Origin of the sequence: Streptomyces sp. NPDC000594, assembly GCF_040299965.1 — a bacterium.
In the GTDB taxonomy this organism is placed as follows: Bacteria; Actinomycetota; Actinomycetes; order Streptomycetales; family Streptomycetaceae; genus Streptomyces.
Window position 1 is genome coordinate 1 of the sequence record NZ_JBEPCY010000042.1, and the last position, 55,409, is coordinate 55,409.

Below are 55,409 nucleotides of genomic sequence, written 5' to 3' on the forward strand. Positions count from 1 at the left end.
AAGACCCGATAAGTCAGACACACTCGCAGCCACCTGAACCACCCCCGGGACCCACTACCAAACACAGTACGCCCACCACAAAGACAACGGCATTGCGCCTAACTCACGTTGCTTCCAACCGCGCTGCTCTCGCTTGCGGCGGAGACGTGCCCCCATAGCCGCCTGCGGACCATCGTCCGGGTTCAGTTCCTTCAGGTTTGCCATGGATGTGCCCCAACTTTGTTTGCTGGTTCTCCTCGTTGAACCACCCTCGACTCCAGGCCAAGCTGAGTGCGTCTGGTAGCGAAGTGGCTACGGAGAGGAGTTTACGTGCCCGGTACGAGCGGTTCTTCCGGCAATCCGGCGACCGAAGCCCGGCTCTCGCCCGAGCCGGCGGGGGACAGCCCTCTGCTCCTGGCCCTCCGTCTGCGGATACAGCGCGATCACGAACTGCGGCTGCGGTTCGGTCCGTTCCACGACACGGTCAGAAAGGCACATGCGTGCGAGAGCGACGAGGTAGGTCGATAGCCCGCACGGTGGCGATGCTCGCGGCGTGGTCGCTGTCGGTCGGCCTGCACACGATGAGCCTGGCCGAGCGGCTCTAAAGCCCCGTCCTCCGTGGCACCGGCAGGTTCAGCGGTGTTCCTCTCACCGGTGCCACGGAGGGCGGCTTCAAGCGGGGTCCGCCCTCACCCCTGCCCTGGGCGGGCCCCCGGGCCCCGGCCGTTCACCCCCGCACGGACGGCCGGGGCCCACCCGTAGATTCCCCCCTCACCCTCAAGGGAGACAGTCATGTCCCTCAACGCCACACCGTCCCCCGACGGACCGTTCGGCCTCCGGATGATCCGGCTGCGGGACTGCGACAGCCCTCAGCCCGCGCTGATCGTGTCCAGGGTCGCCCTCACCGTGTTTGTCGCGGAGGCCCGGGCCGGGCGGCTGGATCACCTCCTGGCGACGGAGGCGGAGATGGCCGAGGCGCGGAAGGTCGCCCGCTGGTCCCACGAACACGAGACGGCCGAGCCGGACCTTCTCTGACCCCTCCCCGTCGCGGACCGCCCGCACCCCAGGCGCCCTCGGCCTCGTGCAACGAGGTCGGGGGGTGCAGGGTCGCCCCCGCAGGGGACCGGCGGACGGCCCCTCGAACTAGACACGTCACCTCAGTCTGCCGGCCCCGAGGAGGTGAGCCCGGAGGCCCCCGCCCCCGCACATGCGAGTCACCTCGCTCCAAGCCCCCGAGGTACGGGCTGCCCGCACCAATCAAGCCCGTCCGGCGTTTGAGGACGGACCCGAGGCCCGAGTCACCTCGGGTGGACGTCGGGGCCAGCCCCGAACCCCGCTCCTCAAACTCCCCCAGACTTCGTCCGGGGGGACCCCCACGAGGCTTGATTTTGAGGCCCCCGCTCCTCAAACTCCCCCAGACTCCGTCCGGGGGGACCCCCACGAGGCTGGATTTTGAAATTCAAGCCTGTCCGGCGATTGAGGACGGACCCGAGGCCCGAGTCACCTCGGGTGGACGTCGGGGCCAGCCCCGAACCCCGCTCCTCAATCGCCGGAGGGGCTGAATTTGCCGGCCTCGGGCCCTGGTCGGGGGCCAGCCCCCGAAGCCCCCGCTCCTCAAACGCCGGAGGGGCTGAATTTGCCGAAGCGCGGGCCACCGGCCGCCCGGTGGGCCGGGTGGTGGAGGGGGGCGGACCGGTCGGGTGACCACTCCGCCCTGTGGGCGGACCTCGGCGCGGGCCCGCCGGGAGCATGGGGAGCAGTCTCATTGCCGAGGGATGGCGGTCTGTCGTGGAGGTATCCGGGACGCGGGCCCTGGCACGCAGGATGCGGGTGGTGAACCCGCCCATGGTCGCGACAGCCATCGTCGCGGGCGCGTTCCTGCTGGTCGCGCTGGTGGGGCTGGTCGTGGACCCCCGCGAGATCACCGGGCAGCCCGCGTGGGCGAAACCCGCACGGTTCGCGTTCTCCTTCGGCCTGTTCGCCGTCACGCTGATCTGGCTGATGTCCTTCGTCCGGGGCCACGCCCGTCTGGTGACGGTGATGTCCTGGACGGCGGTGGTCTGCGTGGCCGTCGAGGGAGCGGGCGGCACCTGGGCGGCGGCGGAGGGGACCACCAGCCACTTCAACTTCACCAGCACTGTCACCGGCACCAGGATCCTCGTCATGCTGCTGGCCTCGCTGGTACTGCTGGCGATCGGCCTGGTGACCGTGTTCCTGCTGCTGCGGAAGGGAGTCCAGCCACCCGCCCTGGCCTGGGCCCTGCGGCTGGGGATGGTCACGGTCATCGTGAGCATGGTCGCCGTCTACCTGATGGTGCAGTCCACCCCGGCGCAGGAGGCCGCGGCCGACCTGACGGGCGAGATGCCGTACGTCGGCGCGCACACGATCGGCCCGCCCGACGGCGGCCCGGGGCTGCCGGTCACCAACTTCAGCACCGTCGGCGGGGACTGGCGCGTCCCGCACTTCTTCGGCGTCCACTCACTCCAGGCCCTGATCCTGCTGGGCCTGTTCCTCACCCTCGGCCCCCGCCCGCTCGGCCCCCGTCACCGTACCGCCCTGGTCTGGATCGCCGCCGCCTGCTGTCTCGGGCTGACGGGCATCCTCACCTGGCAGGCCCACCGGGGGCAGCCCTTCACCGCCCCGGACAGCGCCACCGGCCTCGCGCTGGCCGCCCTGGCCGTGGTGGTTGCCGCAGCCACCACCGCCGTCTTCCTGCATGCCCGTACGACACAGCGCCCGCCGACACCCCAGCACCCCGGGTGACCCGACGAACATTCCGACCGGGACCGCTGTCAGAGGCGGCTGTTACGGTCGATTCATGACTTCATCCGACGCCCTGCTGGCCAGGCTCGAACGGGATGCCGCCCTGGCGTCGGCGCTCGCCCGGCACAGCGACTTCGACATCGAGCGGCGGGATCCGGTGGAGGAGGTGGTGCTGCCCGGCGGCACCCCGCTGCAAGTGATAGCCGGGTGCGGCGCGGGCGGCACGTACTTCCTGTGCGGGGACGGCGGAGCGGACGGCGGCGCGCGGCCGGTGCTGTACGCGGACTCCGAAGGCCAGGCCACCCTGATCGGCGCGGATCTCCTGGAGGCGCTCACCGTCCTGGTGGTGCTCCCCTTCTGGCAGGACCTCGCCCCGGACCGCACCCTCGCCGAGGCGGGTGCGGAGCCGCGCGCGGACGAGCCCTCGCTCGACGCCGAGCGCGACCGGCTGATCGAGGTACTCGGGCTGCCGCCCCTGTCGGAGACGGAGGCCGCCGACCTGCTCGCCGTCGCTGCCGCCCGGACCGTTCCGGGCCATCTGCCCCGGGTGCCCCGCCCGGGGTACGAGCCCTATGAGCCGCTCCTCGACGGGACCGCGTTGTTCCGGCGCGGCTGACAGGTGCGTCAGCGCATATGGATGCCGCCGTTGATGTCGAGGGTGGCGCCGGTGACGTAGCCGCCTTCCTCGCTCACCAGGAAGTCCACGAGCGCGGCCACCTCGGACGGCCTGCCCATGCGGCCCACCGGGATGCCCCGCGCCACCTCGGACACCTCGGACGCGCCGAGTTCCGCTACCGCAGGCGTCTGGACGGCGGCCGGGGCGACCGCGTTGACGGTCACGCCGTGCGCCGCCAGTTCGCGGGCGAACACCTTGGTCAGTACGAGGACTCCCGCTTTGGCGGCGGAGTAGTGGGGGCCCGCGAGCGTGCCGCCCTGCTGGCCGGCCAGTGAGGCGAGATTGACCACCCGGCCCCATCCCCGGTCGCGCATCGCGGGCGCGCACAGCCGGGTCAGGGTGAGGACGCTGCGCAGATTGGTCGTCATGACGGCGTCCCACTCCTCCAGGCCGATGTCCCAGACGGAGCCCGGGGCGGTCCGGGCGGCGTTGTTGACCAGGATGTCGGGGGCGTGCCAGGCATCGGTGACCTCGCGCAGCGCGGCCCGTACCGCCTCCGTGTCGTCCACATCCGCCCGAAGCGGCAGCGCGGTGCCCGGAGCTGTGCCCGTATCGGAGCCGGCACCGGAACCCGTACCGGGGCCGGGGCCGAGCGTGGCGGACAGCTCGGTCACAGCGTCACCGTCGCGGTCCAGCAGGGCCACCCGGTGTCCCCGCGCGTGCAGCCGGGCGGCGATGGCGGCCCCGATGCCGCGTCCCGCGCCGGTGACCAGGGCCACCCGGGTATCGGTCGGCATGGCGATCGGCTCCTCCCGGATGACCGGATTCGGCGGCTCCATCAGATGGCCGGACTCGACGGCAGCGGGGCGCCGAGCAGCGCGCGTCCGTAGATCTCCTTGCCGGTCTGGACGCTGAGGGCGGCATGCCGGGAGGCCGTCTCGATGTCCCGCCAGGCGCGTTGCAGCTCCGAGCCGTCCGCGAAGCTGCCCGCGCCCGCCGTGTCCAGCAGCAGGGCCACGGCGTCCCGGGCGCAGCGCATGGCGTGGGCGGCGTCCATCCGCAGCCGGGCCCGCTCGGTGAGGGAGGGGCGGCGGCCCGCGCGGGCGTGGGTGTCCACCTCTCCGGCGGCGCGGTGCAGATGGAGGCGGGCGGTGTCGATCAGTACGGCGGCGTCCGCGACATTGAGCTGGTGGGCGGGGGCCTCGGCGACCAGGCGGTGCAGCGGGGAGACGGCGCGCTTGCCCTGGGCGGCCGCGCTCACCACCTTCTCCAGTGCCGCCGCCGCGATCCCGACGGCCGTCGCCACCAGGGGCAGGTTGATGGAGAGGTGGAAGATGATCCGTGGTTCCTCGGGGTGGCGTTGCCGGTAGACGCCGGTCGCCATGGCGGTGAGGGAGATGATCCGGGAGTCGGGTACGTACACCTCGTCCGCGACGGCCGTGTCGCTGCCGGTGCCGCGCATGCCCGCCATGTGCCATACGTCGTCCACGGTCAGGGCGGAGGTGGGGACGAGGGCCAGGCCGCGTTCCGGTTCGCTTCCGGCGCCGGGCCAGGCGAAGCCGAGCAGGGTCCAGGGTGCGTGATGGATGCCGGAGAGCCAGGGCCATCGGCCGCTCAGTGTCCAGCCCTCGGCCGAGCGCCGTGCGGTTCCGGACGGGTTGGCGCCGCCGCAGACGACGGTGTCCGGGTCGTCCTGCCAGAGTGCGGCGCGTTCGGGGTGGTCGAGCTGGGAGGCGAAGAGGGCGCCGCCGTAGGCGATGCCCACGATCCAGGAGGCGGCGGCGCAGCCCCGGGCCAGCTCCTCGCACACCTCGACGGCGGTACGGATGTCCGCGCCCTGGCCGCCGTGGGTCCGGGGTGTGCCGAGCCGGAGCAGTCCGGCGCGGCGCAGTGCGGTGAGGGTGGTGTCGGTGAGGGCGCGTTTCTCCTCGGTACGGGGGGCCTCGTCGGCGAGGAGCGGTATCAGCGAGCGTGCCGCTGTGACCGGGGTGAGGTCGTGGGGGGCGTCGGAGCTGTGCGCGGTGTCGGGGGGTGCGGTGCCCACAGTCGTCTCCGCTCTCTCGGTGGTGCCGCCTGGTGCGGGTGGCGGACGAGCGTAGCCGGGTGACGCCGGGGGCGGGGCGGTCCTGGGGAACATGGCCGACAAGGGGTCTCCCGGGCACGGGCGGCCCACGGTGGGCATCCGTCCCGCAGGTCGCGTCACCGCAGGTCGCGTCCGGCGGGAAGCCGGTCGGCCGGACACATCACCGCAGACCGCGTCATCACGCGCCGTCGGCCCGGCCGTCGAGGTAGGCGATCAGTTTCACCTCGCTGCGGAGCAGCCGCTCGCGCTCGTCCTCGGGAAGGGTCGCGAGCGGGTCGGCGAGGACACGCGTACGGGGGACATGGACCATCGAACCGGAGTAAATACGGCACCCGGGGCACCATGCCAGGCCGACGCAGCGCTCGAACATCGGGGAGTCGAACGGGTGGTAACGGTACTGATAGGAGCGGACCGCCGCGCCGCAGGTGGCACAGATCCGGCGGTCGCCGTCGGCGACGGTGGCCCAGCTGGAGACCTTGGTCCAGCGCTTCCGCCCGGCCGGTGCTCCGGCCTGTGCTCCGGCCGGTGCTCCCGTCGGTGCTCCGGCCGGTGCTCTCCACGTCGTCATGTGCGGCATTCTCCCCCATGCCGAAGGACCCCCCGCCCAGCAGGGCGGGGGGTCCAGGAGGCATTGCGCTACGAGGATCCGCAGGTCACACCAGGCCGTCAGAAGAGGAGGTTGTACTTCTTCCAGTTCGAGGCGATCTTGACCTTGGCGCCGAACGGCTTGCTCGCGGTGCCCGTGCCCTTGTGGGACCAGACCGCGCCGGCCGAGTCCCGGGTCACCAGGTCCGCCTTGCCGTCGGAGTCCAGGTCGCCGGGTGCCACCAGGGCGTTGTAGCCCTTCCAGCCGGTACCGACCTTCGCCTTGGCGCCGAAGGGCTTGCTCGCGGTACCCGTACCCGGGAACAGCCACAGCGTGCCCGCAGAGTCCCGCGCCAGCAGATCCGCCTTCTTGTCACCGGTCACATCGACGCCGCCCACCAGGGCGTTGTAGCCCTTCCAGCCGGTACCGACCTTGACCTTGGCGCCGAACGGCTTGCTCGCCGTGCCCGTACCCGGGAACAGCCACAGCGTGCCCGCCGTGTCCCGCGCCAGCAGATCCGCCTTCTTGTCACCGGTCACATCGGAGGCACCGGTCAGGGCGTTGTAGGTGTTCCAGCCGCCGCCGACCTTGAGCCGGTCCTTGTAGATGCCGCCGTCACCGGAGGTCCGGTAGAACCACAGCACACCGCTCTTGTCCCGGGCCACCGCGCCCGGACCGCTGCTCTGTACGGTCACCGGTGCCAGGCGGGTCAGCGCCGAGTACTGGTTCCAGTTGAAGGTGCCGCCGACCAGCTCGGACGAGTCGAACGGCTTGGAACCCTTGCCCGTACCGCGGAAGTCGTGCAGGTCGCCGTCGGCCGTGCGGCCCACGACACGGAAGCGCTCGGTCACCGGGATCGAGCTGCTGACCGAGAAGTCGGACGCCTTCTCGGGGTTGCCCGTGCCCCACGCGTACACCTCGTAGACCGCGGTGTTCCGCAGCCGCCACGCGGGGGCCTTCGCTCCGGCCTTCAGCTGGTAGGAGACCGTGTAGTCACCGGGCTTCTTGATGTCGCAGCGGATCTCGTTGCCCCAGCCGACCTCGCCGAGCGAGTGGTCGCACACGGCACCGGCGGCGCCGCCCGCGTCGACACCCGCGACGCTGACCTTCAGCTCGCCCTCGTCCCAGCGCCGGAAGCCCGGCGCCGGGGTCAGGCTCAGCTGGAGTTCGCCCATGTCGACCGCGTGCAGTTTGACCGTGTGGCGCACCGAGCCGCCGGCCGGCAGCGCGGCCGTCGACAGGGTCATGGTGTTCTTCGCGACATGCGCCTTGGTCTTCGCCGTGATCGTGGCGTGCGCCCGGCGCGGGGTCACTTCCTTCGACCCCGCGGTCTGGGCCTCCTTGATGCCCGCGTCGACGCTCTTGCCGCGCGGTACATAGACGAGGCCGTAGTAGAGCTTGGTGCCGTTCGCGGCGGTGCGCGCCGCCGTGACCTCGGGTCCGGCGCTGCCGTAGCCCTTCATGTCGCACAGGTACACCCCGGCGATCCCGGCCTTCGGCTTGCAGTCGCTCGTCGCGTCCACCTTCAGCCCGGCCGGCGCTCCGCCGTTGGTCCAGCTGGTGCTGGTGAGCGGCTTCTTGCTCAGCGCGTAGACATAGGTGCCGTCGGCCTCGCCGCTCACGTCGCCCCCGCTGGACGGCGGGGTCAGCTCGGCGTAGCCCTCGCCCGGCATCAGGGCCTTGTGCTCGACCGGGTCGAAGTAGAACGTCGGATCCGGGGCGGCCACGGCGGTCCCCGACGCCACGACACCTCCGGTGGCGACCAGCACCGCCGTGATTCCGGCGCCCAAAAGCTTTCGCAAAATTGCCCCCATAAATCGGATAATCGACGGACGGTAACATGCCCGCCGCGGTTCGACCTGATCAGGGGCGAACGAGAGACCTCAGCCAGAGACCTCAGCCGTCGATGTCGAGCGCCGTACCGTACAGTCGGTCCACCTTCAGCCGGATGACCACCCTGCGCTCAGCGACCAGCTGCTCCAGGAACGCGGCCTCGTCCTCGGGTCTCGCGGCCTCGGGGATCATCCCGAGCAGTTCCCGCCCGACCGCGTCCCCGGGAACCGTCGTGCTCTCGGAGACCACGGTCTCGCCCTCGGCCACGGCGAACGACCACACGTCGCCACCCGACACATGCAGCGCCGCACGTGGATTGCGCCGCAGGTGCTGGACCTTGACCCGGTCGGCCGTGGACGAGAACCGCACCGTACGGGCTTCGGGGTCCCAGCTGTACACCATGGTGGTCAGATGGGGGTGGCCACTGCGCTTGACGGTAGCGAGCGTCCCGAACTGCTGCCCGATGAGCAGACTGGAGAGAGCTTCGTCGGACAGTGAGCGAGGCGCTGCTGGGCTTTGAGTCATGAAGCCATCAACACGCCTGGCCGTTCGGCTATTTCATGGACTCCGTCCACCCGACGCCCCCTGTCACCACACCCCTGAGGAGGGATCCCCCGGGAGGCCCGGCTCGGTGAGGCGGCCGTCCGTGAGGTGGAGGCGGCGGTTGACGCCGATCTCGGACAGGAAGCGCTCATCGTGGCTGACCACCACGAACGCACCCTGGTACGAGGCGAGCGCGCTCTCCAGCTGGGCGACGCTGACGAGGTCGAGGTTGTTCGTGGGCTCGTCGAGGAGGAGGAGCTGGGGGGCGGGTTCGGCGCAGAGGACGCAGGCGAGGGTGGCGCGCAGGCGTTCGCCGCCGGAGAGGGCGGCGACGGGGAGATGGGCGCGGGCGCCCCGGAAGAGGAAGCGGGCCAGCAGGGTGAGGCGTTCGGCCTCGGGGCGGCCGGGGGCGAAGCGGGTGAAGTTCTCGGCGACGGTCGCCTCGGGGTCGAGCAGGTCCAGGCGCTGGGAGAGATAGGCGATCCGGCCGTCGGCGCGCCGGACCGTACCGCCGTCCGGGGTGAGGTCACCGCCGAGCAGGCGCAGCAGGGTGGTCTTGCCGGAGCCGTTGGGGCCGGTCAGCGCGATGCGCTCGGGGCCCCGGACGGTCAGGTCGAGGCCCTCGTCCCCGAAGGCGGGCCGGTCGCCGAGGTGGATCTGGAGGTGTTCGCCGAGGAAGAGGGTGCGCCCGGCGGGGACTCCGGTGTCCGGGAGGTCCAGGGTGATGCGCTGCTCGTCGCGGAGGGCGCGCTCGGCCGCCTCCAGCCGGGCCCTGGCCTCGCCGACCCGGGAGGCATGGGTCTGGCCCGCGCGGCCCGCCGCCTCCTGGGCGCCGCGCTTCATGTTCCCGGCGAAGAGACGGGGCAGACCGGCGCTCTTGAGGTTGCGGGCGGCGTTGCTCGCCCGGCGATCGGCGCGCTCACGGGCCTGCTGCATCTCGCGCTTCTCGCGCTTCAGCTCCTGTTCGGCGCTGCGGATGTTCTTCTCGGCGGTCTCCTTCTCGGCGCGCACGGTGGCCTCGTACTCGGTGAAGTTCCCGCCGTGCAGGCGCAGTTCGCCCCGGTCGAGTTCGGCGATGCGGTCCATGCGGTCGAGCAGGGCCCGGTCGTGGCTGACGAGGAGCAGCGAGCCGTTCCAGTGCTCCAGTACGTCGTAGAGCCGGTGCCGGGCGTCGCGGTCGAGGTTGTTGGTGGGTTCGTCCAGGAGCAGGATGTCGGGGTTCCGCAGCAGCTGGGCCGCGAGGCCGAGGGAGACGATCTGGCCGCCGCTGAGGGTGCCGAGGCCCCGGTCCAGGGCGAGGTCGGTCAGCCCGAGGCGGTCGAGCTGGGCGCGGGTCCGTTCCTCGATGTCCCAGTCGTCGCCGATGGTCGCGAAGTGCTTCTCCGCGACATCGCCGGACTCGACGGCGTCCAGGGCGTGGATGACCTCGGCGATGCCCAGCACCTCGGCGACGGTGAGGCCGTCGGTCAGGGGCAGGGTCTGGGGGAGGTAGCCGAGGGTGCCGCCCACGGTGACGGTTCCGGCGGTGGGGCGCAGCTCACCGGCGATCAGCCGGAGCAGGGTGCTCTTGCCGGAGCCGTTGGGGGCGACGAGGCCGGTGCGGCCGGGGCCGATGGTGAAGGAGAGGTCCTGGAGGACGGGCGTCTCGTCGGGCCAGGCGAAGGACAGGTTCGAGCAGACGACAGCGGTGTCGGGCACGGGATACCTCATGTACGGGAGGGCGCGCGGGGTGACGGGAGGCGTTGGCCTCCGGCCGCCCTGACGGCGCGCATCGGAAACGGGAAGCGGAGGGGGACGGGGAGAAAGGGACGACTGCGGGGCCACGCACGGCGGTGCTGTCGGCACCGGCCGGTGGCCGTCGTCTCCGGGGATCATCCGGAGATGTCGTCGTCTCCCAACATGTCCACTCCTCGTCCTGCTCCACGGTGTTTCCTGGTACACGGTGGACTGCTCGGGCAGCGTAGCAAAACGGCCCCGCCGAACGGAACGAATTATTCCCACGCGGGGCACCTGGGCTGCGGGGCCCCTGGCCCCGTCCCGGCCCTGGCCCTGCCCGGCGTTCCGGAAACCCCGTTTGCGTCAGCGGCCCGCCGGGTGGTTAATGGTCGCACTCACCACGTGCCGCTCCTCGGGGGGAACGATGCAGCAGCCAGAGTCCGCTCAGCCACCACCCGTACAACCACCACCCGTACAGCCACCGCAACCACCGGCGTGGAAGATCCCGGCCGCGCCCTCGGCCGCTCCGCCGGAACCACCGCCGGGGCCGCCCGCCACACCACCGCCCGCCACACCGCCACCCTCCACACCGCCACCCGCCACACCGCCGCCCGGACCGGCCCCGTGGGCCGGCCCCCACCCCGACGTCCCCGCTCCGTCCCTCGGGCTGACGAGCGCGCTGGACCTGCGGGTCAGCAAGCGGCTGCTCTGGGTCGGCGGCGCGGTCTACCCGCTCCAGAGCATCGCGCGGGTCTACACCTATACGCTCCACCCCCGCCGCAAGGAGGCGGTCAACCGCTTCATCCGGCGCGTGGGCCTCATCATCGCGGTCTCCTCCGTGCTCACCCTGCTCGGCGGAGTCATCCTCGCGGTCGGCGGCGAGGACGGCGGAGGCGGATCCCTGATCACGCTGCTGTGGCTGGCCTCCCTGGCCGCCCTGATCTACTCCGTGGTGGACCTGGTCCAGGTGCTCTCGGCGAAGTCGCACTTCGTGCTCGGTGTCGAGACCTCGGGCCCGTCCACCGCCGTGGTCGCCGGACGGGACCACGCCCAGCTGCGGCAGCTGGTGCACCAGATCTCGTACGCGATCGAGAACCCCGAGACGGAGTTCCGGGTACGGGTGGAGACGCTGGTGATCAACAGCCCCAGCAACTACTACTTCGGCGACAGCGTCAACATGTACGGCGGCAGCGGCAATGTGGGGATGGCGAACTCATGAGTGACGGGACCAACCACTTCTATGGCCCCACCGTCAATATGCACGGCGGTACGGGCAACACCGGCATGGTCAACAACCACTGGGGCCCTGCCGGGGGTACGGCGGGCTCGCCCGCGCTGGAGGAGGCCGTCCAGGAGCTGGTGGCCCTCCTGCGCGAGCTGCGCGACCGGGTCCCGCCGCTGTCGGCGCAGTCCATCGACGAAGCGGTGCCGGTCCTGACGGCGGGCCCCTCGGTGGAGCCCCAGGAGCGCCATCGCGCGCTCATGGCCATCGCCGGTATCGCCACGACGGCCGGCACTCTGGGGCAGCCGGTCGCCGACGCGGTACGGCTGGTGCTGGAGTTGCTGGCGGTGTAGCGCCCTCGTACCACCACCGTGTCCGGGGCGTGTCCGGGTCCGTCCGCCACCGGGTCCGTACCCGCACCCGGCCCCGGACCAGCACCCACCCACCCACCTCGGCGGGCCCTACGACGATCGCAGGGTCCGCCGCAGTGTTTCGAAGGCCGTGGGCCGGGGCCGGTCCGTCAGCAGCTCCCGGACGCGCAGCGCGCACTCCTGCGGGGAGTGGCGGCTGGTGTCCACTTCGAGGTCATGGGTGCCATGGGAGTGCACATGACCGTACTGGAGCGCGGCGAGCCCCGCCGGCCGGTCGCCCCGCTCACGCTCGCGCCGCTCCAGTTCGGGCAGCGGGCAGCGGACCGCGACCAGGACGGTGTCCTCGGGAACGAGCAGGTCCAGCAGGTCGAGCAGACGCCAGCGGCGGCTGAGCGGATGGTCGACGACGAGGTTGTTGCCCGCCGCCGCCATCCCGGCGACCGCGCGGTGGAACCCTTTGACCGTACGGTCGATCTCGGCCGGAAGGTCCTCCTCGGCGATGGGGCCGCCGCGCCGCATGGCGTGGAAGGCGTCCACCGGCAGCTGGAACCAGGTGTCGTCGAGGATGTCGGTGAGCGCGCGGGCGACGCTGGACTTGCCCGAGCTGGAGGCGCCGTTGAGCAGGACCACGGTCCCCCCGACCGGGGTCGGGGGGATGCGCGCATGGCCCGGGTCGGCCGGGATCTTCATGCCTGCGACTCCTTGAACGTGAGCGCGGGCGAGGCACTCCCCCGGTGGCGATCCCCCGGTGGCCGTCGCACGCTCGGCGGGTCGGTCGCATCGGAAGAGGGCGATGGGGCGCATGAGGTTGCCATGGCAGGTCGGCGAATCCCCGGACCGCGAGAACGCCCGAGAACGCCCGGGAAGCGCCCGGGTTCTGCCCGGTCGCCATCCGGAAACCGACCACATGGCACACCCTTTACCCACCGGGGCCCGTTTCAACGACTATTTCGCGCACTCATTGATAAGATCAATTTCCAGTACCACCTATCACAGCGTGCTTACTTCACCCCGCTCCGCGCGGCACATCCGGCCCCGTTCACGCAAAAACGCGCAGGCCCTGCCGCCGACCGAGGAGCAAGGCGACAGATCGCCATCACTCCCCAAGGGACAGAACATATCCAATCCGGAAAAAAGTGGGCGCATCGCCCGCTTATGTCATCCCCTCGGCAAAGAGGTGCACAAGGTTTCCGCAAGCGGCTAATATGTTCACGGGCCGGAAAAAGGCCCAGGTGGGGGCATTTCCTTTCCCGTGACACAGCGCTGTCCGGCAATCCATGCCGCAGTGCCGTGCCGTTGGGGCGCGTAATTTCCCCACCCTTGAAGTTCGGACATGGGGAAGGTCGGCAATGCGCATTCGTTCTGCCCTGGTCACCCTGGCCGTGACCGGCGTGGGTGTGGTGGGTCTCGCCTCTCCGGCGAGCGCCGCCACGAACACGTGCAATCCCTCGCACTTCTGCCTGTTCTACAACTCCAATATCCAGAACGCTTACTACCCCTTCTGGGACAAGGTGCCGGACTTCGCCGGCTACACCTTCAGAGGGGCCGGAGCCGGCGCCGGTCAGGCGGTCAAGAACAACGCCGCCTCCGCCCAGAACCTCCAGACCGGGCTGGTCGCCCGCGTCCACTTCAACTCCAACTACGGTGGCGTCTACGACAATGTCGGACCCACCTCATGGCGGAACCTCGCCAATACCTACAACGACAACGCCTCGTTCGACTGGCACTGGGCCCGATAGCGCGGCCCTGATTCCCCGGCGAAGCAGAGCGCACACAGCACGTACAGCGCACCCAGCACACACAGCACCATGAGCGACCGGTGTCCTGCCCATTGCAGCTGGGCAGGACACCGGATCTTCCACTGTACCGGCGGCAAAGGAAGGCAGATGTCCCGTATCCGTCCGCCCGCCCCCGTCAGGCGAACAGCGGTCGCCCTCCTCCTGGTCGCGCTGGCCGCCCCGGCCCTCTCCGCGTGCACCGACGGGTCCGACACCACCCGTACGACAGACGCGGCCGAGGCGAACGCCCGGACGCCCGGGAAGAACGCGCCCGCCCCCGCCGTCACCGGGATACGGAAGATCACGAGCACCACCGGGCTGGTCCTTCCGCTGGAGCGCCAGCTCTTCTCCGACCCCGAGCTGGGTCTGGTCATGCGCGCCCGGGAGAAGCTGATCCAGAGCTGTATGCGCGGCCTGGACCACGACTACACCTCGCCGAAGCCACAGCGGCGCGTCGGCCCCAAGACCCTGGTCGAGCGCCGATACGGACTCGCCGACGCGCGACTGGCCGCCGACCACGGCTACCACATGCCCGGCCGTGCGATCCGGCCCGATCCGGAGCTTCCCGACGAGCAGTACGACGCGATCACCGGGAAGGGCTCGCCGAAAGGGGTCCCCCGAGGGGGCTGTGCGGGCGCCGCCGAGCGGCGGATCGCCGGAGAGACCCCCTTCGGCCCGGCCGATATCGCGCAGGACCTGAACGGCCACTCCTACCGGCTCTCGATGCGGGACAGGCGGGTCAAGGAGGTGTTCCGGTCCTGGTCCTCCTGTATGCGGACCGCCGGCCACACCTACCCCGACCCGATGAAGGCCATGTCCGCGCCCGGGTTCTCCCGAGCCACCACCGGTGTGGGCGAGGTCGACACGGCCATGGACGATGTGGCATGCAAGAAGAAAACCAATCTGATCGGCATCTGGTACGCCGTCGAGACGGCCTACCAGCACCAGCTGATCGAACAGAACGCGAAAAAGCTCGAAGCGGTCACCGAAGCGAAACGGGATCAGTTGAAAGCTGCGCGGAAGGTGATGGACAGCTCGACATGATCTCGGTTCGACCCGCACCGGCCGAAGACTCCGAGGGCCCGGAGGGATCCGAAGGATCCCCCCGGGCGTTCGGCGTACGACAGGCCCTACGTTCCCCGCGCCTCCCCCATGTCCTGCTGGGCCTGGGGCTGTTCGCCGCGTACACGACCTTCTCCCTGGCCCGCTACCACCGCTTCGCCTCGATGTCCTGGGACCTGGCCATATTCGAGCAGGTGGTACGGAGCTACGCGCATCTCCAGGCGCCGGTCTCCGCCATCAAGGGCCATGAGTTCAACATCCTGGGCGACCACTTCAGCCCCGTCCTGGTGCTGCTGGCCCCGCTGTACCGGGTGTTCCCCAGCCCGATGACCCTGCTGGTGGTGCAGGCGGCGCTCTTCGCCGTCTCGGCGGTGATCGTCTCCGCGACCGCCGCGCGCTTCCTGGGCCGTACCCGGGGCCTGCTCGTCGGCGCCGCGTACGGCCTCTCCTGGGGGGTCCAGCGGGCGGTGGACTTCGACTTCCACGAGATAGCCTTCGCGGTCCCGCTGCTCGCCATGGTCCTGCGCCAGTTCCTGCTGGGACGGTGGCGGCATGTCGTCTACTGGTCGCTGCCGCTGGTCCTGGTCAAGGAGGACCTGGGGCTGACGGTCGCCGCCGTGGGCGTGTGCCTCTTCCTCGCCCGTCAGCGCAGGGCGGGCGCGGCGCTCGCCGTCTTCGGCGCGGCGGCCACCGCCGCCGTCCTGTTCGTCATCATCCCCAGTTTCAACCCGTCCAACGGCTATGACTACTGGGACAAGGTCTCGGACGAGAAGACGGACTCCCCCTCCCTGCTGAGCGGGCTCTTCGACGGGCTCGACATCAAGGGCGAGACCCTGCTGTGGATCATCGGTGTGACCGCCTTCCTCGCCCTGCGCTCCACGCTGGTGCTGATCGCGGTGCCCACGCTCGCCTGGCGGTTCGTCTCGCACGAGGGGAACTACTGGGGCACCGACTGGCACTACAGCGCCGTTCTGATGCCCATCGTGTTCATGGCGCTCATCCATGCCGTACGGGACGCGGACCGCTCCCGACGGCCCTGGATCCGCCGGTACGCGCGCAACGCGGTGCCGGCCGTCACCGCCATCGCCGCCACCATGTGTCTCCAGCTCCCGATACGGGATCTCATCCAGTCGGAGACCTATGACGGCGGGCAGCGGGTCGAGCAGGCGAAGGCGGCGCTCAAGGAGATCCCGGACGGTGCGACGGTCGAGGCGAACACGGGGCTGATGTCCCATCTCACCGGCCGCACCACCGTGTACTGGGTCGGCAACACCGCTCCGATCACCCCGGAGTACATCGCCCTCGACCTGGCCACGGGCTGGTCGTCCCCGCTGACCGACCCGGTCGGGTACGCGCGGCAGCTCCATCCGTCCGCCCGCTACGAGCTGGTCTTCCACCAGGGTCCGTACGCCGTCATGGCGCTGCGGGACGGCCCCGGCCAGGGCTCTTCCTGACCCCACGCCGTCGTTCTCCCGACCCCGTCCCGTCCGGCGGGCCACGCATCCCCGTGGCCCGCCGGACGGGTTTCACAGGCCCTCGGGCCCCCAGGTCAGGACCGATCGATCTCCGGCCGGCAGAGATCCAGGCTGTACGAGGCCGAGCACTCCGTGACCGCCGGTATCACCCCGCTCCCCCGCACCAGCTGGAACAGGGCCACCACCACCAGCACCGCGAACAGCGCAGTGAAGGTGCGGTTCATCGCCGACCGGAAGCGGAGCGAGGCGACGGTGCGGTACGTGTAGCCGAGCGCCGCCAGCCCCGCCACGATCGCGGTGACATTCACATAGCTGTAGTCGGTCAGCTCGCCGTTGACGATGGTGCGCTCCTCCAGGGCGATGGGGAGCAGGAACGGCAGCAGCGCCACCACGAGCGTCACGACACCGACCCGGCGGGCGAGTCGGCTGTCCAGGGTGTCTGTCATCGCGCGATCGTAAGGCCGCCGTACCCCTGCCCACCGAGCGGGGGGATCGATCGTTTCGCCACTGACGTTGACTGGTTACCGGCGCATTAGGATCGCGAAATGATCGAGACAGAGCGACTGTCGTTGCGCCCGTTCCGGGTCGAGGATGCCGAATTGTTCGTCTCCCTCCACGCCGATGAACGCGTGAACCACTATGTCGGGGCGTACTCCCTGGACAAAGCCGTCGACCGGCTGCGGATGAGCCAACGCCAGTGGGCGGAGCGCGGCCACGGGATCCTGGCGGTCCACCGCAAGGAGGACGACGCCTTCATCGGCCGGTGCGGGCTGACCCACTGGGAGAACTTCGACGAGACCGAGATCGGCTGGACCCTGACGGCGGACTCCTGGGGCCGGGGATATGCCACCGAGGCCGCTCGGGCCGTGCTGGACTGGGCCTTCACCGCCGTGAAGACCGACTACTTCACCGCGATGATCCACCCCGGGAACACCGCGTCGGTACGGGTCGCCGAGCGGCTGGGCTTCACCCCGCTGCGTGACGACACCATGTTCGGGCGCGGGGTCACCATCTACTCCGTGGACCACCCCGGCGCCCCTTCCTGACCGGACGCCCTCGTCGCCGGCCCGGCGGGCGGGGCAGCAGCACCAGCGTCGCCGCAGCCGCCACCGCGAGCAGCGGATGCCACCGTCCCACCGCCGCCGCCCAGGCGGCCCCGTCGGCCGGGTCGGCGAAGAAGGCCGCCGGCTCCGGGGGCAGCGTCAGCAGGGCGAGCACGGCCGCGATCAGGCCGGGGGCCGCCACCGCTCCCCCGGTCCGGCCCCCGGTCACGGCGAGACCGAGCAGCGCGAACGCCGTGGTCAGCAGGGCCAGCGCCAGCGCCTGGAGGCCGAGTTCCCCGTACAGCGACGACTCGTACAGCCATGACTCGTACAGCGACGACTCGTTCGGCAGTGACTCGTTCGGCAGTGACCGCCCGGCCGGGAGCGCGGCATGGATCAGCGCCGTGTCCAGTGCCCGTACGGGAACCAGCGCGAGCAGCGCCGCCGCGAGCCGTACGCCCCTCCGCCGCCACCAGGGCACCGGGCACACGGCGGTGGTGGGCGCGGCCGGGTCGTCCAGGACGAAGGCGAGCCCCAGCCCGCACAGGACGGCCGCGAGATGGAGCAGGGCGGCGGCGGCCCCGGGCCCGGGGGTGCGGCCGAGCAGCAGGGGCAGGGCGCAGAGGCCGGTGGCGAGCGCCGCGCCCCAGAGCAGCGGGCCGGTGCGGGCGGCGCGGAGTTCCGGCCCCAGAAGAGCCACCGTCCGGCCGCTCCTCGGGAGGGTCAGGTGCGGGCGCACGGCGACTCCGGGTCGACGGGGCGCTCCGGGGCCTCGACGCCGAGGAGGCGGGCGGCGCGGTCGGAGCGGGTGGCCGGGTCGGTGAGTTCGTCCCAGTGCTCCCGTACCGCCATGGCGACCCGGTCCGGGTCGTGCCGCAGCAGCCGCAGCGCGGTCTCCGCGTCGGTGTCCTCCGTACTCACGCCGATGTACGGGCCGAAGCCGAACACGGTCTGGCCGAAGCTGCGCCGCATACGGTCGCGCAGGGCCGGGGCGGTGTCCGGGGTCGCCTGGGCGGCCAGCCAGACCGTGACGAGGGCACGCCCGCCGCACAGCTGCTCGGGGCGGCGGCCGTCGGCGGGGCCGGTGCCGTCGTGCGGGCCGTCGGCGCTGTCGTGCGGGCCGACGACCACCCGGCGGGCGAACTCGGCGGCGAACCCGGAGACGGTGTCGGTGGCCGTGTCGTCCCCGCTCCCCCAGGCCGTGCCGACGGCGACGGCGCCTTCGGTACCGGCCCGCCGGTCGTCCTCGGCCCAGCGGTCGACGGGGCCGGCGTCGAGGACGGGCTCGCTGGACTCCGTGTACGGGGTGATGTGCTGGCGTACCGCATAGGGCCGCTCCCGGACCCGTTCCGGGACCCGGCGCAGCACCCCGTGGACGACCTCGGCCCACTGCTCGTGGCGTTCGAGGAACTCGGGGAAGGCGCAGTAGGTGATCCGTCCGTCGCGGACACAGCGCTGCTCGCCGGAGGGTGCGTACGCGGCGCGCTCCCGGGCGGCGAGCAGCTCGGCGGGGGCGGGCCGGCTCTGGACCGTTCCGGCGGCGGTCGTGACCGCGAGGGCCAGGGCGGTCAGGGCGAGCAGCCGGCGGGGCCGGGGGCCGGTCCGCAGCAGCGCGGCGCAGCCGACGGCGACGGTGAGCGCGAGCAGATAGAGCAGATGGGCGGTGGCGGGCCGGTGCAGCAGCCCGGAGGGGAGGGCCTCGTGGCCGGGTGAGGCGAAGACGACCGGTGTCCACCAGCGCCAGTCGGGGTCGAGGAGGGCACCCGCCATGGTGGCTGCGGCGACCAGGACGAGCACGGCCGGGGCGGTGGCGACGGCGGTGGTGAGCGAGCCGAGGAGGACCGCCAGGGCCCCGGCGAGGGCGACGACGGCGGGTCCGGTGGCGAGTTCGGCGGGCGACGGGGTGCCCACCGCGCCGGGGCGCAGCGCGAGCCAGCCGGTCCACAGGGCGGCGAGTGCGGCGGTGACGGCGGTGGCGGGGAGCACCGCGAGCAGATGGGCGGCGGTGCGCCGGTGGCGCGGGAGGGTGAGGGCCGCGTACCAGCCGTGGGTGGTGTCGCGGGCGGGGCGCAGCACGGCGAGGTGGGTGGCGAGGAGGACACCGGCGGCGGGGAGCAGCAGGGGCAGTTGGAGCGCGCGGTCGGCGTCGTGGAGTACGGGGTGGTCGGCGGCGCCGGTGAGGGCGGTGCGCAGCAGGACGGCGGCGCAGAGCAGCAGGTTGCCGAGGAAGGCGGGGTGGCGCAGGAGCAGCCGGGATTCGAGGCGGGCGAGGGCGAGGGTGGTGGCGCGCGGGTTCGTGGTGATGTCAGTGGCCCTGCCTGTGGTCATGTTCGTGGTCATGTTTGTGGTCATACGGGGGCGTCCTCGGGGTGGGCGTTGAGCAGGAGGTAGCCGTCCTCCAGGGTGGGTTCGGCGAGGTCGGCGCCGGGTGGCGGGTCGCCGATGTTGCGGTGGACGCCGGTGCCGGTGCGCCAACCGGCGAGGGCGCGGGGGTCGCGTCCGGCGCTGTACCAGACGCGGTTCCGGGCGAGTTCGGCGAGGCCTGCGGGGGTGGAGTCATGGCGGACCCGGCCGGCGTGGAGGACGACGATCCGGCCGCAGAGGGCGGCGACGTCCTCGGTCTGGTGGGTGGAGAGCAGGACGGTACGGTCCGCTCCGAGGTCGGCGACGAGTTCGCGGAAGCGCAGCCGCTGTTCGGGGTCGAGGCCGACGGTGGGCTCGTCCAGCAGGAGCAGCCGTGGTTCGCCGAGCAGGGCGGTGGCGAGGGCGACGCGCTGGCGCATGCCGCCGGAGAGGGCCTTGAGTTTCCGGCCGCGCGCGTCGGCGAGGCCGACGGCGTCGAGGACCCGGCGGACCTCCTCGTGGCGGCGGGGGCGGTCGGTGTGTTCCTTGAGGACGGCGATGTAGTCGACGAACTCGAAGGCGGTGAAGTGGCGGTGGAAGCCGGGGTTCTGGGGGAGGTAGCCGAGGGCGCGGCGGATGTCCTGCCGTTCGCGGGGGTGGCCGGGGTCCCGGCCGAGGACCCGGACCTCGCCGGAGGTGGCGGTGAGGGCGGTGGCGAGGACCCGCATCAGGGTGGTCTTGCCCGCGCCGTTGGGGCCGAGGAGGCCGGTGACTCCGGTGGTGAGGTCGGTGGTCACCCGGTCGAGGACGGTGGTGCGGCCGTAGCGGACGGTCAGCTCGCGGACGGAGACCGCCGGGGAGTTCGCGGGGGGCGTACGGGGGGTCATACGGGCCTGCCTTTCTGGAGGTCGAAGCCGGCGCGGCGCAGGACGAGGGCGGTCGTGGCGAGGAGCAGGGCGGCGGCGAGCGCGGACTGGGCGGGCGGCGAGAACAGCGCCCCGGGATCCCCGGACTCCCGGGTGACGGCGACCAGGAGCAGCCAGCCGGTGGCGGCGGTGGCCGCGGCGGGGACGGAGCCGAGGCGGGGCAGCAGCAGCAGGCTGACGACGGTGACCAGCAGCGACGGCAGCAGCCAGGCGAAGGCGGCGGGGGTGACCTCGGGCAGGGCGAACGAGGCGGCGCCGGTGAGCAGCAGGGTGGTGGCGAGGACGGCGGTCGTCCGGACGAGGACCAGGCGGAAGGCGCTCACCGCGGCGACCTGGCCGAGTTCATAGCCGGGGTCCCAGTGGCGGCCGAGCGCTCCGGCGATCCCGGCGGCGGGGAGCAGCGGCGCGATGGCGAGGAGGGTGATCGGGGGGCCGGTGGGGGGTGTGGCGAGCCATGCGGTTCCGGCGGTGCAGAGCAGGGTGAGGAGGGTGCCGCAGAGCCAGCCGGTGCGCAGTGCGGGGGTGGCGGCGAGGATCCGGGTGATGTGGTCGGGGACGCCGAGGGCGAGGAGTGCGCGTTCCCAGCGGCCGGGTACGGGGAGGTCGGCGGCGAGGTCGAGGCGCCGCCAGCCGTGGTCCAGGTCGAGTTCGGCGGGGTCGGTGAGGGGGAGGAGTCGGGTGCGGCAGGGGAGGCAGTGGTCGAGGTGGGGTTCGAGGCGGTGGCGGGCGGCGGGTCCGAGGGTGCCGAGGGTGTAGTGGCGGAGGAGGACGGCGGCCGGATGCCCCCCGTACCCGTACCCCTGCTCCTGCTTTCGCTGTTGTCCTTGCCCTTGCTCTTGGGGGCTTTTGTGCTGTTCATCGGGGTTGTGCTGCGGTCGGTGGTGGGTCATCGTCCCCTCCTCGCTCTGTCTCTCCGCTGCCGCGCGGGTCGGCGGCCTCACGGGCCAGTTCCTCGCGGAGCCGTCGGCGGGCCCGCATGGCCCGGGTCTTGACGGTTCCGGCGGGCAGCCGGAGCCGGTGGGCGGTCTGCCGGGTGGTCAGCCCGTCCAGGACGGTGGCCTGGACGACCTCCCGGAGATCGGCGGGGAGCCGTCCGAGGGCCGCGTGGACGGCGCCGAATCCGCCGCTGTCCAGGAGCTGTTCCTCGGCGGAGGGCGCGGCGGGCGCCGGCCACAGGGCGGTCAGGGCCCGGCGCAGCCGCCCCTGGCCGCCCTCGGTGCGGGCCCGGTCGGTGATACGGCGTTCGGCGATGCGCCAGAGCCAGCCGGCCGCGTCCCGGATCTCGGGCTGCCGCCCCTCGGCGCACCGTCGCCACACCGCAAGGAAGGTCTCCTGGACGATGTCGTCCCGTTCGGCGGCGTCGGCGCAGCGGTAGCGGAGGCGGGCGGTCAGCCAGGGGGCGTGGCGCCGGTAGAAGGTTTCGAAGGCGGCCCGGTCGCCGTGGCGGAGCGCGGCCAGGAGTTCGGCGTCACCGGCTGCGGCAGCTGCGGCGTCAGCGGGCACGTGATGGGCGCGCCACTCCCCCGCCCCGTCGTCGGTCGTTCTCTCCGTCACATCTGCTCGTCGGTGGCGGAGCGCCGAACGGTTCACGGTGGGGCTGTGACGCCCGTCACCTGCCGCCGGGGAGCCCATCTCCCCGGCGCCGTAGGGCTCGGCCCCGGCGCGGGGAATCCGTTCGCGCACCCGGCAACGCCCGCACTAGACAGGGTGGATGCCTGACTCCCTTCCGCACTCCATCCGGCTGCGCCCGGTCACCGGCGACGAGTTCGAGACCTGGGCCCGGGTCATCGCCGACACCTACGGAGAGGAGCGTTCCCCGGCGGGCGCGGCCTTCCCCGCGTTCTGAGCACGCCTTCCACTGATCGCACCCTCCTTTGCTTACCAGAAGGTAAGTACCCCACAAAAATGTAGGTACTTGAGCACAGGGGTGTGCGCACCCAGGATGAGGAGCGACCCACCAGACCACTGCTGAACGCGGCATTGCCGAGCGCAGCACCGCCGAACGGGAGCGAGAACATGACCGGGCACAACCCCACACCGGTGACCGTCATCGGACTGGGCTCGATGGGCCGCGCACTGGCCCAGGCCTTCCTCCGCGCCGGACACCCCACGACGGTCTGGAACCGCACACCGGCCAAGGCCGCTCCCCTGGTCGCCGAGGGAGCCGCCCACGCCGCATCGGTGGAACGCGCGGTCGCCGCGGGTCCCCTGGTCATCGCTTGTCTGACCACCTTCGAGGACACCCGGGAGGCACTGCTGCCCGCCGCCGGGGAGCTGCGCGGGCGGACCCTGATCACCCTGAACAGCGGCTCCCCGGCGGGCGCCCGCGACCTGGCGGCATGGGCCACCGGCCAGGGCGCCCGCTTCCTCGCCGGAGCCGTCAAGAACGTGCCGTCGGCGGTGGGCGCGCCGGACACCCTCGTCTACTACAGCGGCGACCGGACCGTCTTCGAGCAGTACGCGACGGATCTGCGGACGCTGGGCGGCGACACCGTCCACCTCGGGGACGAGAGCGACCTCGCGGCGCTGTACGAGACGGCGGTGGGCGCACTGCTGCTGCCCGCGCTGGTCGGCTTCTTCCAGGGCGCCGCCGTCCTCCAGTCCCGGGGCCTGCGGGCGGCGACCATGGTCCCGTTCAGCGAACGATGGCTGGACATGATCAAGTCCCTGCTGCCGGTGTACGCCGCCGAGATCGACAGCGGCGACTACTCCGACGGCGCCTCCTCGGTGAACCTCTTCCACGCGGGCGCGACCCATGACGCGGAGCTGACCCGGGAGACGGGCGTCGACACCGCCTGGCTGTCCCCCCTGAACGACCTGGTGGACCGGGCGGTCCTCGCGGGCCACGGCGAGCACAGCGTCGCCGCGCTGACGGAGATGCTCAGGAAGTCATCTTCTTAAGAAGACGCTCACCGGAAGGTGCTCGCCGAAGGCCGCTCACTCCAGCAGTACGGGATTGGTGACCGCGGCCATCGCACCGTCGGGGTGCCGCACCTCGGCCCGGACGAAACCCGACTCCCCGGCGTCGGTGGCCCACTCCACCGTCCCGCTCCCCTCCGGCGGCAGCCCGGCGGTGTACGCCCGGCCCCGCTCGGTGTGCAGCTGGACCGTACCCGAGGGCACCCCGCCCACCCGGACCCGTACGGCGACCGGTCCACCACCCCGCAGAGTGCCACCGATCCCGGCGCTCCCGCCCCCGCCGTGGACGGTGAACGACAGCTCCACGGCGGCCGACCCGGCGATCCAGCTGCGCCCCGCGCGCAGACCGTCGAGGATCGCCGCCGGGCTCGGCTCCTCCGCGAACACGACCGTATGGGGAAGGGCGAGCTGCCCGGCCAGATGGGCGTCGCTGCTCCCGATCGCCGGGCGCCACCGCCCCCGGTGGACATCGGCGGCGAGCAGGCGCCCCCACTCGGCGAGGGCCTTCTCGTTCTCCGCCTGCCAGGGCCGGTCCGAACTCCACGCCCCGTTCCACACCTCGACCAGATCGAAACCGTCGTACGGATACATGAAGGTGCCCCCCGGATACGGCGCGTACGGATGGCACACCACCGCGAGCCCACCCACCCGGTGCACCTCGTCGAGCCCTCGGTCCAGCACACCGTCCCGTACCCCGTACCGCCAGTCGACCACCTGCCCGGGAGCGAGCCCCAGCGCCAGCCAGTGCCCGGTCCGGGTGGTGACCTCCTCCCCCAGGATCACCACCAGATCGTCCCCGGCGCACCCCCAGACACCGTGCCCGTCGGCGGTGTTGTGCTCCGTGGTCGCGAGAAAGTCCAACCCGGCCGCACGGGCCGCCGCTACCAGCTCCTCCGGCGTCAACTCCCCGTCGGAGTGCACCGAGTGCACATGACAATCCCCCCGATACCAACCACGGCCCCGACCCCGTACCCCACCGGCTTCCCCACCGGCTTCCCTGTCCGCAGGCCCGTCAGATGTGCTCGCCCTGTCCGCCATTCCGCCACCGTAGGGCGTGTCCGCGACGTCGCGGACCGGAGCCCCTCCAGGCAACGGCAGGAGCCCTCACACCGAGGGCGCCCCGTCGGGCGGGAGGATGCGGGAGAGGTGATAGTCGAGGACGGCCTGGACGGCCGCGAGGGTGCGGCGGCCGTGGAGGATGTCGAGGCCGAGGCCAGTGGCTCCGGCGATCAGGAGGTCGGCCTCGTGGTGGGGGGCGGGGTGGTGGCCGGCGGCGATAAGGTCGGCGGCCTGGCGTTGCAGGGGGTGTTCGGCGGCGAGGAAGACGGCCGCCAGCGACGGGTCGGTGAGGCTGCGGGCGTAGTACGCGGCGAACACCCGCAGCGCGGCGGCGCGTTCCCGGTCCAGGGGCAGGAACTCATGGAGCAGGGCGCGCAGCAGGACCCGGGGGTCGGTCGTCCCGGCGGGCATCCGGGTGCGCGCGAGACGTTCGCTGTCCTCGTGGAACAGGCGCAGCGCGTCGACCAACAGGGTGTGCTTGCTGTCGAAGTGGTACCGGACCACCCGCAGCGACACCCCCGCCTCGGCGGCGATCCGGCGCATGCTCGCCGCGTCGAGCCCCTGACCCGCCGCGATCCGCCACACCGCCTCGGCGATCCGGCGCCGCTGCCTCTGCCGCTGCCCCGTGTCGGTCGGGCGCTCCCCCGGCGGAGGCGATCCGGGCCCGGGGAGCCGGTCCCTGCGACGGCGGTACGCGCGTGCCTGGCAGCTGCGCGAGCAGTAGACGGAGGGGCGGCCCCGGCGGGCGGCGGGCAGGGCCGTTCCGCACTGTCCGCAGCCGGGCCCGGGGGTCTTCTTTTCGTCACGCACGGGCTCACCTCAGAACCAAAATGAGTGTGACGGAAGGACAGAATCCTCCTTGCCGAGGCTCCACTTCACCCAGTGTGACTGACACGTTCGTAACGTGTTGAGTCACAGGAGATGAGAGCCATGAAGTACGACTTTCTGAAGATTCTCGGCGTGACTGTCCTCGTGGGCTTCGGCCAAGGTCTGATCCGCATCCTCACGGACCCCGACGATCTGGGCCTCCTGCACTGGCTGCCCGGCGGCCCCGCTCCCGCGCTGCTCGCCCACGCGGTGCTCACCATCGCCGGGGTGGCGCTGACGAGTTGGGCGCACTCCCAGTCGAAGACCCTGAGCCGCCGCACCTGAGCGTCTCCGTGCGAGCTTTCCCCCGGAACGGCTGTACGGGGCTCAGAGACCCTGGCGCCCCCCGGACCCTCCCGAGGGGCGCCGAGCGTCTCACGGGCCCTCAGAACGGCTTCCAGGGGCCTTCCTGGGCCATCGACGGGAACTTCGGCCGGTCCCACTCTCCGTGATCGCGTCGCCGAATCAGGTTCCGTCTCCGTGCGTTGGCGTTCACGGACCACGCTGTCGAGCACACCCACCCACCGCCACGCACCGCCACCGACCCGGCAGCGTCGGCTCGCAGCTCCCCACGGTGGTTTCCACTCCCCCACCCCCATGGCGCCTGGCCCACGAACAGCGACCCCCGTCGACCCGGCCGCCGGAGTCCCAGGGCGCGGAGACATCAGGAGCGATTTCCGGCCCCAGCCACCCCAACCGTTCGGTGAATCCCTCGTCACGGCCCTGACCACCCGAGACGCAGTACCGCTGCTGCCGTCCACGGTCCGCACCTGTGCGACGGAGCCGCACGCGAAGCCTGAGCGGCCCAGGGCGGAGTTACGTACGCACGCGCGCCTTATAGAGATTAGCGGAGAACCACGAAACCGCAGGTCAGAGGGGGTGTGGTCATCGAGATATGTCCCCCCACGAGGTACATATCGCTGAGGATATGTACCTCCTGAGGGGGCATATCGGGGGGTCTAAGTCAACTCTGGGCGACATGGTAAAGACAGTAATGTCAACTGGAGGCGACAAAAATGGGGGTCTAAGTCAAGTGGAGTCGACACGATCCGGAGGGGTCAAAACACGCGTGTCAAGCAGAGGCGACTTGCAGGAACGTTTTACGTCAAGCTGAGCTGACACGTCGGCAGACATGTGTCCAACGGTCGGACGCCGGCTGCGGGACTTCGATCCGGACAGTGGCGGCGAGATATGTACCCCCTAGGGGGACTCATTCGGCCGAGATGTCTTGGTGGAACGACGTAGATGTAAAGCGCAGATGACATACTGTCCCCGCACGAAGATCCAGACCGGGGGAGCAGTGTCATGTCGACCGAGCGGCAGTTCCGCCACACCGGTGTCGACGCGTTCGGGGACCCTGAAGCGCCGCCGCAGCCCGTACTGCCCTTAAGCGATCCCGCCGACGCATGGGACCGGCCCCTGCGTCCTGTCCGGGACCTGGACGAGGTCGCCCGGACATTCCCGGGGCGGCGGCTGACCCTGGACAGCGAGCGCAGCCAGCTGGAGTTCTACGGGACTCCTGAGCAGCCGAACGCGTTCTCCATGGACAGTCTTGAGTTCTTTCTCGTCATCGCCCAGTTCTTCCGCGAGGCGCTGCCCCTGCGGATGATTCTGTTGCTGATCGCCTGTCAGCGTGCCGGTGGGCGGATCCAGCTGACACAGGAGGAGATGGCGACGGTTCTCGATACATCCCGGGGCAAGGTCAACGAAGCGCTGAGCGAGATCATGTTCCACGGGATCGTGTTCAAGGTGAAGCGTGGGGTGTACCAGTTCAATCCGCCGTACAGCTACCGGGTGGCGGAGTTCATTCCTGGAACCGAGACGACTCCCGCCGAGTACGTCAAAGTGGACCAGCAGAGCACGATCACAAAGATCCGTTCGGACCAGACGCTCCCCGAGTTGGTGCGCTTCCCCTCGTTGGAGAAGATGCGCGAGGAGATCGCCAGGTTGCGTGCGGAGCGAGCGGAAGAGCGGGCCCAGCGGCGCCGGCGGCGGTCGGAGCAGCAGGAGAAGAGGAGAGAACAGTGAGCGGTCTGCATTTCGCCGCCGTCAACGCGGAGGGGGTCGTCGCGGATCTGGATCTGCTGCCCGCGGCGTACCGGGTGCTGCTGAAGCTCAGAGCACACAGTGAGCCCGGCGGTCGTATCGAGATCGACCAGGTGACCATCGCCCAGCTGCTGGGTCTGAGCCGGGCCGCGGTCAACGCGGCGCTGCGCGATCTGGATCTGGCGCAGCTGGTGAAGAAGCGGCGTGCGGGCATCTACCAGATCAATCCGATGCTGGCGGGCTATCTCTCGCCGGAGGACGCGGTGGCGGCGGTCCGGGCGATGCCGAAGGAACAGCGGCTGAACGCACCGGACTTCGTGGAGCGCTACAAGTGCGCGGTCGTCGCCTATCAGGACCAGCTCGCGGAGAAGCGGCGCCGGAAGGACGACGAGAGACGCCGTCAGATCTTCCGGGCGGTCTCCTGACCGGGTCCCGGCCTCCGGGACCGTCGAGGGCCGAAAGCTCCGATGCCTGACACCGCCGGCGCCCGAGAGCCCCCGCCCCGGGGCTCCGACGGAAGTGCGGACGGCTCCAGGGACGGAAACAGGGCCGGGGCAGGGACGGGAACAGGACAACCGAAGAGCATCAGCAGCAGCCCTGAGGGCCCGCCGTAGGACACGGCGGGCCCTCAGTCGTTTCAAAGCGACCGTCCGGACTGGTTGTTGGCCAGAGCTTTGCGCAACTCGGGCTTGATTTTGAGCCAGTCGACTGGACACACGCCCTCTTGGCGTGCGCGTGTCATCAGGGTGAACAGCGCCCTCGGTGAGCTGTGAGGAATCGGAAGCAGAGCCACCGGAAGTTCCTTTTGCGTCAATCTAGAAAACCGCTCCAGCGGTTTGTTACTGTGCCCGAGCTTCTGCAACTCCGCTTCTGGTAGTTCGAACGAGAGGCATCGACGCCGTGACGACCATCCTTGACACACCCCGCCGCGCGACGAACGGCCGCGGCGGGTCGCTCTCCGGAGCGACCGGGGCAGCGGGGTCCGCGCCCGCGCCGGCCGCCCCCAACCATCTGGTCCGCTCCGACCGGACCTTCGAGCCCGCGATCGACGGCCTGCGCGCGGTGGCCACCTTTATGGTGCTCATCGCGCACCTCGCCCAATGGACCGGCGCGCTCATCGACGATCAGGGAAGACCCGGGCCGTTTGTCTCCGTGATGAGCGGCCTGCTGGTGGCGATACCGATCTTCCTCATCATCAGCGGCTATCTGCTCTACCGGCCCTGGGCCGACGCCGCGCTCGGAACCCGCAAGGCGCCCAAGGTCACGCACTACTACTGGCACCGGGTGCTGCGGATCTTCCCGATCTACTGGGTGTTCATCCTGACCACCCTGCTGATCTTCAACCGGGAACAGGCCGGGGACTTCTGGCGCACCGTCCGGCTGATGACCGCACAGCACGTACAGAACTGGGCCGACCTGAGAACCGACCCGGGGCTCACCAACTGGGCGCAGACCTGGAGCCTGGCCACCGAAGTGCACTACTACATGGCGCTTCCGGTGGTCGCTTTCGTTCTGCACCGGGCACTCAAGTCACGCTTCGGCGCACCGCTCGCCCTGGTCCTGCTCGGCGGTGTCGTGGTCGCCGACTTCACCTGGCTGGTCGCCACCAGCCCGTCGAGCCCGCTCGTCCCGCCGAGCCTGTGGTGGCTGCGCGGATATCTCGGCTTCCTCGCCGTGGGTATGGCCCTGGCGATCATCGCCGCCCGGACCGCGGCCACCGGCCGGGAGTCCGCTCTGGGACGGATCGTCAAGCGGTCGCCGTGGGGCTTCTGGGCGCTCGCCGTGGTCGCCTACGCCTTCACCAACACCGACTGGGCCGGAAGCATCGACGACATAGCCCTCTCCCCCTGGCAGGCCGGGATCAAGTACATCTGCCACCTCTCCGTCGCCTTCGGGCTGGCGGCGCCGCTGGTGCTCGCCCGGGGCAGCGGTCCCGAGCGGCTGCTCTCCCGCCGCACCGTGGTGTGGGTCGGCCGGGTCTCCTGCGGGATCTTCCTCTGGCACCTGGTGATCATGCAGGTGACCGTCTGGTACCTGATGGACAGCGACTGGGCGCAGCTGGGCACGGGTTCGTTCTTCGTCCTCCTCCCGTTTGTCACCGCACTGTCGGTACTCGCCGGATGGCTCTCGTACACGCTGGTGGAGATGCCGGTACTGCGCCGCTTCCGGGTCAAGCCCCAGCAGTCACAGAAGAAGCAGGAGACTCAGGTTCACCATTACGGCGTAATAAAGTCCGCCCCGGCGACCGCGTCGGTGTCCGGAGCGGCGACCGCGCCGACGGGTGATGCGGCGGAGACATCGAGCGGCACCCCGGAGGAGGGACAGCGGTCCTGAACCGGATTCCCGTGTCGGAGCGATCCCCCACGACCGGCGGTGGACGGTGGGCCCCACTCCCCCGTCGCCGCCGGTCCGCTCCGGTCCGCCCCTCACCGGCGCCCGCGACCGTACCCGTACACGCACCCGTATCGATCAGGGAGAGCGGTTCGCGGCGCGCATCCCTATATAGAGGCATCGGCTGCCGTCGGGCAGCCGAGTGAAGACCACGGGCAGCCACTCGTCCTCGTCCGCTCCCCCGCTCCCGGCGAAGACCGTCCCGGAGACCGGGATCAGCTCCAGCTCCCGGGGGACCCGGCAGTCGGGTGTCGGATCGGCGGGGTCATGCACCAGCCGCCCCCGTCCGCCCTCCGCCGTGACGGTGATGACGGCCCCCGCCCGTCGATAGGTGCCGACCAGCGGAGCGAGATCCACCGCAGGAGGATCGGCCGGCGGGGCGAACGGCTCGGGCAGCAGCACCCCGCACAGCTCCTCCAGGATCTCCCCCAGCAGCGCGTCGGCCAGCCGCCGGGCCCGGCCGCCATTGGTGAGCAGCACCACCGCGACCCCGGTTTCCGGCACCACCCGCAGAAACGCCCACTGGCCAGCGGCCGACCCGTCATGGCCATAGCCGGGTATGCCGTCCCAGTCGTACAGGGTCCAGCCCAGTCCCCAGCCGTCGGCACCGACCGTCCACTGATCCGGCACCCCCGTCTCGCGGTGCTGCATCGCGGCGACCGCGTCCACGGACATCACCCGGGCACCGCCGGGAGCCGTGCCGCCGTCGAGATGCATCCGGGCCAGCCCGGCGAGATCGGCGGCGGTGGCGATCACCCGTGCCGCCGGACCCAGTGAGCGGGGCGCCGGATCCCAGTGCGGTACGGGAACGGGGCCCTTGCCCGGACCGCCGTCGGCATGTCCCATCGCCACCGGGAAACGCAGGGCCTCCTCGGGCAGGGTCATGGTGTGGTCGAGGCCCAGCGGGGAGAGCAACCGCTCCCTCAGCGCCCTGTCCCAGGTGGTTCCGGTGATCACCTCGGCGATACGGCCCAGCAGCACATAACCGGTGTCGCTGTACGAGACGGCCGTACCGGGACGGCGGTCCGGCGCCAGCGAACGGCAGGCCTCCACAGAGCGGGCGAGACAGTCGTCACCGCGCCCCGAGTCATGGAGCAGGCCACAGGCGAGTCCGCTGGTGTGGGAGAGCAGCTGACGGATCGTCACCAGCCCGGTGATATCGGAGTCGGCGGTGGCGAACTCCGGCAGGACATCCACGACCCGGGTGCCCAGGGCCAGTTCACCGGAGTCCACCAGCCGCATGATGAGCGTGGCGGTGTAGACCTTGGCGAGCGAGCCGAGCTGGAAGACCGAGCCGGGGGTGACCGGGGTGGCGGTCCCCCGGTGCAGCACCCCACTCACCAGGGGATGGATCCGACCACCCGTCAGTATCGCGAGGGAGGCACCGGGAACCTGATGGGCTGCGCGAAGGTGGTCGAGCCGGGATTGCCAGTGGTCGAGATCGGGCGGGGTGTCCCGCACCTCCCGCGCGTCCACCTCCGGGTCCTGCGGCCGGATCCCGGCACACGCGCCGCGCTCCGGGGCGGTACGGGCCAGGGCATGGGTCGACGGCGTGCCGAGCGAGGGCACCGGCGGCAGCCGGGCGTCGCCCTCCACCGAAGGGCGCACTCCCTCACCGGCGCCGCTGCCGCCGCCACTTCCCGGGGAGAACCCGAACTGGGTCTCGTCTCTCGGCGTATGCATGGTTCATTCCTCGCGGGTCCGGAACCAATGGGCCGCCGCACGATCGTCGTACGGTGTACATCTGGCGGAACATCGTACGCATGGCGAACATTGTACGCAAGAGGGTACGGTGTTCGGGCGCCTGTGGGCGCACGGCATGGACCAGCGGGTACCCCCGTCGTCCACCGTCATTACGGCGTAATAAAGGGGAGTGGTTCAAGGACCACTCCCCCGGCCCCTGCCCCGGATCCAGGCCGAGGCGTCGCCGATTATTACGCCGTAATGAAACCGGGCGGCACCCGACCCTCGGAGCGACAGCCGCACCGACCGCCGGACCGACCGACATGACTCCCTCACCACCCCTCCCCCGCTCCGGGGTGCCCACCCCCGGATGCCCGCGCCGATTATTACGGCGTAATGAAAGACCCGCCGGAGCGGAGACCGCTACGACGGGGAGCCAGGAAGAGGGAGACGGAGAGAGCGGACGGGGAGAGCAGATGGGGAGACCGTACGAGAGCGGGGGGAGGGGACAGGGGGCGACGGGGGCGGGGCGGGAGGCGTGCCGATTATTACGGCGTAATGAAACGGGGCCACTCCCCCGCCGGCGGCTGCTCCGTGGGTGGTCTTCATTACGCCGTAATGAAGACCACCCACGGACCGGGCCCTCTCCCGAGGGCGAGGCCCCGCTACTCCCCCTGGAGCAGCAGCTCGGCGACCTGGCGCCGGTACTCGGGGCTGCTGGCCGCGGTGAGGTCCGCGACGAATGCCTCCGGCCCCCCGAGGAGTTCCAGATAGCGGCCGATCAGCCGGTGGCGCTCCGAGGCGAAGACCTTCGCGAAGATGATGTCCATGCTGGCGGCACCGTCGCCCCAGGGCATCTTGATCTGACGGGGCTTCTCCCCCACGGTCTCCGTGGTGGCCTCCACCGTGGTCGAGGCCGAACCACGGTCCGCGTCGGCCGGGGCTTCCTCGGCCGGGGAGCGCTGTGCCGCCGAGGAGAGCGGCTCGGCGACGGCGGACGGCCGCGCCTCTCCCCCGGCCACAGCGGACTGGCCGGACTCGGCAGGCTCCACGGCTCCGGCGGTCGCGGCGGTGGCGGCGGGCCCGGACTCGACGGCCTCGACGGACTCCGCATGCTCGACGGACCCGGACCCGGCGGAGTCCTGGCTCTCCCCCGTTTTCATTACGCCGTAATAAAGACCGTCCGCCGGACGCGGCACGACCGGCCCTGCTGCGGGCGCCGCCGGGGCCGGGACGGGAATCGTCCCCTCCCCTTCGAGCGCCGCCTTCCGCTCGGCGACCCTGGCCTTCTTCTCCTTCAGCCGCCGCAGATGCTCCTCCTGCTCATCGGGCTTCTTCCGCCCGACACTGCGCAGCAGCTCCGCCGACTCCTCCCCCGCTTCGAGCTTCCGCTGGAGTTCCGGAGTGAGCTTCAGCAGGGCGAGCCGCTGGGAGACCCAGCCCTGGGACCGGTGCAGTCGCGCCGCCAGCGCCTCCTGGGTGCCGTGCACCGTGAGCAGTTGCTCCAGGGCACGCGCCTCGTCCAGGTGGTCCAGGTCCTGCCGGTGGATGTTGGCCACCAGCGCGGACTCCAGTATTTGGTCGGGGCTGCTCCCCAGCGCCTCGTCCAGCATCACCTTGATGGTGGCCAGGCCCGCCTCCCGGGCGGCGGCCAGCCGGGAGTTGCCGTCGATGACGACGTACTTGGTGCCGGGCTCCAGTCCGCTCTCCTGCCCGGGGTTGGCCTCCACATAGGAGAAGCGGGACATGATGCTGATCGCGGTCTTCTGCCCGTGGTCGCGCAGGCTCCCCGCCAGATGCGAGAGATCGCCCAGCTCGGTGCGCGGGTTGGCCGGGTTGAGGCTGATGACCTCGACGGGCAGCTCGACCGGGGGGATCGTGCCCGCCGTCGGGGCCTTGGTGGCATCGTTGATCGCCTGCCGCCGGGGGCTGATCGATTGGGCCTGCTGGAACGAGGAGCCCGTACCGAGCCTGGACGCCTTGCTCATGAGATCTCCCGGGCGAGGGCGCGCAGTGCCACCGCCTGGCCGCTGCGGGGGGCGTAGGCGAGAAGGGGCTGCTTCACCCGGACCGCTTCCTTCTGTTCCTTCAGGTCACCGATGACCCCCACGACGCGCGGATCCTTTATCTCCATCCAGTTCTGGAGGGAGGAGGTGGCGATATAGCCGCGCCGGGCGTCGTAGTGGTTGACGACGATCCCGAGGTAGTCCAGCTCCAGCGCCATATCGCTGCGGAGATCCTCGATCTGGGAGGTCAGCAGGCCATAGGCGTCGGCGGAGCTGTCCTCGGCCTGGACGACGACCAGGACTCCGGAGTTGCCGGGGGTCTCACCGGGGCGGCGGCGGCCGTAGTAGGCGGCGGCGTCCATGCTCAGTCCGAGGCTCGGCGGGCAGTCCACCAGGATGGCGTCGTACTCCTCCTCCAGCGGGGCGAGCGCCCGCTCCAACGCGGCCTCGCGGGCCCGTACCCCGGAGAGCTTCACATCGAGAAGGAAGGCGTCGGTGCAGGCGGGGAGGAGATGCAGCCGGTCGCCGAAGCGGTCGTCCTCGACCGTGACGATCAGCTCGCGCAGCTCCGACTTGCCCTCGCCCGCCATGTGCTTGGTGAGGCTGTCGCCGTCGAGGGGGAGTGGCTCATGGCCGAGCTGCTTGGTGAGATGGCACTGGGGGTCGAAGTCGACCAGGAGCACCCGCAGCCCGAGGCCGGGCAGATCCTCGAAGTCGAGCGGGTCGTCGTCGGGGGCCGCAGTACCGTCACCGGCGCCCGCGCGGGCGCTGGCCAGATACTTGGAGACGCGTACCGGGTGAAGCCGGCCCGGGTCCTCGGCCAGGGCCTCGCCGGCCCCGGCGGTCACCGCGGTCTTGCCGACGCCGCCCTTCTGGTTGCAGACGATGAACCGCTTGACCACGACGGGCCGCTGCACTCCAGGGGCGGGGTTGCGGTCCAGCCACAGCTGTACCGACTGGGCCAGCGCCTGGACGAGTGAGAGCCCACGGGCGGAGCAGTCGCGGCGGAAGTCCTCCCACTGACCCGGGGGGAGCCAGGTCGAGAAGGACTTGGCCCCCGAGGTCTCGATGGGGGAGAGGTTGGCACCCAGACCGCGCCAGGCGGTGATACCCGCTTCCACGGCGTGCTGGATGTCCACACCGTGCTGTGCCGTACGGACCTTCAGATCCTGCTGTAGAGCGGCAGGAAGTTTGGAGACGACCTTTTCCCGGTCGCCGGAGGAAGGCGAAGTCATGAAGGACACCTTACTAACTCACAAGATCAACTGAATCACCGACACGTTAGTAAGTCATAAGTTCGGCCGGGTGGGGGAGCGGGAGCCGGTGGGGGAGCCGGCGCCGGGGCTTCATTACGCCGTAATAAAAGGAGGCTCCCGGTCGCCATGCGGGGCGCCCCGAGCGCCCGGACCGGGGGAGCGGCGGAGGGTCATCCGCTCATGGGCTCGTCCTACAAGGGGATGGACATCTCGTAAAACGCCCATACGGCGCAAACTTGTCCCCCGCTTGCCGCAATTCAGGGCCTTCCATGCCGTCGTTATCCGGGATATGACGAGAACCGAGACTTCACCCCTGGCCCCCGGTCGCGTGGTGGTCGGCCCGGAAGCGGCCCGGCTGGGGAAATGGGTGTTCGTGCCCCGGGCGGCCAGGCCGCCGGCCGGGCGCGCGGCGCTCCAGCACGAGGACCAGCGGATCGAGCTGACGTACTCCTCGTCGGTGCTGAGGCAGTTGCTGACCTCGCTGGAGCAGATCCAGTCGGACTTCCGGCGGCTGTCGGGGCCCGCGGGGGCGGCCATGCGTGGCGACGCGCAGAGGGCGCGGAGGTGATGGGGGACGACTACCCCGGACCCGGCGCCTATCCGCCGTACGGACCGGGGCCCCAGGGCGGGCATCCGGGATGGGGCCCCGGACATCAGGTGGGCGGACCCGGGGGAGTGGGGTACCCCGGCGCGGCGGGAGCGTACGAGGTCTCGTTCGGGATGCCCGGCGCCATGGGTCAGATGGGGCAGATGGGTCCTGTGGCGTACCCGGGGCAGACGGGTCCAGCGGGATACACGGGACAGATGGGCCAGGTCGACGCGGACACCCTGACCGCCGCCGGCTGGGATCCCACCTGGGACCCGACCGCCGAGTTGCAACAGATGCTCCTCCAGAACGCGGTCATCACCGAAGCCGCCGCATCGGCCGCCGCGGCCGGGTACCAGGTCCCGTACCAGGTTCCCTACCAGGACATCCCCATGGAGCACCTGACCGACGGGATCCGCTACGGCGACCAGGTCCCCCTCGCACACGGCGGCTACCAGGAGCCCTACGACGACACCTATGGAAGGGACGAGCGATACCGCGCCGGTCGGGTCTCCGGCCCCGACGACCGTCATGTCGGCGGTCATGTCCACGGCCAGGCCTACGGCAACGGCTACGGCTATGACGAGAGTGATGACGACTCCCGCGACGAGGCCTACGACGCGACCTACGACGACGCCGAGGCATACGGCACCGAGGTCTATGACGGTGAGACCTACGACGACGAGGTGTACGAGGCCGCGCCGGTCGTGATCCGCCGTAGCCGGTCGGGCCCCAGCAGACGGCGCAAGCAGAAGTGGTGGGCGAACGAACAGAGCCGCCGATCCGTTCTGGGCCGACTGCTCAGCTTCACCATCGCCACCCTCGCCGCCGTTCTGGTCTCCATGGTCAGTGTCTTCGGCGGCATGGTGGCGATGGAGCCACTGCGCAAGGTCGCGGCGGCCCGTACCGATCCCGGGCTCATCGGCTGGTGGCCCCTGCTGGTCTACGGACCCTGGACGGTGGCATCGCTGTCGATCCTGCGGGCCGCCCTGCACCGGCGCCGGGCCCTGCACTCCTGGGGAGTGGTCCTGCTCTTCACCGCGCTGGCCACGGTGCTCTGTGTGACCCAGGCGCCCCGGACCCTGCCCGACATCGCCGCCGCCGCCCTTCCGTCGCTGGCCGCGCTCGCCTGCTTCCATCAGCTGGTCCGGCTGATCACCATGGTCCGGCCGCCGCTTCCGTCGCCCTCGGCCCGCCATCGGGCCCGAGCGCTGCGCCGGCGGAACCGCCGCCCCGCCGCCGGCACCACCGACACCACGGAAATGGCCGAAAAAAGCCCACAGAAGGGGGAACCGGAGACCCCTGGAGCGAACCAGCCCTCTTCCGGAGGAGTGACCTCCCCGGGAGGACAGCCGACTTCCTCGGGGCGGCCCGTCTCCGGGGTGCGCCCCGGTGGGGGAGCGGGGGAGCGGACCCGCGAGGAGACCCCGTCCCCGGTGCGGATCTCCTCGGTACGCCGTTTCGCCCCGGCGGAGGAGAAGGCCGTTGCCGACGGCGGCCGTTGGTCCTCTCTCCGCTGATCCGGCCCTCGATCCCAGGACCCCCCTTCAGAAAGCCCTGAAGGGGGGTCAGGGCGCCTCTCGGGAGGCTTCCGGGGTTCCCGGCCCGGGGGAGGGGGTTCAGGCCGCGAGAGCGGCCCTCAGGGCTTTTTCCCGTACGAGGTTTGGGAGCGGGGTAGTCGGCGAGCGACGCACAGCGACCGAGGATTCCTTTGGTCGCTGCTTCGGTCTCACCATCAAATCCCAGCTCAGGATGGGTACATCGGACCCAACAGCGACTGAAGCGACTGAGCGACCGTATCTATAACGGTTATCGTGCCTACGCGCACACACATACGCTCACCCGGGAAATGGCTTATAGATGGGGTCGCTGGGTCGCTTCAGTCGCTCATTTGCCGAGAAACAGCCTCTGACCTGGGCTTTTGTCGTGAGACTGAAGCAGCTACCGAAGGATCCAGGGTCGCTCGGCTTCAGTACCGGAGGCCCCCTCCGCCGTCGTTGGGCCCCTCATGGGCAGACGAAAGGGCTCCGACGGCCGTCGTCCGGCCCTCGGAGCCCCCGCCTTCAGTAGCTGCCGTCGGTAGCTGGCTTCGGTAGCTCATCTCAGTAGCTGCTCGGTCGCTGCGGCCGGGGCGCTCCTCCGGCCCGGCCCGCTCCTCCGGCCCCGTCCTGCCCCCGCGGGCCGTCCCCGGGCAGCGTCGAGGGGCCGGGCGCCCCGCACCCGGCCCCTCGGCCCGCCTCAGCTCATCGGGAGGGTTATCCCCAGCTCACGCATGGCGGCGGACTCCGGCCCGCCCTCCGACCGCTGGGTCTTGTACCCCTTCACCCCCGCTTTGATGGTCCGCGGGTCCACCGCCTCCGAGGGCGCACCGGACGCGTACAGCCCGTCCGGGCGACCGTCCCGGTCGTGCGGGAGCAGCCAGAAGACCCGCCGCAGGAAGGTTCCCGAGACCCTGGAGGAACGTGCCTTCGGACCAAGAACCGCATAACCGACCATACGACCGTCCCGGTGGTAGGCCGGCCGCCCCCGACGGGACGGCAGCCGGTCCAGGGTCTGGCGTACATAGTCCAGGGGTTCGATGTCTTCCAGCCACACCAGCTCGGCCTCATGGGCCAGTTGTGTGGGCTCGATGAGGGCACTCATGACATTTCTCCCACTTCGGCGTTGAGCCCGATCCCGGGATAGAACTTGCGCTGGTTGGACAGAATCATCTCCTTCGGGGTGGAGATGCCGACAGTGTCCCGTACGCGCGCGGCGAACGCGCGCGAGGAGGCGGGGTTCGCCCCCTCCAGCTGACACCAGTCCTTGTAGCTTGCATAGAGCTGGGTCTGTTCCGCCCGCATGGCGGGGCCCAGCGTGCAGCACTCCGCCAGGAAGCGCCCCGTGTGGTCCTCGGTCTCCGCGTACGCGGTGGTGGCGGTGCGCACCTGCTCGGGCCCGGTCAGGTCGCGGGAGCCGTTCAGATAGCGACGGGCGCCCTCCACCAGCCAGTTGAGGATCCCCGGGCCCTCCTCGGTCACCAGCACATCGGCGAGGTTGTCGACCTTGCGGTCGTCGTCCACGACCCGCTCGAACGGGATCAGCTTCATCCGGCGCCAGAAGGCGTAGCCGCCCGTACCGACCTCCGGGCGGTGGTTGCCCAGCAGCCAGAGCTTGTGGGTGGGGCCGAAGCTGAAGAAGTCCTGCCGCATCCGGCGGGCCTTGATGCGGTCACCACCGGTCAGCAGCTTCACCCGGGCCTCGTCGAAGCGGTCGCCGGGCTTCAGCTCCGAACAGACGATGATCCGGCGGCCGTGCAGCTCCGCGAGGTCCGTCGGATGCCCCTCGAAGGGCCGGGCCATGAGAAAGCCCGGCGGTGCGGCGTCCGCGTAGTCGCCCAGCAGCTTCACCATCACATCGAGCAGGACGCTCTTGCCGTTCTTCCCCTGTCCGTAGAGGAAGGGGAGCACCTGGGCGCCGACATCCCCGGTGATGGAGTAGCCGAGCAGCTCGTGCAGGAACGCGATCATCTCCCGGCCCTCGGCGTCGTAGCCGAAGCAGTCCGCGAGGAAGCGCTCCCAGCGCGGCGTCGCCCGGGGGCGGGGGGCCACGCTGGTGGAGCGGGCGTGGTAGTGCTTCTCCGGGTCGGGCGGGGTGAGGATGCCCGTCGTGAGGTCGATGACCCCTTCGGGGGTGCACAGCGCGTACGGGTCGGCGTCCAGCATGGCGGGGCTGAGCACCATCCCGGGGGCCGCCTTCGCCTGGGCGAGCATCGCCTTGATGCCCGCCGTGGACAGGGCCCGGCGGCGGTGGCGGCGCAGCGAGCTGTCGGTGAAGCGGCCCCGCAGATCGGTCTCGGCGAGCATCTCGGCCATCTCGCCGGCCGCCCACATGACCCCGTCGTCCTCGTCGAGGTCCCAGCGGAACTTGTTCCAGCGGTACCAGCCGAGTCCGGGGACATGGCGGAAGTCCCGCCCGTACAGCGAGACGAACAGCTTGGCGTTGCCCCGGTCGCTGAGGCTGTCCGGGAGCACTCCGTGCTCGCTGGCGACCCGGGCGGCCTCCGGTCCGGGGACGGCCTGGGCGGGGACGCCGCCGGGGGAGCCGAGGATGATCTGCCGGGCGACCTCGACCGGGTCGAAGAGGCTCTCCTGGGAGGGGTCGCGCAGCTCCGCCGGGCCGCCGGGCGGCAGGCCGGGGGAGCCGGCGACACCCGGGGGCAGCGGCGGGCGCGGCGCGGGGTCCGTGACGGGTCCACCGGCCCGGCCCCGGGTGGGGATCCGGGCGGACTCCGCGGAACCTTGAGAGGTAGGGGCGTCGTTCACCTGCGTTCTCCCAAGTCGAGTGGCCGCCTGCTGCCCGCGCCCATGCCACTGCGGATGATCGCGAGACAACGGCGCTCCTGTCCCGGGCGGGCATGCGTGGCAGCCGCCATCAGTGCCGCCTCGGCGGCGTCGGCGGCCATCCGGCCCGCGCCCACCAGTCCGCCCGCGGTGAAGGCGGCGCGGTTGAGCTTCTCGGTGAAACCGGCGCCCTGCGGGACGGCCGCGCATTCGGTGACGGCGGCCAGGACGGTCGCGAGCGCGCGGGCCGCGGAGTCCCGTCCGCCGCGCGCGGCGACGACGGCGGCACGGGCCCGTGAGGGTACGGGGGTGGGGGAGCCCCCGCGTGGACCCGGTGGCACCGGCCGGTGTCCGGTGCGCTCCAGCTCGGCCCCCAGCCACCCGGGGAGCGGCGCGGGCCTGCGGGCGCCGTCGAGGGCGGTGTAACGGCCGGAGACGGTACGGGTCCCGGGCGCGATGATGTAGCCGCCGTGGGACCGGATGTCGACCTGCCAGGCCAGTGCGCGGCTGGCGCCCGAACCGGTCGAGCAGCGCCACTCCTGTCCCGGCCGGGTGGTGTACCAGACATGGAGTCCGCCCGACGGGGTGCGCACCCGCAGGGTGGTCCCGTCCTGGGCGGGGTCGGGCCGGCCGCGCAGCGCGGCGAGGACGGCGAGGCTGTGGAAGCCGTGGCGCAGCCCGTCCAGGCAGACCGAGTCGGGGATGTGGATGCCGGGCAACAGCCGGTCCGGGGTGGGCAGCGGGGCCGGGTGGGCGTCGACGTCGATGACGACGAGCCCGGCCGGTCCGCAGGAGACGCCGACCCCGAACCGGGGCTGGCGCCGCCACCAGGCGGTGAGGACGGAGGGGTCGGTGGTGGCGGCGTGGAAGCCGTGACACCAGTGTCCGGCCGGGATGCAGGGGCACTCCTGGGCGGGGTGCGGCCGGTCCCGGCAGTCGGCGCAGTTGGGTGCGGGCGTCTTCCGCCCGGGGGCCAGGGGATGGACGGGCCATCCCTGGGCAGCGCACCACAGCGCGGTCTCCAGCGGGTTCGCCCAGGGCTCGGCCGGCGCGGTGCCCGACCCGCCCAGGGCTGAGTCGCTGTTAGGAATCCCCAGGTCAGGGGGCATCGACGTTCCTTTCAGCGACCGAAGCGACTCAACTTCACAGATGTATTCAGCGATGTGTTCAGCACAGGCTAACCGACCGTCTTCCACGGGTCCGGCAGGTGCCGGGAACGGCGGGGCGGCGAAGGGTGCCCGGAGTGGCCGGGATATCCGCCCTGGCGCGTACAACGACGAGGTGTGGTGGGGGAGACGGCCGGAGCGGCAGATGATCAGACCGGTGTGGTGCGGCCGTGGTTCGCGCGCCCCGCGTGTGCCGACACACTCTCGGCGCCCCGGCGCGACGGGCGCGGCGGACGCCTCCGGCACGGCAGAGCGGACCCGGTGGGGGAGTGGTACGGGGCCCGGCGCGCCGGATGGGTGCCGGGCGGACGACGATCGGTCGTGACGAGCATGCCTTTTCCCCCGGGCGTGCGAAGTCGACCCCGCGCCAGGGGCCCCGGGGCGGGCTGTGGTCGATACCGCGAGGAGTGCTCCTCCCGGCGGTCCCTCCCTGGGCGTGCGCGCGGCTGCCGCCCGGCCGGGCGGCAATCCCCGTAAAATAAAGCGTATTCGTTTTGTTTGTCGAGGTACCGGCAAATCCCCTTGTGACGGGCTCCGTCGGTGTCCTGCCGGTCCGGTCCGTTTCCGCCCGGTGCACGGCGTGCCCGCAGGGTCCGTACCGCCGGGTGGACCGGTCAACTCCGCTCCTGGCAAGGGGTGTTGAGCTGTCGGGAGCGCCCCCAGGAGTGTCCCCGACCCATGGCCGTGACAGGGTCCGGGCGGCGCGAAAAATTGGATGGAGTCATCACCGCGTGAAAACCGCCGGGTGTCTCAGGGGCCGGGCGGCTCAGGGTTCGGGCAAAACTCCGCCGCAGGATTTCTTGACGCCTTTCTGACGGGGTCTTTCCCGGAGTCTTTCCGAGGGTCTTTCCCGGAGGGCGACAACCGCGGGCACTCCGGGCTCACCCCCGCCCCGGGCTGCCGACCCCGGCCAGCGCCAGCCGCCACAGCCGCTCCAGCCGGTCCACGGCGGCACCGTCCCCCCGCCCGCCGCGCGAGCCCTCCGCCGTGCCCGCGGTCAGATACTCGACCAGCGTGGCGACATCGCCGGGACCGACGCCCCGGCGCAGCTCCCCGTCCGCGTGCGCCCGTTCGAGCAGCCGCCGGACCTCCGGCAGCCACAGCTCCGACCAGGCGGCGTCGGCCGCCCGCTCCCGGGAGAGCCGCAGGGCGGCCCGTACCGAGGTCTCCTCCTCAAGGAGCCGGGCCAGCTCCAGGGTCAGCCCGACCACCGCACCGAGGGCGGACTCGGGGCGGGCCGTCACCCGGTGCAGCGCGGCACGGGTCAGTCCGTTCCCCTCGCCGACCACGGCGTCGGCGAGTTCGCCCTTGGCGGAGAAGTGGAAGGTGAGCGCGCCGAGCGAGATGCCCGCCGCGGTGGCGACCCGGGCCAGCGAGGTTCCGTCGTATCCATCGCGGTCGAAGAGCACGGCCGCCTCCCGTACGAGCGCCGCGCGCGTGCGCACCGCCCGGTCCTGCTTTGTCATGCTTCGCTCCGCTTGAGGTTCTGCGGTGGACGGCTGCGGGGACCGGGCGGGCCGGTACCGGCGCAGGGGAAAACCACACCGGAACCGGCCCTGGGGCCTGCGGGGTCAGGCCTCAGGAGGACGGTCCCTGGGATGTCCGGTGACCCGGGAGGACCCCGGGTCACCGAAAGTTCCGACACCAGGTGAAAGCTCTGCCGGCTAGCTGGCGGAACCTTTCACCTGGCGGAGTCTCGCCTCCAGGCCGTCGAGGATCCGGTCCAGCCCATAGGCGAAGTTCCGGTCGCGGGTGGCGCTCGGGTCCTGGTCCCGCTGGGCGGCGTACCCCTGCTGGAGCCGGGGGTAGTCCTGGGCCGCCTCCTCGGCGGCGGGCCACAGCCGCCGCATCCAGTCCTGCTCGGTCTGCCCGCTGCGGGCCAGCATGGTCAGCCAGGCCGCCTCGCTGGTGGTCATGCCGGTGACATACGCGAAGACCATCCGCACCGCGTTGTCCGCCTCGTCCAGCGGGAAGCCCGCCGTCTCGAACATCGCGAGCATGCGGTCGGAGAGCCGCATCATGTTCGGCCCGAGGTAGGCCACCCCCATCTCGCCCAGGACGGACGCGATCCACGGGTGCTTCAGGATCATGCTGCGCATGCTGTGGGCGCGCAGCGTCGCGGCCGCGCGCCAGTCGGCGGCGTCATCCGAGTCCGGTACGTCCAGCTCGCCGTAGACCTCGTCCACGACCAGCTCGATCAGCTCGTCCTTGTTGGCGACATGGCGGTAGAGCGATGTCGCCCCGGCGCCGAGCCGGGTGCCCAGCTTGCGCATGCTCAGCGCGTCGATGCCCTCGGTGTCCAGCAGCCTGACGGCCTCGGACACGATCTGCTCCCGGCTGAGGGCGGGCTGCTCCCGGCGGGCCCGGGGGCGGGCCCACACCGAAGGGATCTGCTGCGAGTCGACAGGCATTGGGACCTCCTCTTCCGACTCCACCGTAGCGCACGCCATACGCATCTGGCGTACACGGTGAAAATATGAGTACAGTGTGCGCATCGATGGTACGGTGTTCGCAGAACGAAGGCGGGGCCGCGCTACCGGAGTCCGCCAAAGGGGGACTTGAACCACCCCTACAGCGGTCCGCAGGCGTACGGCACGAGGCTCGGCACACGGCCCGAGACGGAGACGGAGACGATGGACATGACGTTCGACCTCACCAGCGGAGTGGCCCTCGCGGTCCTGCTCTCCCTCGTCTCCGCCGTCGCCTACGCCGGCGGCGCGATCGTCCAGGAGCGGGTCGCCTCCTCCTCGCCGGAGGGATTCGCCGCCGCGCTCCGCAGCCCCGGCTGGTGGGCGGCGAACGGACTCAACGGCACCGGCGCCCTGCTCCATGTGGTCGCCCTCGCCTACGGTCCGCTCAGCGTCGTCCAGCCGCTCGGAGCGCTCACCATCGTCTTCGCGCTGCCGCTCGTCGCCCTCTCCACCGGCCGCCGCACCGGCGCCAACGCCTGGCGCGGCGCGGCCATGGCCACCGCGGGCCTCGCCGGACTGCTGGCGCTGACCGGCTCGGCGGGCACCGGATCCCTGGCCGCCGGCGACCGGCTGCCGCTCGCCGTCACCTCACTCGCCGCCGTCGCCGCGCTGATGGCCGCCGGCCGGGCCGCCCGGGGCAACGCGGTGGTCCGCAGCACCCTGCTGGCCTGCGCCGCCGGTGCCGCCTACGGGGTCAGCTCGGTCTTCACCAAGACCGCCGCCGTCGACTGGGCCGCGGGCGACACCACCGGGGCGCTCTTCACCGGGGCCGTGATCCTCGCCCTCGCGGCGGCGGGCACCGTGGCCTCCCAGGCTTCCTACCGGGGCGCCGGTCTCGCCACCCCGCTCGCGGTCGTCACCGTGGTCAACCCCGTGGTCGCCGCCGTCATCGGGATGGCGCTCTTCGGTGAGACGTTCCGGTACGGCGCGCTGGGCACCCTGCTGGCGATCTGCGCCGGTGCCGTGGTCGCCGGTGGTCTGACCCTGCTCACCCAGGAGCGGGTCCGTGCCGCGGCCTCCACCGCCCCCGCCGCCGTCACCTCTGTCGCTCCGGCCACCCCCGCCGCGGCCGGTGCCGCTCTGTCGCTCTCCGCCGCCGCACTGCCCGGCGCCCGCGTCTTCCGGCCCGTGCCGGTGGCGGTGGACTCGCTGGTCCCGCCGGTCCTGGTCTCCCGTACCGCTCTCGTCCGTCCTCGTCCGCAGACGGTGGCACCGCTCGCCCTGCGTGCCCGGGTCGCCTCCCCGATCGCCCCGCGCGCCGCGTACGGCCGTACCGCTCCCGCCCATCGTGTCCCGGCCCTTCCCGGCCAGGGCCACGGTCACGGTCCCGTCCAGGGACCCCACCACCCGTGCACCCGCTCCGCCGGAACCGACCCGGTCCGGCCCGCCGCCGCTCAGCACGCGAGGGGGAGCCGCAGGACGGACGCGGATCTGGTGCCCTCGGGCTCCGAGGCGTAGCGGTCGATCTGCCCCCCGCTCGCGATCGGGACCCGGGAGAGCAGCTCCTCCGGCAGATCGAAGGCGTCGACCAGGGTGAGCATGTGCGGGGCCAGGTGGGCCACGGCCGCGTCGATGGCGGCGGGCAGCTGGCGTACGTGGTCGGCGCTCATCAGCCCCTCCGCGAGCAGGTCCCCGGTGTGCGCGGAGACCTGCTTCAGCAGGAAGAGCAGGCACAGACCGTGCAGCAGATAGCGGGCGTCGGGCTCCACCGCCTGGGCCGCCGCCGCGAGCAGGGCGTCCGCCGCCTGGAGCCGGGCGTGCGCCCCGACCATCTCCAGCGCCGCCGACGAGGTGCCGTTCCAGCGGGCCATCGGGTCGCCCGAGGGGCCCTCGCGCAGCGAACGGCGGGCCCGCTCCTGCCAGATGCTCTCGACCTCGGCGAGCAGCCCGCGCAGGAAGCGCAGATCGGTGAGGTCCTGGTCGGGGGAGAGGGGGCCGAGGTGCCCGCGCTCCACGGTCTCCTGACCGAAGATCATCTCGCTGGCGGCCTTCACCCAGATCACCAGGTTGTCGCCCTCGGCGGTGATGGTGCCCTCGGTGGCCATCGTCAGCTCGGAGATCCCGTTCGCCGGGAAGAGGCCCTGGGCGCCGCACCGCTCACGGCACTCGGTGGTGATCGCGCGGGACTGCCAGGTGACCCATCCCTTGGTGATGGCCACCAGACGCTCCGCCTCCGCCTGGTTCTCGGCGGTGTGCCCGACCCAGCGGTCCACCACCGTACGGTGCAGGAAGGTCATCGCGTACGCCGTCGCCAGCGAGTGCAGCAGCGGGGCGTGGTGGCTGCGGTGCGCGACCACCGGAATCCGCTCCCCGGCGCGGGGGGCGCTGATGTGCCGGTCGTGGCCGTAGCGCACGGCGATGGCGAGCGCGGCCCGTGAGACCCCGAGGGCGCCGGCGCTCATGCACAGCTTCCCCGAGGTGACCCGGCTTATGGAGCTGAGGAGCCGCTTGCGGCGGTTGCCCACGGTGCTGTTGAGCCTCCCCTCGTCGTCCAGCCGTCCGTGGTCCGCCTCCAGCAGTGCCTCACGCGGCAGCCAGACCCGGTCGAAGGAGGTCAGGCAGTGGTCCATGGGGGTGCCGGTGCGCTCGGGCAGCTTGCGCACCTGCACACCCGGGAGATGACCGTCGTGGTCGCTGAGCGGGGTGAGGAAGAGGTAGATGCCCTGGTCCTGACCGTCGATCAGCAGCCGGGCCGCGACCACGGCGCTCTTGGGGCCGCCGGTGAGGCTGGTGTTGGGCATGAATTTCTGGGCGCCCGGCGTCGGCGTGTGGAGGACGAAGCCCCCGGTCGCGCGGTCGTGGACGGCGAGGGTCTGGAGGGCGGCCACATCGTTGCCGTGCTCCAGCTCGGTGCAGAGAAACGTTCCGGTCTGCTCCAGCGAGGTGAAGCGGGACAGGTCCCGGTCCTCGTGGTCGTGGTCGAGGAGGCTGCCGAGGAACAGGTTGTAGTGGATGCTCGCGAGGGTGCCGAGGCCCCCGTCCACCACGCCCGCCCACTCGTGCAGGGCGGCCAGCCGCCGGGCGTCGTTGGCGAGGTCGGTGGCGCTGGGCACCACCTCGTTCAGCAGACGCAGCCGGTCATAGGTGAGGGCGGTGCGCTCGGTCGGAGAGAGGTGCGGGCGGTAGGCGAACTCCTCGCCCGCGATCAGCTCCCGCCAGGTTCCGTGCACCCGCTCGCGGTCATGCTGTTCGAAGAGCAGGTGCGACAGCTCTCCGACCGCTGCCGACTGCGTCGTACCCCTGTGGTGCGTGGTGTGGAAAGACCCCCCGATCTCGTCCTGGCGTGCGTCCGTCCGGGTCATCTGGAGCGTGAGCAAGGTCATCGATCTCTCCGATTGGATGTGGAACCGGATGGTTTGGAGCCGCAGCCACAAAATACATACCAACCGGTTTTGTTTCAAGCGTTCTTCACGCGGTTGGTGCTGCCTCGTCGGGGGTGACTCGTCGCTTTGGGGGCGGAGTGTTCCGCTGTGTGCAGGGCGTTGCTCCTTATATAGGGGGCGAGTGTTGCTCATCACGCCGCGATCCCAGGCATTGAAATACCAGGAGCCTGGTTTTATTTTGGAGTGACGGTGATGGTTGCCGGGTTCCTGATCTTTCCGAAACCTCTGTGAAATGGTGTGATTACAGAAAGTGATGGAAACTAGCTCAAAGTCACGACTGCTACTATTCAAACCCTTCGGTTTCTTTTCTACGCCGGGCAGCGGCGGTAAGGAGGTGCCCCATGGCGCGGCAGGAGCGAGCCATCAGGACGCGGAGGAAGATCCTCGTCGTGGCTGCCAAGGTCTTCGATCAGGTGGGTTACGAGGCCACCACCATCTCGGACATCCTTGATCAGTCAGGGCTGACGAAGGGGGCGCTCTACTTCCACTTCGGGTCCAAGGAGGAGCTGGCCCAGGCGGTGCTCGCGGAGCAGGTCGCGGCGCTGCCGAAGGTCCCGCCGCAGGATCTGAAGCTCCAGGAGGCGCTGGACGAGGGGATGCTCCTCGCCCATCTGCTCACGGGGGAGGACGGCGACCCGATCATCCAGGGGAGCATCAGACTCACCGTCGACCAGGGCTCTCCCAAGGACAACCTGGACCGCAAGGTGCCGATGCAGGGCTGGATCAATCACAGCCTCGAACTCTTCGCCGAGGCCAGGGAGAACGGGGAAGTACTGCCCCACGCCGACCTCGACGCGTTCGCCCGGCTTTTCGCCGGGTGCTACACCGGGGTCCAGGTGCTCTCGCGGATCATGACCGACCGGGAGGATCTCGCCGAGCGCATGGCGGACCTGTACCGGAATCTGATGCCGGCGCTGGCCGTTCCCGCCGTACTGGTGCGGCTGGACTTCTCGCCCACGCGTGGCGCGCTGGTGTACGAGCGGGTGATGCGGGAGCACGAAGCGGAGGTTGTCTCCGTGTAATGCCGCTCCGGCCGAAGGCCCTCAAAGGCCCTTCATGGAGTAAAGAAAACCGCTCGATTGGTTTTCTTTACTCCATGAAGGGCCGGGCCGAGAAGGTCGGAGGATTCCCGGGATTCCCGGCGGATTCCCCGGAGGTTTTTGCCTCTGGGATGCCCCTGGGATGTCCCTGGGGTATCTCCTGGGGCGGGGGTGTCTCCTGAGGACGGGGGTGTCCCCGGGACGGAGGTGTTCGCGGGGCCGAACGGGTGGTCCGCGCCGGGCCGTTGCCCCGGGGCCGCCGTGGACCCGTACGGTGGGAAGCTGCCCACCGGGAGCGGACCGGCCGTCCGTTCCTCGTCGTCACGGCCGCCCGGCCGTCCCCGTGTGGGCATGGCGGTGGCCCGGCCCCCGTGGAGGGGAGCCGGGCCGGTCCCGCGCGGACCGCGGTGAGCGCGTCCGCCGCCGGTGTGGGTCAGGGCCTGCTGGCTTGCGTCAGGGCCCGTCGGGTTGCGTCAGGTACGGCCGCCCTGGGCGTCCCACATGGCCTTGACCGCGTCGTCGAAGTACGAGCTGCGGTTCCAGCCGCCGGTGATCAGCGTGCTCACCACGCCGTTGACATGTCCGAGGCCCGAGGAGGCGACCGGGTTGCGCAGCCAGGGGCCACCGCCGCCCCGGAAGGCGCACTGGATCTGGACCCGCTCATCGGGCGCGGGCAGCGGGGACGCGGTGCTCCGGCAGGAGCGCTGGATCTGGCCGGTGTTGTGGTCGAAGGAGTAGCCGGCGACCGTCACCGTCTGCTGGCGGTCGTAGTTCCAGCTCAGGCCGTTGCCGCCGGTGACGTCGATCAGCTTCCTGCCGCTCAGCGGACGGGTGGTCACCATGGCGATGTCCAGCCGCAGATCGCTGCTGTTGACCCAGCCGCTGAAGGCGCGGAACTCCTTCGCCTGGAAGGTGCCGTGCGGGCGGGTGCCCGAGCGGAAGGCGGGTACGTACACCCAGTTCGACACATAGCGGCCCGCGGTGCCGTTCGTCCCGCCCTCGTTGACGCAGTGGGCCGCGGTGATCACCAGCTGCTTCGACGGGCTGGCGAGCGCGGAGGCGGAACAGAAGTAGTCCTTGCCGTCCGCGGGGTGGGTGTAGAAGACCTTGCCGACACCGGCGGTATCCGCGCGGGTGCCCCGGGCGGGCGGTGCGGGGGCGATGCTGCCGGGCTCGCCCGTGGGTCCCTGGCGCAGTGTGCCGGGCTCCGCCGGGCCTGACTTCGGGGCGACGGCGGGCAGGGCCTTCGCCATGCGCGCGGTGGTCCAGTACCGCTCCAGCGCGGTGGCTGCGGTACGGGGGTCCGCGCCGCTCTGCGCGGGGACGGGCGCGGCGACGGGCGCGGCGACCGCCGCAGGGCCGGACCCGGGGGCCCGGGGGGCGTCTCCCGCCTGGGCCGGGGAGGTGCCGGCGGCCCCGAGGGCGAGCACGGCCGCGGCGGCGGAGGGCAGGAGAACACGTCTGGTACGGCGCACGTGACGATCCCTTTCCAGCAGGGGGAGGCATGGGGCGTACGGTGCGATCGGTTGCGCGATGGTTCTCGTCGACTGATGTCGTGTCGTGCTGCGAAAACTAACCAAAGTCAACGAGAGTAAACAGCGGGATTCGCGCCAGTGACGGGCCCGTTGAGGGGCCGAAGCCGTCCGATGGGCTGTGCATACCAGGCGTTATGCCAGCTGGGAGCGGGGCGGGGAGTACGGGGTGCGCGGACCCGGCCGTGGACGTGGACGTGGACCCGGACCTCGGGGCCGAGGTCGGGTGTCGGTGGCCCCGGGTGTCCGTGTCCCCCGGGGTGTCCGAGCCTCCCGGGTGTCCGCGTCCCCCGGGTGTTCGCTAGCGCCCGCCCGCAGGCCGCCGCCGGAAGGCGCTCCAGCGCTCGGCGGCGTCCCGCAGCCCGAACGTCCACTCGTTGGGGAACTCCTCCGCGATGCCCGCCCAGTACCCCGCATGGGCCCGTGCGAAGACGGCGACGGCCGCCTCGGGCGCCGAGGCCCAGCCGGGCACCTTCCCCGCCCAGTGCTCGGCCTCCTCCACCGTGTGCCCGGAGAAGGCGAGCCAGACGACCCAGCACCCGGTGTCGATCCAGGCGGCGCCCCGGGCCGCCTCCGCGAAGTCCACCAGCCGTACCCCGCCCCCGGGGGTGATCAGGGCGTTGGCCGGGTTCCAGTCCGTGTGCACCAGCGAGTCCCCGTCGAGGACCCCGGCCTCCCCGGGGTCGTCCAGGAAGCCGGCCCACCGCTCGGCCGCCCCCGGCAACCCCTCCGGCGCGGCCACCGGTTCCAGCGCCGTCAGCGCCTGGACCACCAGCGGCAGATCGCCCGACCCCGGCCGGATGTCCGCCGCCCGCCCGTCGGCGTACTCGAACCCGAGGAGGTCCCAGCCCTCGGCCGTCACCCGCCAGCGCAACTCCGGCGCCAGCGGCACCACCCGTGGATTGGCCAGCGCCTCCCGCCCCTGACACCCGGCCCGGGGCCCGTCCGTCCGCATGCCCTTCACGAAGTACCGCCCGCCGTCGGCCGTCTCCAGCACGGCCCCCAGCTCGCTGATGAACCCGGCGGCAACGGACTGCGCCGAGGCCAGCGGCCCGGTACGGGTGAGGACGGCCTGCTGGACAGCGGCGGGGAGTTCATCCCAGGTCTGGCGTGGCATGCGGGCGAGGCTATACCCGGGGGTCCCCCCGGGGAGGGCCGTCTTCCGGCCGTGCGGGGCGGGTTCTACGCGGTCGCCGCCGGCGGGGTGTGTCCCGTGTCGATGACACAGAAGCGATTCCCGTCCGGGTCGGCCAGAACCACGAAGTCGGCCTCCCCGGCGTCCTCGGGATATCCGTCCCAGTCGACCCGCAGCGCCCCGAGCGCCACCAGCCGCTCGACCTCGGCCGCCTGGTCGGCGGAGTCGCCCGCGTACAGATCGAGATGGATCCGGGGGTGTTCCCGTGCCGGAGTCGCGCTGGTGGACAGGGAGAGCTGGACCCCGGTCCCGTCCGCCGGGACCAGTACCACCCAGTCGTCCTCCAGCTCCTCGCGCGGGACGTACCCCAGCGCCTCTGCCCAGAACGCCGCCGCACGCGGTACGTCCGACACACCCAGCACGACCGAACCGATCCGCAGCATGGTTTCTCCGTTCCCCTGTTTCCCTGGCCGGAGGCGATGGGGTCCCCGGCGCCCCGGACAGGAACGGTACGGCGGTACGGGGGTGAGTTCGTCAGGTCGGGGACCCGTCAGGTCGGGGACCCGTCAGTCGGAGGAGCCCGTCAGGTTGAGGAAGAGCAGCGCGTCCGTCTCCGGCACCCCCGCCGGGTCGAACGGGGAGTACCCCGGGCGGGCCGGGTCGGGGTGGGCGCACAGGCCCGGGAGGTTCGCGAGGGCCGGGGTCAGGGCCGGGGCCGGGTAGAAGGCCCGCTCAGGGGTGGCCCGTGCCAGCACATCGCGCAGCGCGGGAGCGGCCGTGGGCGCATCGGGGGGAGTGCCGGGACCGTCGGCGGAGATGCCGGGCTCCGGGCCCTCGGCGAAGTCTCCCGCCACAAAGACATAGCGGTCCCCGATGGCGGAGGCGGAGATCAGCGCGCCCGCGCTCCACCAGCCCAGGGCCGGCTCCGCCGCGCCCCAGCGGCTGCGGTGGCGCTGGAGATGCGCGTTGTGGGCGAAGACCAGACAGGGGCCGCGCCGGGCCTCCGCCGCCGCCACGGCGAGCAGGTTCTCCGCCATCATGACGTCCCGCAGCCCGAGCAGTACCGACACCCGGTCCGCCGACGGCGAGGCCATCGCCGCGTGGTACCGCAACAGCCCCCGGGCGGTACGGGCCTGGGCGTACGCGCGCTCGAAGGCGAGGTCCGAGGTGGCCCGCCGCAGCGCCGGGGCCTCGCTCTCATGGAGCGCGAGCAGATCGTCGGCCACCACCCGCAGGGCACGCGCCTCGGGGGTGGCGCCGATCGACCGCGAGGGGTCCCTCATCGCCGCCGGATCCGCCCACGCGGACTCCTCGCCGAGCAGCCGGTCGAGATCGCTCGGGTCGTGGGGGACGCGCCCCGGGGGCAGCTGCGCGGCCAGATAGGCATGGGCCGCCGCCAGCGAGGAGCCGGGGCCGGGGGCGCCCGTGATCTCCGTCGGGGCGTCGATGCCATGGAACCGGACCCAGGCGGGCGGCGGGCGGCCCGCGTTGTGGTCGCGCAGCTGGACGACCAGTTCGCGGTTGGCGGGCGAACCACCCCAGCCATGGCTGAAGCCGGTGGCCATGACCTCGTCCAGATCACCGGCGCCGGTGGTGATGTAGTCGTCGACGACGGCCGCCGCCAGGGTGTCGCTCTCCAGGGCGACGGAGCGGAAGCCGTGGTGGCGTACGAGATGGTTGAGCATCCCGTTCCGCAGCTCGGGGAAGTCCTCCACACCGTGGGTGGGTTCGCCCAGACCGAGCAGGAGCGGCGGACGGCCGAGGCCGGTCAGCAGCCGGTCCACCGCCTGCCCGAGCCCGGCGGGGCCCGAGGCGTCCGCGCTGCCGGTGGCTCCGGTGGCTCCGGCGGCCTCGGCACCGTCGGCACCGTCGGGGGAGAAGTGGATGCCGGTCTCCCGGACGGAGGCTATGGCGGCGGCGGAGGCGAGGGCGGCGACCGAAGCGGCAGAGGTGTACGGAGGCATACGGGTGCCTTTCGGGAACGGGGTGGGATTCTTCAACCGTATCGTTGAAGAATCCTTTGAGACCTGGGCTGCCCGGAGACGGCCAACAGCCCCGCTATGACGCGGAAACGCCTTCCCTGGGCTGCTCCAAAACCTCAAACGGGGGTGCACCCGCAGTCCGCCCCCGTACCACCAGGATCAGCCGCAGCAGGGCCGTCGCGGTGCCCGCCGCCGTCGCCGCGCCCAGGGCCCAGGCCGCGTCCGGTACCCAGATCAGCAGCTGGCCGAGGCCGATACGGTCGGCGACCAGGGCCACCACCGTCCAGGGCAGCGCGGCCGCCAGACACCACAGGGCGGTGGCGACGGCCCCGTACCGCCGTCCCGTCCGTGGGCGGCGCAGCAGCAGCCCGGCCCGGACGGCCGCGACGAGCAGCGCGGCGGCGACTCCGGTCGTGCCCCAGACCACCAGGTGGTGAACGGCGGCGGAGGGCCCGTCCGTACCGTCCGCCGTGCCACCGGTGAGGATCCGTGCGGCGCCGAAGCCGACCTCCATGACGGCCTCGTCCTGGAGCAGCCCGTACAGATTCTGCTGGAGTACGAGCGCGGTCCCCCGCTCGGGGAAGAGGAAGACCATCGCCGAGTGACCGGGGGATCCACCCGTGTGCCAGACCGCCCGGTCGAGCGACGCGTCCGGACCGCCGACCCGCCAGCCGAGGCCATAGCCGGTGGGCTCACCGTCCGGCCGGGTCCGGCCCTCCTCGCGCATGAGCCGTACGGAGTCGGGGGAGAGGACCGCCCGCCCGTCCGGGGTCCGGGTGGAGCGGAGTTGGAACGCGGCGAACGCGGCCAGATCGCCGAGGTCGCCGCCCAAGTAGCCATAGGCCGCGCCATGGTCGTCGTACCCGTCGGCGACGGCGGCGGGTACGCCCCACAGCGGCTGGTGCCCGGGGGAGAGGTCCCGGGCGCGGGCGGTGGCCCGGTCGGCGATGGCGCCGTCCATGCCCGCCGGGCGCAGCACGCTCCGCCGCAGCTCATCGGCGAAGGAACGCCCGGTGGCGGCCTCCACCACGGCGGCCAGGATCAGGTAGCTGGCGCTGCTGTAGGCGTACGCGGCCCCGGGCGGCCCGAGCGGTTCCACACCGTCCAGCTCGGCGAGGCGCCCGGCGGGGCGGGGGCAGTCGGTGTCATGGCAGTCGGTGACCCTCAGGGTCGCCGACGCGGGTATCCCGGCGGTGTGGCCGAGCAGCTGGCGGACGGTCACCCGGGAGGCATGGGCCGGGCCGCCGAACCGGAACCCCGGCAGATGCTCCACCACCCGGTCGTCCAGGGCGAGCCGGCCCTCCTCCGCCAGGGCCATGACGGCGGTGGCGGCCACGGGTTTGGCGACCGAGCCCCAGAGGAAGGGTGTGCGGCCGGTGACGCGCCCGCCCCGGCCGTCGGTGCCCAGGGCCCGCTGATGGAGCGGCCCGTCGGGGCCGACGACGGCATACGCGACCCCGGGTGCTCCGGTGGCCGCCATCCGCTCACGGACAAAGGTGTCGATCGCCGCGTACCGCTCGGGTCCGGGTGGCCCCGACTCCCGTACGGCGGCGTGTGCGACCGGGCCCGTCCCGGTGACGAGCACGCCGAGCAGCACGGCCAGCAGGAGACAGAGCGGCGGGCGCCGTGACGGACGGGTCCGCAAGGCCGGGGCGGTGGGCGCGGCGAAGGGCAGGACGGCGGGCAGGACAGAGGGCATGGGGATTTCTCACCACAGATCTCGCGGGCGGCACGGATAACCGTATGGCGATACGGTTATAACCGTACGCTGGTACGGTTATCAAGTGCCACGAACCGCCGACCACGACGGACGCCGACGCCAGATCGCCGTCGCCGTCCGTGAACTCATCTCGGAACACGGGCTCGACGCCGTCACCGTCGCCCGTACCGCCGCCACCGCCGGGATCTCCGTCGGACTGGTGCAGCACTACTTCCGTACCAAGGACGACATGCTGCTGCATGCCTTCACGGAGGTCAGCGCGGAGATCCGGGGCCGGGCCGAGGAGCACATCCGGGCCGGGACCGAACACCGGCGGCCCATCGCACGCATCCTGGCCGAGGTGATGGCCGAGTTCATCCCGCTGGACGAGCGGCGCCGCACCGAGTACCGGGTCACCCGGGCCTTCGCCGGGCGGGCCCTCGACGCGCCCGCCCTCGCCCGGGTCGACATCGACACCGCGCACCGGCTCCACGAGGACATCGCCCGCGCCGTCCGCAACGGCAAGGAGTGCGGCGAGGTCGACCCCGGTCTCGACCCGGGCCCCGCCGCCGTACGTCTCACCGCCGTCACGGAAGGGCTCGCGGCACAGATCTACCGCGACCCCTCCGGGGTGGCCGGGATCGATGCCGACCGGCTGGTCGCGGGTGTCCTCGCCGCCGAACTCGCCGCCGTCTTCACCGGCGACTGCCGCCAGTACACCGACCGCGCCTGAGCCACCGCACGGGTGCCCGGTGCCCGGTCTCCGGTGGGGCGGGAGCGCGGGCGATCAGTCGATACTGCGGACGATATGACGCTCCAGCGGGTCGTCCTCGTAACCGGCGAGGGCGGGAAAAACGGGAAAGACATCCTCGGGCAGCGCCGTCAGCGCCGCCCACCAGCAGACCCGTCCATCGGGGCGGGGGGACGCGGGAACACCCACCGTCGGCGGGCGGGCCCGGGTCCAGGTTGTTTCTGTCATGTCCGTGCACTCCTTCGGGCTCGGAACGGGTCAGGAAGGGTCGGAACGGCTCGGGAAGGGTCGGGAACGGGGTCGGGAACGGGGTCGGGCCGATCGGCCGACCGGCCTCCGGAGGAGAACTCAGTGGCCCATGCCGAGCCCCCCGTCCACCGGCACCACCGCACCGGTCACATAGCCCGCCTCCTCCGACGCCAGCCACAGCACCGCCGAGGCGATCTCCGGCGGCCGGGCGCTGCGCCGCAGCGGCACATCCTGGAGGATCCGCTCCCGCTGCCGCTCCGACAGCGCCCGCGCCATGTCCGTGTCGACCAGCCCGGGAGCCACCACATTCGCCGTGATCCCCCGGGGGCCCAGCTCACGGGCGAGCGACCGGGCCAGACCGACCATGCCCGCCTTGCTGGCGGCGTAGTTGGTCTGCCCCGCACTGCCCCGCAGCCCGGCCACCGACGACAGGAACACCAGCCGCCCCCGCCGGCGCCGCACCATCGACTCGGCCGCCCGGCGGGCGGTACGGAACGCGCCGCCGAGATTGGTGTCCAGGACCCGCC

Annotated in this window: 51 protein-coding genes (1 of these 51 running past the window's edge); 20 read left to right on the plus strand and 31 right to left on the minus strand. The window is 71.5% G+C overall.

What is annotated here, in order from left to right; translation table 11 throughout:
* The first annotated feature begins 771 nt into the window (after positions 1–771).
* The 3 genes from ABT354_RS33680 (at position 772) to ABT354_RS33690 (ending at position 3,358) form a co-directional block, all read left to right on the plus strand.
* Entirely contained in the window at positions 772–1,014 is a 243-nt protein-coding gene (locus ABT354_RS33680) for a hypothetical protein (protein WP_351500936.1), read from the plus strand.
* Between the two features lie 810 nt (positions 1,015–1,824).
* On the plus strand, positions 1,825–2,742 hold the full coding sequence (locus tag ABT354_RS33685; RefSeq protein ID WP_351500938.1) for a hypothetical protein: 918 nt from the start codon (positions 1,825–1,827) through the stop codon (positions 2,740–2,742).
* Positions 2,743–2,797: 55 nt separating this feature from the next.
* Positions 2,798–3,358 (plus strand): hypothetical protein, encoded by a 561-nt coding sequence (locus tag ABT354_RS33690; RefSeq protein WP_351500939.1) that lies wholly within the window; start codon positions 2,798–2,800, stop codon positions 3,356–3,358.
* 8 nt (positions 3,359–3,366) lie between these two features.
* Here ABT354_RS33690 and ABT354_RS33695 read toward each other — a convergent pair whose 3' ends face one another.
* The 6 genes from ABT354_RS33695 to abc-f form a co-directional block, all read right to left on the minus strand.
* Positions 3,367–4,155, minus strand: a complete 789-nt coding sequence (locus tag ABT354_RS33695; protein ID WP_351500941.1) for an SDR family NAD(P)-dependent oxidoreductase — start codon at positions 4,153–4,155, stop codon at positions 3,367–3,369.
* A 41-nt stretch (positions 4,156–4,196) separates the two neighbouring features.
* Positions 4,197–5,402, minus strand: a complete 1,206-nt coding sequence (locus tag ABT354_RS33700; RefSeq protein ID WP_351500943.1) for an acyl-CoA dehydrogenase family protein — start codon at positions 5,400–5,402, stop codon at positions 4,197–4,199.
* A gap of 217 nt (positions 5,403–5,619) precedes the next feature.
* Positions 5,620–6,009: a hypothetical protein gene (locus tag ABT354_RS33705; RefSeq protein WP_351500945.1), complete on the minus strand. Its 390-nt coding sequence runs from the start codon at positions 6,007–6,009 to the stop codon at positions 5,620–5,622.
* A 98-nt stretch (positions 6,010–6,107) separates the two neighbouring features.
* On the minus strand, positions 6,108–7,829 hold the full coding sequence (locus tag ABT354_RS33710) for an FG-GAP repeat domain-containing protein (RefSeq protein ID WP_351500947.1): 1,722 nt from the start codon (positions 7,827–7,829) through the stop codon (positions 6,108–6,110).
* Between the two features lie 94 nt (positions 7,830–7,923).
* Positions 7,924–8,385, minus strand: a complete 462-nt coding sequence (locus tag ABT354_RS33715) for a pyridoxamine 5'-phosphate oxidase family protein (protein WP_351500950.1) — start codon at positions 8,383–8,385, stop codon at positions 7,924–7,926.
* Between the two features lie 63 nt (positions 8,386–8,448).
* On the minus strand, positions 8,449–10,101 hold the full coding sequence (abc-f, locus tag ABT354_RS33720; RefSeq protein ID WP_351500952.1) for a ribosomal protection-like ABC-F family protein: 1,653 nt from the start codon (positions 10,099–10,101) through the stop codon (positions 8,449–8,451).
* A 520-nt stretch (positions 10,102–10,621) separates the two neighbouring features.
* Here abc-f and ABT354_RS33725 point away from each other — a divergent pair.
* Both ABT354_RS33725 and ABT354_RS33730 read left to right on the plus strand, forming a co-directional pair.
* Positions 10,622–11,338, plus strand: coding sequence for a DUF6232 family protein (locus ABT354_RS33725; protein ID WP_502983554.1), 717 nt, complete (start codon positions 10,622–10,624; stop codon positions 11,336–11,338).
* Positions 11,335–11,694, plus strand: coding sequence for a DUF2267 domain-containing protein (locus ABT354_RS33730; RefSeq protein ID WP_351500956.1), 360 nt, complete (start codon positions 11,335–11,337; stop codon positions 11,692–11,694). The genes ABT354_RS33725 and ABT354_RS33730 overlap by 4 nt, the downstream gene beginning before the upstream one ends.
* A gap of 108 nt (positions 11,695–11,802) precedes the next feature.
* On the opposite strand, the gene ABT354_RS33735 is transcribed toward ABT354_RS33730, so the two are convergent.
* Positions 11,803–12,402: a chloramphenicol phosphotransferase CPT family protein gene (locus tag ABT354_RS33735; RefSeq protein WP_351500958.1), complete on the minus strand. Its 600-nt coding sequence runs from the start codon at positions 12,400–12,402 to the stop codon at positions 11,803–11,805.
* 659 nt (positions 12,403–13,061) lie between these two features.
* Between ABT354_RS33735 and ABT354_RS33740 the strand changes: the two genes are divergently transcribed.
* From ABT354_RS33740 to ABT354_RS33750, 3 genes are all read left to right on the plus strand, one after another.
* Complete coding sequence (locus ABT354_RS33740; RefSeq protein ID WP_351500960.1) at positions 13,062–13,451, plus strand: peptidase inhibitor family I36 protein; 390 nt, start codon at positions 13,062–13,064, stop codon at positions 13,449–13,451.
* 147 nt (positions 13,452–13,598) lie between these two features.
* Entirely contained in the window at positions 13,599–14,534 is a 936-nt protein-coding gene (locus ABT354_RS33745) for a hypothetical protein (RefSeq protein WP_351500962.1), read from the plus strand.
* A complete protein-coding gene (locus tag ABT354_RS33750; protein WP_351500964.1) occupies positions 14,531–16,006 on the plus strand; it encodes a DUF2079 domain-containing protein in 1,476 nt (491 codons plus the stop codon). Before ABT354_RS33745 ends, ABT354_RS33750 begins: the two co-directional genes overlap by 4 nt.
* 95 nt (positions 16,007–16,101) lie before the next feature.
* Here ABT354_RS33750 and ABT354_RS33755 read toward each other — a convergent pair whose 3' ends face one another.
* Complete coding sequence (locus ABT354_RS33755; RefSeq protein ID WP_351500966.1) at positions 16,102–16,473, minus strand: hypothetical protein; 372 nt, start codon at positions 16,471–16,473, stop codon at positions 16,102–16,104.
* Between the two features lie 99 nt (positions 16,474–16,572).
* Here ABT354_RS33755 and ABT354_RS33760 point away from each other — a divergent pair, with 99 nt between their 5' ends.
* Positions 16,573–17,073, plus strand: coding sequence for a GNAT family N-acetyltransferase (locus ABT354_RS33760; protein ID WP_351500968.1), 501 nt, complete (start codon positions 16,573–16,575; stop codon positions 17,071–17,073).
* On the opposite strand, the gene ABT354_RS33765 is transcribed toward ABT354_RS33760, so the two are convergent.
* From ABT354_RS33765 to ABT354_RS33785, 5 genes are read right to left on the minus strand one after another with little or no spacing between them, the layout of a single operon-like run.
* Positions 17,033–17,770: a hypothetical protein gene (locus ABT354_RS33765; protein ID WP_351500970.1), complete on the minus strand. Its 738-nt coding sequence runs from the start codon at positions 17,768–17,770 to the stop codon at positions 17,033–17,035. The two genes, ABT354_RS33760 and ABT354_RS33765, sit on opposite strands and share 41 nt — an antisense overlap.
* Positions 17,771–17,793: 23 nt before the next feature.
* Positions 17,794–19,410, minus strand: coding sequence for an ABC transporter permease (locus ABT354_RS33770; protein ID WP_351500972.1), 1,617 nt, complete (start codon positions 19,408–19,410; stop codon positions 17,794–17,796).
* An 8-nt stretch (positions 19,411–19,418) separates the two neighbouring features.
* Positions 19,419–20,300 (minus strand): ATP-binding cassette domain-containing protein, encoded by an 882-nt coding sequence (locus tag ABT354_RS33775; protein WP_351500974.1) that lies wholly within the window; start codon positions 20,298–20,300, stop codon positions 19,419–19,421.
* Positions 20,297–21,229, minus strand: coding sequence for a zf-HC2 domain-containing protein (locus tag ABT354_RS33780; RefSeq protein WP_351500976.1), 933 nt, complete (start codon positions 21,227–21,229; stop codon positions 20,297–20,299). Before ABT354_RS33780 ends, ABT354_RS33775 begins: the two co-directional genes overlap by 4 nt.
* Positions 21,195–21,842 carry an RNA polymerase sigma factor gene (locus tag ABT354_RS33785; RefSeq protein ID WP_351501071.1) on the minus strand — a complete coding sequence of 216 codons (648 nt, stop codon included), beginning with the start codon at positions 21,840–21,842 and terminating at the stop codon, positions 21,195–21,197. The genes ABT354_RS33780 and ABT354_RS33785 overlap by 35 nt, the downstream gene beginning before the upstream one ends.
* Before the next feature lie 208 nt (positions 21,843–22,050).
* Between ABT354_RS33785 and ABT354_RS33790 the strand changes: the two genes are divergently transcribed.
* Both ABT354_RS33790 and ABT354_RS33795 read left to right on the plus strand, forming a co-directional pair.
* Entirely contained in the window at positions 22,051–22,185 is a 135-nt protein-coding gene (locus tag ABT354_RS33790; RefSeq protein ID WP_351500978.1) for a hypothetical protein, read from the plus strand.
* A gap of 170 nt (positions 22,186–22,355) precedes the next feature.
* Positions 22,356–23,240 carry an NAD(P)-dependent oxidoreductase gene (locus ABT354_RS33795; RefSeq protein WP_351500980.1) on the plus strand — a complete coding sequence of 295 codons (885 nt, stop codon included), beginning with the start codon at positions 22,356–22,358 and terminating at the stop codon, positions 23,238–23,240.
* A gap of 36 nt (positions 23,241–23,276) precedes the next feature.
* On the opposite strand, the gene ABT354_RS33800 is transcribed toward ABT354_RS33795, so the two are convergent.
* The gene (locus tag ABT354_RS33800) at positions 23,277–24,296 is read right to left on the minus strand and encodes a CehA/McbA family metallohydrolase (protein WP_502983549.1); all 1,020 of its coding nucleotides are present in this window, start codon (positions 24,294–24,296) and stop codon (positions 23,277–23,279) included.
* Positions 24,297–24,362: 66 nt separating this feature from the next.
* Positions 24,363–25,127: a TetR/AcrR family transcriptional regulator gene (locus ABT354_RS33805; RefSeq protein WP_351500985.1), complete on the minus strand. Its 765-nt coding sequence runs from the start codon at positions 25,125–25,127 to the stop codon at positions 24,363–24,365.
* 120 nt (positions 25,128–25,247) lie between these two features.
* Here ABT354_RS33805 and ABT354_RS33810 point away from each other — a divergent pair, with 120 nt between their 5' ends.
* The 4 genes from ABT354_RS33810 (at position 25,248) to ABT354_RS33825 (ending at position 29,564) form a co-directional block, all read left to right on the plus strand.
* Positions 25,248–25,469, plus strand: a complete 222-nt coding sequence (locus tag ABT354_RS33810; protein WP_351500987.1) for a hypothetical protein — start codon at positions 25,248–25,250, stop codon at positions 25,467–25,469.
* Positions 25,470–26,489: 1,020 nt separating this feature from the next.
* Positions 26,490–27,212 carry a hypothetical protein gene (locus tag ABT354_RS33815; protein ID WP_351500989.1) on the plus strand — a complete coding sequence of 241 codons (723 nt, stop codon included), beginning with the start codon at positions 26,490–26,492 and terminating at the stop codon, positions 27,210–27,212.
* Positions 27,209–27,655, plus strand: coding sequence for a helix-turn-helix domain-containing protein (locus tag ABT354_RS33820; RefSeq protein ID WP_351500992.1), 447 nt, complete (start codon positions 27,209–27,211; stop codon positions 27,653–27,655). Before ABT354_RS33815 ends, ABT354_RS33820 begins: the two co-directional genes overlap by 4 nt.
* Positions 27,656–28,130: 475 nt before the next feature.
* On the plus strand, positions 28,131–29,564 hold the full coding sequence (locus ABT354_RS33825) for an acyltransferase family protein (protein WP_351500994.1): 1,434 nt from the start codon (positions 28,131–28,133) through the stop codon (positions 29,562–29,564).
* Between the two features lie 135 nt (positions 29,565–29,699).
* On the opposite strand, the gene ABT354_RS33830 is transcribed toward ABT354_RS33825, so the two are convergent.
* The 3 genes from ABT354_RS33830 to ABT354_RS33840 all read right to left on the minus strand — a co-directional run bounded on the left by ABT354_RS33830 (position 29,700) and on the right by ABT354_RS33840 (position 34,545).
* Complete coding sequence (locus tag ABT354_RS33830) at positions 29,700–31,304, minus strand: serine hydrolase domain-containing protein (RefSeq protein WP_351500996.1); 1,605 nt, start codon at positions 31,302–31,304, stop codon at positions 29,700–29,702.
* Positions 31,305–31,969: 665 nt separating this feature from the next.
* Positions 31,970–33,292, minus strand: coding sequence for a ParB/RepB/Spo0J family partition protein (locus ABT354_RS33835; RefSeq protein WP_351500999.1), 1,323 nt, complete (start codon positions 33,290–33,292; stop codon positions 31,970–31,972).
* Positions 33,289–34,545, minus strand: coding sequence for a ParA family protein (locus ABT354_RS33840; RefSeq protein WP_351501001.1), 1,257 nt, complete (start codon positions 34,543–34,545; stop codon positions 33,289–33,291). The genes ABT354_RS33835 and ABT354_RS33840 overlap by 4 nt, the downstream gene beginning before the upstream one ends.
* A gap of 310 nt (positions 34,546–34,855) precedes the next feature.
* On the opposite strand from ABT354_RS33840, the gene ABT354_RS33845 reads away from it, so the two are divergent.
* Positions 34,856–35,134 (plus strand): hypothetical protein, encoded by a 279-nt coding sequence (locus tag ABT354_RS33845; RefSeq protein ID WP_351501003.1) that lies wholly within the window; start codon positions 34,856–34,858, stop codon positions 35,132–35,134.
* Positions 35,135–35,370: 236 nt separating this feature from the next.
* Positions 35,371–36,672 carry a DUF2637 domain-containing protein gene (locus ABT354_RS38145; RefSeq protein ID WP_502983550.1) on the plus strand — a complete coding sequence of 434 codons (1,302 nt, stop codon included), beginning with the start codon at positions 35,371–35,373 and terminating at the stop codon, positions 36,670–36,672.
* A 718-nt stretch (positions 36,673–37,390) separates the two neighbouring features.
* Here the strand turns inward: ABT354_RS38145 and ABT354_RS33855 are convergent.
* From ABT354_RS33855 to ABT354_RS33875, 5 genes are all read right to left on the minus strand, one after another.
* Complete coding sequence (locus tag ABT354_RS33855; protein ID WP_351501005.1) at positions 37,391–37,795, minus strand: DUF6009 family protein; 405 nt, start codon at positions 37,793–37,795, stop codon at positions 37,391–37,393.
* Positions 37,792–39,456 (minus strand): DNA primase family protein, encoded by a 1,665-nt coding sequence (locus ABT354_RS33860; protein WP_351501007.1) that lies wholly within the window; start codon positions 39,454–39,456, stop codon positions 37,792–37,794. Before ABT354_RS33860 ends, ABT354_RS33855 begins: the two co-directional genes overlap by 4 nt.
* Positions 39,453–40,583 carry a bifunctional DNA primase/polymerase gene (locus ABT354_RS33865; RefSeq protein ID WP_351501010.1) on the minus strand — a complete coding sequence of 377 codons (1,131 nt, stop codon included), beginning with the start codon at positions 40,581–40,583 and terminating at the stop codon, positions 39,453–39,455. The genes ABT354_RS33860 and ABT354_RS33865 overlap by 4 nt, the downstream gene beginning before the upstream one ends.
* Before the next feature lie 938 nt (positions 40,584–41,521).
* Positions 41,522–42,106: a TetR family transcriptional regulator gene (locus tag ABT354_RS33870; RefSeq protein ID WP_351501012.1), complete on the minus strand. Its 585-nt coding sequence runs from the start codon at positions 42,104–42,106 to the stop codon at positions 41,522–41,524.
* 198 nt (positions 42,107–42,304) lie between these two features.
* Positions 42,305–43,051 (minus strand): TetR/AcrR family transcriptional regulator, encoded by a 747-nt coding sequence (locus ABT354_RS33875; RefSeq protein WP_351501014.1) that lies wholly within the window; start codon positions 43,049–43,051, stop codon positions 42,305–42,307.
* Between the two features lie 147 nt (positions 43,052–43,198).
* Between ABT354_RS33875 and ABT354_RS33880 the strand changes: the two genes are divergently transcribed.
* The gene (locus tag ABT354_RS33880) at positions 43,199–44,569 is read left to right on the plus strand and encodes a DMT family transporter (protein ID WP_502983551.1); all 1,371 of its coding nucleotides are present in this window, start codon (positions 43,199–43,201) and stop codon (positions 44,567–44,569) included.
* Here ABT354_RS33880 and ABT354_RS33885 read toward each other — a convergent pair.
* Complete coding sequence (locus ABT354_RS33885) at positions 44,506–46,434, minus strand: acyl-CoA dehydrogenase family protein (RefSeq protein ID WP_351501016.1); 1,929 nt, start codon at positions 46,432–46,434, stop codon at positions 44,506–44,508. The genes ABT354_RS33880 and ABT354_RS33885 overlap by 64 nt on opposite strands.
* A 401-nt stretch (positions 46,435–46,835) precedes the next feature.
* Here ABT354_RS33885 and ABT354_RS33890 point away from each other — a divergent pair, with 401 nt between their 5' ends.
* Positions 46,836–47,516 carry a ScbR family autoregulator-binding transcription factor gene (locus tag ABT354_RS33890; RefSeq protein WP_351501018.1) on the plus strand — a complete coding sequence of 227 codons (681 nt, stop codon included), beginning with the start codon at positions 46,836–46,838 and terminating at the stop codon, positions 47,514–47,516.
* 491 nt (positions 47,517–48,007) lie between these two features.
* On the opposite strand, the gene ABT354_RS33895 is transcribed toward ABT354_RS33890, so the two are convergent.
* The 5 genes from ABT354_RS33895 to ABT354_RS33915 all read right to left on the minus strand — a co-directional run bounded on the left by ABT354_RS33895 (position 48,008) and on the right by ABT354_RS33915 (position 53,882).
* A complete protein-coding gene (locus tag ABT354_RS33895; protein ID WP_351501020.1) occupies positions 48,008–49,009 on the minus strand; it encodes a trypsin-like serine peptidase in 1,002 nt (333 codons plus the stop codon).
* Between the two features lie 358 nt (positions 49,010–49,367).
* Positions 49,368–50,183 carry an aminoglycoside phosphotransferase gene (locus ABT354_RS33900; RefSeq protein WP_351501023.1) on the minus strand — a complete coding sequence of 272 codons (816 nt, stop codon included), beginning with the start codon at positions 50,181–50,183 and terminating at the stop codon, positions 49,368–49,370.
* A gap of 65 nt (positions 50,184–50,248) precedes the next feature.
* Positions 50,249–50,644 (minus strand): VOC family protein, encoded by a 396-nt coding sequence (locus ABT354_RS33905; protein WP_351501025.1) that lies wholly within the window; start codon positions 50,642–50,644, stop codon positions 50,249–50,251.
* 123 nt (positions 50,645–50,767) lie between these two features.
* Positions 50,768–52,165, minus strand: coding sequence for an erythromycin esterase family protein (locus ABT354_RS33910; RefSeq protein WP_351501027.1), 1,398 nt, complete (start codon positions 52,163–52,165; stop codon positions 50,768–50,770).
* A gap of 94 nt (positions 52,166–52,259) precedes the next feature.
* Positions 52,260–53,882 (minus strand): serine hydrolase domain-containing protein, encoded by a 1,623-nt coding sequence (locus tag ABT354_RS33915; RefSeq protein ID WP_351501030.1) that lies wholly within the window; start codon positions 53,880–53,882, stop codon positions 52,260–52,262.
* A gap of 85 nt (positions 53,883–53,967) precedes the next feature.
* On the opposite strand from ABT354_RS33915, the gene ABT354_RS33920 reads away from it, so the two are divergent.
* Entirely contained in the window at positions 53,968–54,615 is a 648-nt protein-coding gene (locus ABT354_RS33920) for a TetR/AcrR family transcriptional regulator (RefSeq protein WP_351501032.1), read from the plus strand.
* Positions 54,616–54,669: 54 nt separating this feature from the next.
* Here ABT354_RS33920 and ABT354_RS33925 read toward each other — a convergent pair whose 3' ends face one another.
* Together ABT354_RS33925 and fabG are read right to left on the minus strand one after the other, a co-directional pair.
* Positions 54,670–54,861 (minus strand): hypothetical protein, encoded by a 192-nt coding sequence (locus ABT354_RS33925; protein ID WP_351501034.1) that lies wholly within the window; start codon positions 54,859–54,861, stop codon positions 54,670–54,672.
* 120 nt (positions 54,862–54,981) lie between these two features.
* On the minus strand, positions 54,982–55,409 hold the 3' portion of the coding sequence (gene fabG, locus ABT354_RS33930) for a 3-oxoacyl-ACP reductase FabG (protein WP_351501036.1). It continues 277 nt past the right edge of the window; only the last 428 of its 705 coding nucleotides appear in the window; the start codon falls outside the window, past its right edge; its stop codon occupies positions 54,982–54,984.

What these genes read in the sequence shown, in the direction of transcription:
- ABT354_RS33755 (WP_351500966.1), bottom strand. Translation starts at nt 16,473, where the DNA reads ATGACAGACACCCTGGACAGCCGACTCGCCCGCCGGGTCGGTGTCGTG.
- ABT354_RS33775 (WP_351500974.1), bottom strand. Translation starts at nt 20,300, where the DNA reads ATGACCCCCCGTACGCCCCCCGCGAACTCCCCGGCGGTCTCCGTCCGC.
- ABT354_RS33685 (WP_351500938.1), top strand. Translation starts at nt 1,825, where the DNA reads ATGGTCGCGACAGCCATCGTCGCGGGCGCGTTCCTGCTGGTCGCGCTG.
- ABT354_RS33830 (WP_351500996.1), bottom strand. Translation starts at nt 31,304, where the DNA reads ATGCATACGCCGAGAGACGAGACCCAGTTCGGGTTCTCCCCGGGAAGT.
- ABT354_RS33730 (WP_351500956.1), top strand. Translation starts at nt 11,335, where the DNA reads ATGAGTGACGGGACCAACCACTTCTATGGCCCCACCGTCAATATGCAC.
- ABT354_RS33910 (WP_351501027.1), bottom strand. Translation starts at nt 52,165, where the DNA reads ATGCCTCCGTACACCTCTGCCGCTTCGGTCGCCGCCCTCGCCTCCGCC.
- ABT354_RS33925 (WP_351501034.1), bottom strand. Translation starts at nt 54,861, where the DNA reads ATGACAGAAACAACCTGGACCCGGGCCCGCCCGCCGACGGTGGGTGTT.
- ABT354_RS33890 (WP_351501018.1), top strand. Translation starts at nt 46,836, where the DNA reads ATGGCGCGGCAGGAGCGAGCCATCAGGACGCGGAGGAAGATCCTCGTC.
- ABT354_RS33770 (WP_351500972.1), bottom strand. Translation starts at nt 19,410, where the DNA reads ATGACCACGAACATGACCACAGGCAGGGCCACTGACATCACCACGAAC.
- ABT354_RS33885 (WP_351501016.1), bottom strand. Translation starts at nt 46,434, where the DNA reads ATGACCTTGCTCACGCTCCAGATGACCCGGACGGACGCACGCCAGGAC.
- ABT354_RS33790 (WP_351500978.1), top strand. Translation starts at nt 22,051, where the DNA reads ATGCCTGACTCCCTTCCGCACTCCATCCGGCTGCGCCCGGTCACCGGC.
- ABT354_RS33810 (WP_351500987.1), top strand. Translation starts at nt 25,248, where the DNA reads ATGAAGTACGACTTTCTGAAGATTCTCGGCGTGACTGTCCTCGTGGGC.
- ABT354_RS33900 (WP_351501023.1), bottom strand. Translation starts at nt 50,183, where the DNA reads ATGCCACGCCAGACCTGGGATGAACTCCCCGCCGCTGTCCAGCAGGCC.
- ABT354_RS33815 (WP_351500989.1), top strand. Translation starts at nt 26,490, where the DNA reads ATGTCGACCGAGCGGCAGTTCCGCCACACCGGTGTCGACGCGTTCGGG.
- ABT354_RS33715 (WP_351500950.1), bottom strand. Translation starts at nt 8,385, where the DNA reads ATGACTCAAAGCCCAGCAGCGCCTCGCTCACTGTCCGACGAAGCTCTC.
- ABT354_RS33875 (WP_351501014.1), bottom strand. Translation starts at nt 43,051, where the DNA reads ATGCCTGTCGACTCGCAGCAGATCCCTTCGGTGTGGGCCCGCCCCCGG.
- ABT354_RS33855 (WP_351501005.1), bottom strand. Translation starts at nt 37,795, where the DNA reads ATGAGTGCCCTCATCGAGCCCACACAACTGGCCCATGAGGCCGAGCTG.
- ABT354_RS33760 (WP_351500968.1), top strand. Translation starts at nt 16,573, where the DNA reads ATGATCGAGACAGAGCGACTGTCGTTGCGCCCGTTCCGGGTCGAGGAT.
- ABT354_RS33835 (WP_351500999.1), bottom strand. Translation starts at nt 33,292, where the DNA reads ATGAGCAAGGCGTCCAGGCTCGGTACGGGCTCCTCGTTCCAGCAGGCC.
- ABT354_RS33800 (WP_502983549.1), bottom strand. Translation starts at nt 24,296, where the DNA reads ATGGCGGACAGGGCGAGCACATCTGACGGGCCTGCGGACAGGGAAGCC.
- ABT354_RS33845 (WP_351501003.1), top strand. Translation starts at nt 34,856, where the DNA reads ATGACGAGAACCGAGACTTCACCCCTGGCCCCCGGTCGCGTGGTGGTC.
- ABT354_RS33840 (WP_351501001.1), bottom strand. Translation starts at nt 34,545, where the DNA reads ATGACTTCGCCTTCCTCCGGCGACCGGGAAAAGGTCGTCTCCAAACTT.
- ABT354_RS33695 (WP_351500941.1), bottom strand. Translation starts at nt 4,155, where the DNA reads ATGCCGACCGATACCCGGGTGGCCCTGGTCACCGGCGCGGGACGCGGC.
- ABT354_RS33745 (WP_351500962.1), top strand. Translation starts at nt 13,599, where the DNA reads ATGTCCCGTATCCGTCCGCCCGCCCCCGTCAGGCGAACAGCGGTCGCC.
- ABT354_RS33915 (WP_351501030.1), bottom strand. Translation starts at nt 53,882, where the DNA reads ATGCCCTCTGTCCTGCCCGCCGTCCTGCCCTTCGCCGCGCCCACCGCC.
- ABT354_RS33680 (WP_351500936.1), top strand. Translation starts at nt 772, where the DNA reads ATGTCCCTCAACGCCACACCGTCCCCCGACGGACCGTTCGGCCTCCGG.
- ABT354_RS33795 (WP_351500980.1), top strand. Translation starts at nt 22,356, where the DNA reads ATGACCGGGCACAACCCCACACCGGTGACCGTCATCGGACTGGGCTCG.
- ABT354_RS33690 (WP_351500939.1), top strand. Translation starts at nt 2,798, where the DNA reads ATGACTTCATCCGACGCCCTGCTGGCCAGGCTCGAACGGGATGCCGCC.
- ABT354_RS38145 (WP_502983550.1), top strand. Translation starts at nt 35,371, where the DNA reads ATGGGCCAGGTCGACGCGGACACCCTGACCGCCGCCGGCTGGGATCCC.
- ABT354_RS33740 (WP_351500960.1), top strand. Translation starts at nt 13,062, where the DNA reads ATGCGCATTCGTTCTGCCCTGGTCACCCTGGCCGTGACCGGCGTGGGT.
- ABT354_RS33780 (WP_351500976.1), bottom strand. Translation starts at nt 21,229, where the DNA reads ATGACCCACCACCGACCGCAGCACAACCCCGATGAACAGCACAAAAGC.
- ABT354_RS33865 (WP_351501010.1), bottom strand. Translation starts at nt 40,583, where the DNA reads ATGCCCCCTGACCTGGGGATTCCTAACAGCGACTCAGCCCTGGGCGGG.
- ABT354_RS33870 (WP_351501012.1), bottom strand. Translation starts at nt 42,106, where the DNA reads ATGACAAAGCAGGACCGGGCGGTGCGCACGCGCGCGGCGCTCGTACGG.
- ABT354_RS33905 (WP_351501025.1), bottom strand. Translation starts at nt 50,644, where the DNA reads ATGCTGCGGATCGGTTCGGTCGTGCTGGGTGTGTCGGACGTACCGCGT.
- ABT354_RS33750 (WP_351500964.1), top strand. Translation starts at nt 14,531, where the DNA reads ATGATCTCGGTTCGACCCGCACCGGCCGAAGACTCCGAGGGCCCGGAG.
- ABT354_RS33705 (WP_351500945.1), bottom strand. Translation starts at nt 6,009, where the DNA reads ATGACGACGTGGAGAGCACCGGCCGGAGCACCGACGGGAGCACCGGCC.
- ABT354_RS33735 (WP_351500958.1), bottom strand. Translation starts at nt 12,402, where the DNA reads ATGAAGATCCCGGCCGACCCGGGCCATGCGCGCATCCCCCCGACCCCG.